This window comes from Mesorhizobium sp. WSM4312, from assembly GCF_002294875.1.
In the GTDB taxonomy this organism is placed as follows: domain Bacteria; phylum Pseudomonadota; class Alphaproteobacteria; order Rhizobiales; family Rhizobiaceae; genus Mesorhizobium.
The window spans coordinates 57,672-110,991 of the sequence record NZ_NSFU01000021.1 but is presented as its reverse complement, the minus strand read 5'-3'; the positions used below and the strand labels follow the sequence as shown (position 1 = coordinate 110,991).

The 53,320-nt window shown below is 58.8% G+C and carries 46 protein-coding genes and 4 pseudogenes; 20 read left to right on the top strand and 30 right to left on the bottom strand.

Translation table 11 applies throughout. From position 1 onward, the window contains the following. Positions 1 to 136 (bottom strand): annotated as a pseudogene (locus CK228_RS36085) (molecular chaperone Hsp20); the annotation flags it as partial. Between the two features lie 228 nt (positions 137 to 364). Here CK228_RS36085 and CK228_RS29005 point away from each other — a divergent pair. After that, on the top strand, positions 365 to 622 hold the full coding sequence (locus tag CK228_RS29005; RefSeq protein ID WP_095790033.1) for a hypothetical protein: 258 nt from the start codon (positions 365 to 367) through the stop codon (positions 620 to 622). 448 nt (positions 623 to 1,070) lie between these two features. Then, a complete protein-coding gene (locus tag CK228_RS29000; protein ID WP_245437847.1) occupies positions 1,071 to 1,283 on the top strand; it encodes a hypothetical protein in 213 nt (70 codons plus the stop codon). Positions 1,284 to 1,734: 451 nt separating this feature from the next. Here CK228_RS29000 and CK228_RS28995 read toward each other — a convergent pair whose 3' ends face one another. The 3 genes from CK228_RS28995 to CK228_RS28985 form a co-directional block, all read right to left on the bottom strand. After that, a complete protein-coding gene (locus tag CK228_RS28995) occupies positions 1,735 to 2,166 on the bottom strand; it encodes a hypothetical protein (RefSeq protein ID WP_095774596.1) in 432 nt (143 codons plus the stop codon). Between the two features lie 746 nt (positions 2,167 to 2,912). Continuing rightward, complete coding sequence (locus tag CK228_RS28990) at positions 2,913 to 5,081, bottom strand: amylo-alpha-1,6-glucosidase (RefSeq protein ID WP_095790031.1); 2,169 nt, start codon at positions 5,079 to 5,081, stop codon at positions 2,913 to 2,915. A 213-nt stretch (positions 5,082 to 5,294) separates the two neighbouring features. After that, entirely contained in the window at positions 5,295 to 6,362 is a 1,068-nt protein-coding gene (locus CK228_RS28985; protein ID WP_095790030.1) for a glycosyltransferase family 4 protein, read from the bottom strand. Between the two features lie 801 nt (positions 6,363 to 7,163). On the opposite strand from CK228_RS28985, the gene CK228_RS28980 reads away from it, so the two are divergent. Further along, positions 7,164 to 7,361 (top strand): hypothetical protein, encoded by a 198-nt coding sequence (locus CK228_RS28980; protein WP_095790029.1) that lies wholly within the window; start codon positions 7,164 to 7,166, stop codon positions 7,359 to 7,361. 85 nt (positions 7,362 to 7,446) lie between these two features. Here the strand turns inward: CK228_RS28980 and CK228_RS28975 are convergent, their stop codons facing one another. Together CK228_RS28975 and CK228_RS36495 are read right to left on the bottom strand one after the other, a co-directional pair. After that, complete coding sequence (locus CK228_RS28975; RefSeq protein ID WP_095790028.1) at positions 7,447 to 7,944, bottom strand: hypothetical protein; 498 nt, start codon at positions 7,942 to 7,944, stop codon at positions 7,447 to 7,449. Between the two features lie 689 nt (positions 7,945 to 8,633). Then, the gene (locus tag CK228_RS36495; protein ID WP_179296077.1) at positions 8,634 to 8,834 is read right to left on the bottom strand and encodes a hypothetical protein; all 201 of its coding nucleotides are present in this window, start codon (positions 8,832 to 8,834) and stop codon (positions 8,634 to 8,636) included. Positions 8,835 to 9,372: 538 nt separating this feature from the next. Here CK228_RS36495 and CK228_RS28950 point away from each other — a divergent pair. Together CK228_RS28950 and CK228_RS28945 are read left to right on the top strand one after the other, a co-directional pair. Next, positions 9,373 to 10,101: a Crp/Fnr family transcriptional regulator gene (locus CK228_RS28950; protein ID WP_245437848.1), complete on the top strand. Its 729-nt coding sequence runs from the start codon at positions 9,373 to 9,375 to the stop codon at positions 10,099 to 10,101. 82 nt (positions 10,102 to 10,183) lie between these two features. Continuing rightward, entirely contained in the window at positions 10,184 to 10,429 is a 246-nt protein-coding gene (locus CK228_RS28945) for a hypothetical protein (RefSeq protein WP_095790026.1), read from the top strand. Between the two features lie 422 nt (positions 10,430 to 10,851). On the opposite strand, the gene CK228_RS28935 is transcribed toward CK228_RS28945, so the two are convergent. Next, the gene (locus tag CK228_RS28935) at positions 10,852 to 11,976 is read right to left on the bottom strand and encodes a branched-chain amino acid ABC transporter substrate-binding protein (RefSeq protein WP_245437849.1); all 1,125 of its coding nucleotides are present in this window, start codon (positions 11,974 to 11,976) and stop codon (positions 10,852 to 10,854) included. Next, on the bottom strand, positions 11,861 to 12,892 hold the full coding sequence (locus tag CK228_RS28930) for an EamA family transporter (protein ID WP_142887699.1): 1,032 nt from the start codon (positions 12,890 to 12,892) through the stop codon (positions 11,861 to 11,863). Before CK228_RS28930 ends, CK228_RS28935 begins: the two co-directional genes overlap by 116 nt. 64 nt (positions 12,893 to 12,956) lie before the next feature. Between CK228_RS28930 and CK228_RS28925 the strand changes: the two genes are divergently transcribed. Then, on the top strand, positions 12,957 to 13,616 hold the full coding sequence (locus tag CK228_RS28925; protein ID WP_245437850.1) for an ABATE domain-containing protein: 660 nt from the start codon (positions 12,957 to 12,959) through the stop codon (positions 13,614 to 13,616). On the opposite strand, the pseudogene CK228_RS36075 reads toward CK228_RS28925, so the two are convergent. The 7 genes and pseudogenes from CK228_RS36075 to CK228_RS28890 form a co-directional block, all read right to left on the bottom strand. Next, positions 13,613 to 13,849, bottom strand: a pseudogene (locus CK228_RS36075) (SOS response-associated peptidase); the annotation flags it as partial. The gene CK228_RS28925 and the pseudogene CK228_RS36075 sit on opposite strands and share 4 nt — an antisense overlap. A gap of 303 nt (positions 13,850 to 14,152) precedes the next feature. Beyond that, entirely contained in the window at positions 14,153 to 14,818 is a 666-nt protein-coding gene (locus CK228_RS28915; RefSeq protein ID WP_095790025.1) for a hypothetical protein, read from the bottom strand. Then, entirely contained in the window at positions 14,799 to 15,212 is a 414-nt protein-coding gene (locus CK228_RS28910) for a phage holin family protein (RefSeq protein ID WP_095790024.1), read from the bottom strand. The genes CK228_RS28915 and CK228_RS28910 overlap by 20 nt, the downstream gene beginning before the upstream one ends. Positions 15,213 to 15,226: 14 nt before the next feature. Next, positions 15,227 to 15,748, bottom strand: coding sequence for a hypothetical protein (locus tag CK228_RS28905; RefSeq protein WP_095790023.1), 522 nt, complete (start codon positions 15,746 to 15,748; stop codon positions 15,227 to 15,229). 490 nt (positions 15,749 to 16,238) lie between these two features. Further along, on the bottom strand, positions 16,239 to 17,312 hold the full coding sequence (locus tag CK228_RS28900) for a histidine kinase dimerization/phosphoacceptor domain -containing protein (protein WP_095790022.1): 1,074 nt from the start codon (positions 17,310 to 17,312) through the stop codon (positions 16,239 to 16,241). 86 nt (positions 17,313 to 17,398) lie between these two features. Then, on the bottom strand, positions 17,399 to 18,439 hold the full coding sequence (locus CK228_RS28895; protein WP_095790021.1) for a sensor histidine kinase: 1,041 nt from the start codon (positions 18,437 to 18,439) through the stop codon (positions 17,399 to 17,401). Continuing rightward, positions 18,436 to 19,923, bottom strand: coding sequence for an ATPase domain-containing protein (locus CK228_RS28890; protein WP_095790020.1), 1,488 nt, complete (start codon positions 19,921 to 19,923; stop codon positions 18,436 to 18,438). The genes CK228_RS28895 and CK228_RS28890 overlap by 4 nt, the downstream gene beginning before the upstream one ends. A gap of 325 nt (positions 19,924 to 20,248) precedes the next feature. On the opposite strand from CK228_RS28890, the gene CK228_RS28885 reads away from it, so the two are divergent. Genes CK228_RS28885 through CK228_RS28875 form a run of 3 tightly spaced genes read left to right on the top strand, consistent with a single transcriptional unit; the run spans position 20,249 to position 22,633 of the window. Next, positions 20,249 to 20,884: a phosphatase PAP2 family protein gene (locus tag CK228_RS28885; RefSeq protein WP_245318236.1), complete on the top strand. Its 636-nt coding sequence runs from the start codon at positions 20,249 to 20,251 to the stop codon at positions 20,882 to 20,884. A 5-nt stretch (positions 20,885 to 20,889) separates the two neighbouring features. Continuing rightward, the gene (locus CK228_RS28880) at positions 20,890 to 21,804 is read left to right on the top strand and encodes a diacylglycerol kinase family protein (protein WP_245437852.1); all 915 of its coding nucleotides are present in this window, start codon (positions 20,890 to 20,892) and stop codon (positions 21,802 to 21,804) included. Positions 21,805 to 21,823: 19 nt separating this feature from the next. Then, a complete protein-coding gene (locus tag CK228_RS28875) occupies positions 21,824 to 22,633 on the top strand; it encodes a metallophosphoesterase (protein WP_095790018.1) in 810 nt (269 codons plus the stop codon). Positions 22,634 to 22,679: 46 nt separating this feature from the next. Here CK228_RS28875 and CK228_RS28870 read toward each other — a convergent pair whose 3' ends face one another. Beyond that, positions 22,680 to 24,080, bottom strand: a complete 1,401-nt coding sequence (locus CK228_RS28870) for a phospholipase D family protein (protein ID WP_095790017.1) — start codon at positions 24,078 to 24,080, stop codon at positions 22,680 to 22,682. A 1,355-nt stretch (positions 24,081 to 25,435) separates the two neighbouring features. Then, positions 25,436 to 25,675 (bottom strand): hypothetical protein, encoded by a 240-nt coding sequence (locus CK228_RS35015; protein WP_142887698.1) that lies wholly within the window; start codon positions 25,673 to 25,675, stop codon positions 25,436 to 25,438. Between the two features lie 274 nt (positions 25,676 to 25,949). Between CK228_RS35015 and CK228_RS28855 the strand changes: the two genes are divergently transcribed. The 3 genes from CK228_RS28855 to CK228_RS28845 all read left to right on the top strand — a co-directional run bounded on the left by CK228_RS28855 (position 25,950) and on the right by CK228_RS28845 (position 28,498). Further along, positions 25,950 to 26,249 carry a DUF1236 domain-containing protein gene (locus CK228_RS28855; protein WP_095774616.1) on the top strand — a complete coding sequence of 100 codons (300 nt, stop codon included), beginning with the start codon at positions 25,950 to 25,952 and terminating at the stop codon, positions 26,247 to 26,249. A 204-nt stretch (positions 26,250 to 26,453) separates the two neighbouring features. Continuing rightward, the gene (locus tag CK228_RS28850; protein WP_095774617.1) at positions 26,454 to 26,657 is read left to right on the top strand and encodes a hypothetical protein; all 204 of its coding nucleotides are present in this window, start codon (positions 26,454 to 26,456) and stop codon (positions 26,655 to 26,657) included. Between the two features lie 770 nt (positions 26,658 to 27,427). Beyond that, positions 27,428 to 28,498, top strand: a complete 1,071-nt coding sequence (locus CK228_RS28845; RefSeq protein WP_095774691.1) for a YihY/virulence factor BrkB family protein — start codon at positions 27,428 to 27,430, stop codon at positions 28,496 to 28,498. Between the two features lie 69 nt (positions 28,499 to 28,567). Here CK228_RS28845 and CK228_RS28840 read toward each other — a convergent pair whose 3' ends face one another. Then, complete coding sequence (locus CK228_RS28840) at positions 28,568 to 28,783, bottom strand: hypothetical protein (RefSeq protein WP_095790014.1); 216 nt, start codon at positions 28,781 to 28,783, stop codon at positions 28,568 to 28,570. 1,352 nt (positions 28,784 to 30,135) lie between these two features. Continuing rightward, complete coding sequence (locus tag CK228_RS36490) at positions 30,136 to 30,369, bottom strand: hypothetical protein (protein WP_179296076.1); 234 nt, start codon at positions 30,367 to 30,369, stop codon at positions 30,136 to 30,138. A gap of 259 nt (positions 30,370 to 30,628) precedes the next feature. Here CK228_RS36490 and CK228_RS28830 point away from each other — a divergent pair, with 259 nt between their 5' ends. Both CK228_RS28830 and CK228_RS36065 read left to right on the top strand, forming a co-directional pair. After that, positions 30,629 to 31,261, top strand: coding sequence for an outer membrane lipoprotein carrier protein LolA (locus CK228_RS28830; RefSeq protein ID WP_095790012.1), 633 nt, complete (start codon positions 30,629 to 30,631; stop codon positions 31,259 to 31,261). A 260-nt stretch (positions 31,262 to 31,521) separates the two neighbouring features. Then, positions 31,522 to 31,785, top strand: coding sequence for a YMGG-like glycine zipper-containing protein (locus CK228_RS36065; protein ID WP_095774620.1), 264 nt, complete (start codon positions 31,522 to 31,524; stop codon positions 31,783 to 31,785). Positions 31,786 to 31,965: 180 nt separating this feature from the next. On the opposite strand, the gene CK228_RS28820 is transcribed toward CK228_RS36065, so the two are convergent. Both CK228_RS28820 and CK228_RS28815 read right to left on the bottom strand, forming a co-directional pair. After that, a complete protein-coding gene (locus CK228_RS28820) occupies positions 31,966 to 33,951 on the bottom strand; it encodes a response regulator (RefSeq protein WP_245438135.1) in 1,986 nt (661 codons plus the stop codon). A 94-nt stretch (positions 33,952 to 34,045) separates the two neighbouring features. Next, positions 34,046 to 39,757: pseudogene (locus CK228_RS28815) on the bottom strand (HAMP domain-containing protein). A gap of 769 nt (positions 39,758 to 40,526) precedes the next feature. Here CK228_RS28815 and CK228_RS28810 point away from each other — a divergent pair. Beyond that, complete coding sequence (locus CK228_RS28810; RefSeq protein WP_095790010.1) at positions 40,527 to 41,822, top strand: divalent metal cation transporter; 1,296 nt, start codon at positions 40,527 to 40,529, stop codon at positions 41,820 to 41,822. Positions 41,823 to 42,453: 631 nt separating this feature from the next. Here the strand turns inward: CK228_RS28810 and CK228_RS35010 are convergent. The 3 genes from CK228_RS35010 to CK228_RS35490 all read right to left on the bottom strand — a co-directional run bounded on the left by CK228_RS35010 (position 42,454) and on the right by CK228_RS35490 (position 43,403). After that, positions 42,454 to 42,735 carry a hypothetical protein gene (locus CK228_RS35010; RefSeq protein ID WP_142877476.1) on the bottom strand — a complete coding sequence of 94 codons (282 nt, stop codon included), beginning with the start codon at positions 42,733 to 42,735 and terminating at the stop codon, positions 42,454 to 42,456. A 157-nt stretch (positions 42,736 to 42,892) separates the two neighbouring features. Then, the gene (locus tag CK228_RS28800) at positions 42,893 to 43,096 is read right to left on the bottom strand and encodes a hypothetical protein (protein ID WP_095774624.1); all 204 of its coding nucleotides are present in this window, start codon (positions 43,094 to 43,096) and stop codon (positions 42,893 to 42,895) included. A gap of 100 nt (positions 43,097 to 43,196) precedes the next feature. Continuing rightward, positions 43,197 to 43,403: a hypothetical protein gene (locus CK228_RS35490; RefSeq protein WP_095790008.1), complete on the bottom strand. Its 207-nt coding sequence runs from the start codon at positions 43,401 to 43,403 to the stop codon at positions 43,197 to 43,199. Positions 43,404 to 44,107: 704 nt separating this feature from the next. Between CK228_RS35490 and CK228_RS28785 the strand changes: the two genes are divergently transcribed. After that, on the top strand, positions 44,108 to 45,121 hold the full coding sequence (locus tag CK228_RS28785) for an ATP-dependent DNA ligase (RefSeq protein ID WP_095790006.1): 1,014 nt from the start codon (positions 44,108 to 44,110) through the stop codon (positions 45,119 to 45,121). A 110-nt stretch (positions 45,122 to 45,231) separates the two neighbouring features. On the opposite strand, the gene CK228_RS28780 is transcribed toward CK228_RS28785, so the two are convergent. The 5 genes from CK228_RS28780 to CK228_RS28755 form a co-directional block, all read right to left on the bottom strand. Then, positions 45,232 to 46,569, bottom strand: a complete 1,338-nt coding sequence (locus CK228_RS28780) for a sorbosone dehydrogenase family protein (RefSeq protein WP_095790005.1) — start codon at positions 46,567 to 46,569, stop codon at positions 45,232 to 45,234. Beyond that, on the bottom strand, positions 46,556 to 47,008 hold the full coding sequence (locus tag CK228_RS28775) for a DUF2231 domain-containing protein (protein WP_245438134.1): 453 nt from the start codon (positions 47,006 to 47,008) through the stop codon (positions 46,556 to 46,558). Before CK228_RS28775 ends, CK228_RS28780 begins: the two co-directional genes overlap by 14 nt. Positions 47,009 to 47,748: 740 nt before the next feature. Continuing rightward, complete coding sequence (locus CK228_RS28765; protein WP_095790004.1) at positions 47,749 to 48,090, bottom strand: hypothetical protein; 342 nt, start codon at positions 48,088 to 48,090, stop codon at positions 47,749 to 47,751. 13 nt (positions 48,091 to 48,103) lie between these two features. Further along, complete coding sequence (locus CK228_RS28760; RefSeq protein ID WP_095790003.1) at positions 48,104 to 48,565, bottom strand: hypothetical protein; 462 nt, start codon at positions 48,563 to 48,565, stop codon at positions 48,104 to 48,106. Beyond that, positions 48,566 to 48,775, bottom strand: a complete 210-nt coding sequence (locus CK228_RS28755; protein ID WP_095790002.1) for a hypothetical protein — start codon at positions 48,773 to 48,775, stop codon at positions 48,566 to 48,568. 877 nt (positions 48,776 to 49,652) lie between these two features. Between CK228_RS28755 and CK228_RS28750 the strand changes: the two genes are divergently transcribed. The 4 genes from CK228_RS28750 (at position 49,653) to CK228_RS35005 (ending at position 53,100) form a co-directional block, all read left to right on the top strand. Next, on the top strand, positions 49,653 to 49,907 hold the full coding sequence (locus CK228_RS28750) for a helix-turn-helix transcriptional regulator (protein ID WP_095790001.1): 255 nt from the start codon (positions 49,653 to 49,655) through the stop codon (positions 49,905 to 49,907). Continuing rightward, positions 49,907 to 51,298, top strand: a complete 1,392-nt coding sequence (locus CK228_RS28745; RefSeq protein WP_095790000.1) for a type II toxin-antitoxin system HipA family toxin — start codon at positions 49,907 to 49,909, stop codon at positions 51,296 to 51,298. Before CK228_RS28750 ends, CK228_RS28745 begins: the two co-directional genes overlap by 1 nt. 116 nt (positions 51,299 to 51,414) lie before the next feature. After that, on the top strand, positions 51,415 to 51,942 hold the full coding sequence (locus CK228_RS28740) for a ferritin-like domain-containing protein (RefSeq protein ID WP_095789999.1): 528 nt from the start codon (positions 51,415 to 51,417) through the stop codon (positions 51,940 to 51,942). 669 nt (positions 51,943 to 52,611) lie between these two features. Next, on the top strand, positions 52,612 to 53,100 hold the full coding sequence (locus tag CK228_RS35005) for a hypothetical protein (RefSeq protein WP_095793416.1): 489 nt from the start codon (positions 52,612 to 52,614) through the stop codon (positions 53,098 to 53,100). An 11-nt stretch (positions 53,101 to 53,111) separates the two neighbouring features. Here the strand turns inward: CK228_RS35005 and CK228_RS28735 are convergent. Continuing rightward, positions 53,112 to 53,315, bottom strand: a pseudogene (locus CK228_RS28735) (IS110 family transposase); the annotation flags it as partial. Between the last annotated feature and the right edge of the window lie 5 nt (positions 53,316 to 53,320).

Below are 53,320 nucleotides of genomic sequence, written 5' to 3'. Positions count from 1 at the left end.
CGCCGAGCTTGGCGATATCGTAAGGCGGCCAGTTGTCCGCATTCTGTGGCGAACTGGCGTTTTCGAGCAGGTTGAAGATGCGGTCAAAGCCGATGCTCGACCGATAGAAGGGGGAAAAGTCCACGTTTGTTCTCATAGCTACATCCTCCTTGGAGCAACATAGATACGAGGGAACGCCAAGAAGCCTGGCGCTCCCTGACACGTCGGCCCTTGTACGGCGACCGACAAACATGAGTTGGGAATCGATTTCCGCCGCGCCAAGAGGCGTCTTTAACACCCATTTTGGCGACCGTTTCGAAGAGCTGCTGGCAAGCGCCCCGACCACTACCCATTTGCTCTGTTGGGATTTCAAGTGGAGGTAAGTATGACCATGACACGCCAAGACGTCGTCTCGGTCCTTGGACCGATCGACGACTCAACGATTGCGGAAATCATCGCGTCCGGTGCCTCGCTCGAAGAGTTGAGAGAGGCATTGGCATGGACGGTCGGGGATGAGGCGTTGATAAGCCAGGGACGCGCATTGCCAGGAACACGGGTCGCAGGGTTGATCGATCTGATCGAGCACGATGATGAAGACGATATAGCACATCAGGCCCAGCTGAAGCCGGGCGCCGACAACTGATTAAAGACCGCGTGGAGCGCTAAGGTTCGACCGCGCCGTCTCCGGGTACCTGCAAGGACGTGAATTGCCTGCCACCGTTCTCGATAACTTTGTAGCGCGCTGCTGGCCCCCCAACGAGCGACGTGCTGTAGATTGGTCGAGCCCCACCGACACCATGTGCCCGACGGAAAATCTCTTTCCGCCTAATACGAACCTCTGCCAGCATCGACCTTCGGTCATCAGAAAGACCATTGTGCTGGCCGGGCTGCAAGTACAGGGGTTCAACTATTCTCAATGCCCGCAGCCTGATTTTATTCCCGACGGCAGACAGTCCAAATCTGCCTGCATTTCACCTAAATGCCAGTATGAAGAGGAACCAGATCGAAGGAGAGGTATTGAGCTAAGGTGCTTTGCAGATGAGCGTTGAATGGACCGGTATTTCTTTGACGTCTACAATAGCGAGGGGCCGGTGCTGGACGAGAATGGCCAGTTATTTGCCTCCAAGGAAAGTGCCAGGGACGAGGCCTTGCGCGTCCTCCAGGATGTCGCGCGCGACGAGATGCCCGACCGCGATCTTTTCAAGCTGACGGTCAAAGTGCGGGGCGAAAATGGGGCAAAGGTGTTTGAAGCATCCCTCATTTTGACCTCTGGCTGGATCGCCAAGGATTCGCAGGCGCGCTAATCGATAACTAGCTGCCTCAGTAGGTCTCAGCTGCTAATTTTCGTGGTCATTTGAGAGCGATCTCCAAGGCAGCGGTCACAGGAGCGAACGAATTCGCGTCCCGAACGTCTGTCCGCGTCTCTTGCCAGCCTGATCGAGCGCGCATTGGGTGGCGTCTTGGGACGTGGCCAAGCTCTTGTTCGCGCACGTGCCGGCAGTACCTGGTTCGTCAGCGTCCTGCTTCAACTGCCGGGCCAGTGTAGAAGAAAAAGCCCGCTCCCGAGGGATAGCGGGCAAGTCTTCTAGGGACGCGCTTTTTCGCGGCGGACTGCAACTGTATGCGGATCACATTACATTAGGTCCTGATGTGGGTACTCGATGGATTCCCAGCTATGTAATGACCGGGAAGACGATGTATCTCCAACCCCAAGCGGCACCATCGACCTTAGCATCACCTGACTATCAAAAGGCTTTAGTGCCACAGTTTCTCGCTCAGCCATTCAAGGAACTTATTGCCACCGATCGTTTTGCGAACCCGTGCGGCGGCCCACTGAGCCTTAAATGTTGTGCCGACGTGGCAACTGCAGACGATGCTATGCAATTGCCAGTCGGTCAGTTCGAAGAACCGCTTGGCTTCTCCATAAGAATCATCCCGCAGGCCCAGCTCCCGCAACACCGGATCATCAAAGGCCACAGTGATAGGCGAGCCCTGACAGCGTGAAGAATCACGGGCCTCCCGCTTCAGATGCTCGGTCCCGGTAAGGGCACCCAGGCACCGATCTGGGTCTTTTTCCAGCAGCGCTGCCCAACGTTCTATGCGCTGTTGGCGAGTCATGAACGGATACGTCGACAAAGGCTGAACCTTCGCGATTGTCTGCAGTTGGTCTAGCGTTTGATGTTTCATGGTAGGCTCCCGTCGATTGAAGTCCCCACCCTGCAAAACTATCGCGCACCGACGTCCTGACAAGAGCCGGGCCCGGTGCGGATCAGCGATAAAATTGGCCAGCTGCAGGTGAATGGCAGGGCTCGTTGATCCGGCCGCTTTCATTGGCGGCGCTGTGAACGCTCGTCCTTGACTATCCGTGGGCCGCGCAGAGTCGATGGCGAGCAATTCGTTCAGTCCCACCCATGCCGGGCCTCTCGAATTTTCTTAGGCCGTTAACGCCCAAATCGACCGTGTCTGAGCCCTTGCCGCCATCCTTTTGCGAAGCCTCAAGCCCGTTGCCCCACATTCTTGATCTCCGCGAATAGGATGACGTCAGTCGCCCTTCCAGTGGCGCTGGACCTCGACACGACACGGGCATAGCGTCAAATCGAACAAACTAGGCGCGATTCAAGGAGCCATGTTTGGAGCTGCCATGGGCGCAATGACCCCAGCGTGGCCGGCAGGAGGTTCAGCATGTCTACGAAGAACCTGTTCTGCGTTCGGCTGGTGCTGGGAACTCTGAGGATCCCGCCCGGCTTTGCTCACGTCTTAGCTCAGGAGATCCCGAGCGATTTCGGCTATCGTCGCGATCACGGCGGAAGCAGATTATCGAGGACTAGGCGACGCTCGATTTCCTTGACCCTCTCGACAGTCGCGGCTCTAGGTTTCTTCACATTGGCTCAGTTCGAATGTCGGAGTACAAAAGTATTTCAGCGACCGGCAAGCTAGGAGCGCACCTCCAGCGGCACGAGCCCTTCATGCCGCTCATCGAGATAACAAACAATGTGGTCACCGACGCGCTCGAAAGTGAGATCGACTTTCTCCTCCCCTACGGCCAGGTGACGAATGACGATATTGTCGATGCCTATTGGCAACCGTGGACGGTCGACCTCGATGGTACGGTTCCACCCGTCGATCCGAATTCCCAGACAGGCTTGCAGCATCATGAAGGCCGACCCCGCCGACCAAGCCTGCGGCAGACAAGCGACAGGGTAGGCAACCGGTGCATCGCCAATTGCCCGGGTGAACCCGCAGAATAGTTCGGGAAGCCGCATATTAAACCGAACCGCGGCCTCGAACATGCTGCTCATGAGCTTCACGACACCGGCACGCTCTTGGTAGCGGGCGAGCCCAGCGGCACAGATGGCAGTGTCATGCGGCCAGATCGAGCCGTTATGATAGGACATCGGATTGAATGGCACCTCGTCGTCGGCCAAGGTGCGCACGCCCCAACCGCTGTTGAGATGACCCGAAAAGAGCTGTTCGGCTATTGATGACGCCCGCTCCGCCGATGCCAGCCCGACATAAAGCAGATGACCGGCGTTAGAGGCGCGCACCGCGCATTGCTTGCCTTCCCCGTCTATGGCCAAGGCGTAGAAATTGTGGTCCGGCATCCAGAAATGCCTCTCCACTGCGCTGCGGATACTTTCTGCCAGCGCGCTCCAGCGCGCTGCTTTGACCGTGTCGCCGCGTCTGGCTGCCAGTGCGGCCATGCCCTGGTAGGCTGCAAAGACATAGCCTTGTACCTCAACCAGGGCGATCGGTCCCCTCGGAATCGTGCCGTCGGCATGGAATATGGCGTCGGCACTATCCTTCCAGCCTTGGTTGAAAAGCCCAGTGTCCGCCGCCCTGCTGTAGGTCACGAAGCCCTCGCCGTTACGCTTTCCAACGTCCTCTATCCATCCCACGGCCGCACACAGCGAATCCCACATGCGATTGACAAACACCTCATCGGCAGTGCGATCGGCGTAGGAGCAGGCGAGGTAAACATAGAGCGGGGTCGTGTCGACACCGCCATAGTAGCGCCCGAACGGCAGCTCGCGCAGCACCGCCATTTCCCCCTTGCGCGTTTCATGCATGATCTTGCCGGGTTCGGAATCATCGAATATCGAAGTCTCGGTGGACTGATAACGAGCAAGGAATGCCAGGACCCCGCGGGCAAGTTCTGGGTTGAGCCACAGCATCTGGAGGGCCGAAATGACGCCGTCGCGACCGAAAGCGGTCGAGAACCATGGAATGCCGGCGTAAGGATACGGTCCGGTCTCAAGATCGGTGGTCAGCAGTGCTATGTCGGCGCGCGTGCGCGTAAGCCAGTCATTGAACACGCGGCCCGAACTGAAGACAGTGGCGCCCTGACGCCGCTTCGAGCGCATGGCAAAACGTGCTCGGGCCGCCGCGGCGCGAAAGCGGTCGCTGGAGGGGACTTCTTCGTCGTGACCGACCTCTACAAACAGCGCTCTTGCGTCACGCCTGCCCACTACAATGAAGAACACGGCGTGGTTGGATTGGATCTGGTCAGGCGGCGTCGAGAACGAGATAATCGACTGGCGCGCCAAATTGTCGAGGCCTTCGTAGCGAAACATGACGCTTGCTTCGCCGATCAGCGCGTCATGAGCGTGACCGCGGCGGCTGCGCGTAGTGCCACGGACCTCGAACATATCACGAAAATCGGCGTCGAAGTCGAATCTCACGGGTAGGAGCACTTCGCGCCCAGAGTAATTCGTGAAGGTGACCCGCTCGAACATGCGATTTTGCCAGATGAACCGTGTTCGATCGACGTGCACGACGCCCGGCAGCGTTTCACGGCCGTCGGGCCCCGTAGTGGCCAAGTTCGTGAGGTTGGCGGTAAACAGTATGTTGTCCTGGGAAAGCGAGGCGCCTAGCAGGGATGGAATGCGCCCGCCGATGAACAGACGGAAGCGCGATAGTACGCGCGTGTCGTCGCGGAAAAGGCCATCGCCGGTGCCACGTATGTCGCCGTAGCTGTCCGCGACGATGAAGCAGTCCTCATGCTTGAGCGCAAATTGTCTATGAGGCTCGCGTGGTGCCGATTCATCCATCGCCGGCAGCGCCACAGCTGGGTCTAGCTTGCGATCTTCGATTTCAGCGCTCATGTCAGCTCTCCCGTTCGAAAGAGACTTAGCCCACATGCTTGTCGATCGTCGCCGACGTCGAATCGTCACCAGCGCCCCGCCTCGGCAGGCACATGCTTTGACCGCAAAGAGGCTCTTTCGACTCCGTGTCGTATGATTGGCCAATTTTGGATTTTGAGCAATCAAACTTGATATCAAGCCGATCGCTTTATGCCGGTTCGGCCGCCTGGGCAGCTATGTTTCCAGCATAGCTATTTTTTCGGAGGGACATCGCTTGTCGCCCGTGAGCGAGCGATAGATCGCCATATAGTCGGCGCACATGCGCTGGGCGGTGAATCGCTTTTCAAAAGTTCTCCTCACCCGAGAGCGGTCGAGGTCACCTATCCGATGCACGGCCTTCACAGCCTCTGCGATATTTTCCACGATAAATCCCGACACCCCATCATCGATCACTTCAGGAACGGCTCCGCGATTGAACGCCACCACAGGAGTTCCGCAGGCCATCGCCTCAATGGTCACGAGGCCGAACGGTTCCGGCCAGTCAATCGGGAACAGCAAGGCTGCCGCATTGCCCAAGAACTCCGCCTTCTGCCTTTCATTGATCTCGCCAATGAACTCAACGTTTGAATTTCGCAGCACCTGTGGTTCGACGCGTTCTCGCCAAAACGCCCGATCAACCGAGTCGATTTTGGCCGCGATTTTCAGCGGCATTCTTGCGCGGGCGGCGATTTCTATCGCGGCCAGCGGGCCCTTTTCCGGTGAGATGCGGCCCAGGAACGCCAGATAGCTCGAGGCCTTCTGACGCAAGGGTAGAATACCAGCCGGCAAGCCGTGATAAACCGTTCCGAGCCAATTGACCGGCGGCATCGGTCGGCGCTGATCGTCGGAGATCGAGATCAGTGGAACGTCGTCGAACATTGCATAAAGCCGTGCGAGATCCGGGAGGTCAAGGCGGCCATGAAGTGTCGTAACGGTTCGGCTGCTAAACTCTCTAATGACCGGAAAGTGGAGGACGTCGACATGAAAATGCAGCACATCGAAGGCTTCCGCCCATCTGCGCACCTGCTCAAGCATCGAAACGTGACAGGGGACAGGGTCCCTTGCCTCTGGGCTCAGGCGTAGCGCAACGTCGCAACACGCCACAAGTTCGGCCGACGTCCTTGAGTCGCCGCTGGCGAACAGCGTCACCTCGTGGCCCTGTCGAACCAGCTCCTCGGTCAGATACGAGACGATGCGCTCTGTGCCACCATAGAGCTTGGGAGGAACGGACTCCATTAGAGGAGCAATCTGGGCGATCTTCATTTTGTAAGTGCGTCCGCAACTTAAGAATCGACGAGGGGCCGACGCGCATGCGAGGGCTGTTCCCCCACGCCGCAAACTTTCGAATTACTAATATGTTCCCGAACTACGATAAACGACTGGCGGTCGGACACGGTGTAATCGCACACAAGGCCTCGGTCGGCTCGAGCCCCGTAGGCCAAGCCGCTAGGTGTTCAGGCAAACTTGAGACCTTCACCAAAATGCGGTCCAACCCGGCATTGGGGCGCTTCGAATCCTCGAATTCTATTGAGAGCAGACAACAGGAACGCCGGCTTCTCAAGCGGCCGGCGCGGCCCAGCTAGGCATCCTGTGGTCAACCTGAAGGCTGGTCTGGCCTCTTGCGAGGCTTGATCGCCTCGAAAATCACTTCACACAGGCTTCTGCCGCGAGCTTTCATTACGATCAAACGCCCTTGCCGAGCGCGAGTTTCTATTGATTCGGGCTATCCTTTGCCATGACGTTGACGAGTACAACGCATGCCAGCAGGGACACGACACCGCCTAGCAGGTCGTGGCTCGACAGACCGGCAAAATAGACCAATTCGAACGCCAACGCGGACATACAACTAGAACTGCCAGGCAGTGCGAATGTTCCGCCTGTGTACTGGATTCACATTTCCGGGAGATACGCCCGCTCCACGCTTCTTCGGGGTCAGCATTGTCCCCTCGATCCGAGCTTTATCGCCGATCCCCTGCCTACGCACCGACACACATTTGATATTGAGCCCGGCTGCGAGCGACCCTTATAAATCATGTTTTCGCCATTGCTTTCTAAGGTCTTGCGATGGATAACGTGACCGTAAGCGCCAATGATCAGGTCGGCCCTTGCGTTGAAGTGATCGAAGTCTGCGGAGAATGGTTCGTCCGCGTGGTCAACGGCGACGAAGAGATATTCCGATCATTCGAATTGGAGGCATTCGCCCTGGCCTACGCAGAGGGCCAGCGAATACGTCTCGGGCTTGCTTATTTCGATCAGCTGTAGCGTTGAACGCCCGCTTTCTGCGGGTGATCATCGAGGACTCCACGTGATCATTGCCGCCCATAACGCGGGCCTCGGCACGACATGGCTAGGAGTTCGATGAGTTGGGCTCGCCTACGCCAGTCACGTCCGCGTCTGATGTGCGAAAATCCTCATAATCCACTGTCGCGACGACCGCACCGCTTGCATCCTTAGCTCGCACCGCCCAGCCGACCGGCGCTTCACCACGCGAGAGCGCGTGCTGCCACAGGTCAGCCGCAGAACGCCGGCATTCGGCCAAGACCGCTTGTAGCGTGGGAAACGAAAGGCCTGCGAGCTCCTGCACGTGACCCTTGTCCTGATACTCGAGGATATAAGACGCGTCGCGGCCCGGTTCCGGCTGACTTCGCATCCTCGCGTCGTCGGCGGCGCTGGTTTCATCGAACGTGGCCGCGTGTAATAGCAGCACCTTTGCCTTCGCAATCAGTTGCACGTCATCGAGGGCGTTGTCATAGGCGAGCGAAACGGAAATCGCCTCGCCGCCTTCGCCCAGGAACCGCACTGTAGGGAAGGGTCCGTTTTCGACGACCGTTTCAAGAATCTGCATGGGATGACTCCAAGGCTATTGGTCTTTCGGCTCAGTCCTTGACGTACGCCCCCGGCTGTCGCCCGCTCTTCGGAGCCTTGGCGTCCTTGGAATGTTCGGAAAGAGCGGGCCCGGCGCCGGAGACCTTCTGGGTGGACGGGGATGGCGTTGCAGGCTGTGATGGAGACTTGGATTGTGGGGCTAGGGGGTTCTCGTCCGAGGTTGTCATGTCGTTTTCTCCCATGTCATGAGTCAGGGATGAACTAGCCATCGACATGGAGGTTCCAGCGTCGTGGCATTTCCAGAAAACCGCTTAGTTTGCGAGAGCGAACCTTCGGGAATGGTCGAGATCCGCAAGCTCAGGAGTTGCGAGCAGATCTACGACGCTCGTCCATAACCACGACGGTGCCTTAGCGTTCGCGCTGGAGGCTTCCGACGGTTCGCGGGTCACAACTGCGCCAATCGGCGAGGTCAATCTGGCGGCCGTGCGCTTCGGCCAGATCGAACCGGGGCGGTATCGGAGCCGACGCTGCCGTTGTTCATGAACCGCTCGACGCACAATTCTATCCGCACGCCGGCGCTTCCATCTATGTTCTGAAATCGCCCCCAGCGGCTATCATCATAGACAACGATGGTCTCCGCAGTGGCCTTAATTTGGGCGGCCATTGGCCGACCATCGTCCTCGTAAGTGGCGCCGATCTCGTAGCCCATTACATCGCATAGTCGCGGATGGCATCTTCCTGGTTGCCGATCCAGTAGGTCTGGTGCTCTTTCGACGTGCCCAGATATTGGGCCGCACGCACCACTCGGGTACCTGAAGGAGCTTTTGGCATCGCTACAACCATCTGGCCGAAGTCGGCTTCTATCGCTCGGGTTAAAGGTTCCGACAGCATGCCATTCCGCACGCTCATCGGTGCGCGGCGCTAGCTTTTCAAGATGTGTTTGCACATATCCAATCAGATTCGCGGGTTGATGAAGCGTTCGGCCTCGTTGTGCCTAAAGGTATGGAGTGATATCCGATACCAAACAGCGGAATTGAGCAAACAGCTGGCCGCGATGGCACGTGAGGAACAGCACTGCCGTCTGCTCATGTTAGTGCCCAGTGTAGGCGCCACAGCCACCGCCTTTGCCGCAGCCGTGGAGGATCCGGCGAACTTCAGGAAGATGATTCCACCTTCCGCAATCCATAAGTTCGATCCCAGCGGTTTCCAGCATGGTCGCTCAGTCTAGTCCGCCAGATGGGCGCCTTCCACCCAACAAGGGCCGTAGCAGCGCGGTTCGCCGGCTGGGTTCCGCACGCGCCACCATGCGTTTGCGAGGAGTTAGGCCTGAATCGCAACAAGCGCTTTCCAACTGAGGTACACGCCAATTTGCTAATCGCGCCCATGAGGTCTACTCTGCTTGTATCGGCCGCCAGTGTTTTCGGATGCAGCCGACAGTGAGAGGTACATGCTCTTGCCCGTCAGGGAGAGCGCCGTGCCCCAATCCCTTCTTCGCAACCATGTATTGCAAGCCCTCTCGCCTGAGGATTTTGCGCTCTTACAGCCGTCAATGCATCACGTCGAACTGGGCATCAAAGACCGACTGGAAGTCCCATATCAACTAATCGAGCATGTTTATTTTCCGGAGGCGGGAATCGCTTCGGTGGTCGCGGCCATGACGGGCGGCCGGCAAAGCGAAGTGGGCATCATTGGCCATGACGGCATGACGGGGGTTGCGGTTGTTCTCGGCCGGGACAGTTCCCCCAACGAAACCTACATCCAGGTCGCCGGCAAAGGTTGGTTGCTCCCGGTCGAAAGCCTTCGCGACGCGATTGAAGAAAGCCAGTCCCTTCGCGGCTCGCTGCTTCGCTACGCGCACGCGTTCCTGGTCCAGTTGTCCCGCACGGCACTTGTCAACGGCCATTCGAAAATCGAGGAACGGCTGGCCCGGTGGTTGCTTATGGTCGATGATCGTATGGAGGGCAACAGGATCTACCTGACGCACGAGTTTCTGGCCACCATGCTTGGCGCCCGGCGCCCTGGCGTGACGATAGCCCTGCAAATGCTTGAATATCGGGGGCTGATCCACGCCAAACGCGGTGAGATCACCATTGTCGACCGGCCCGGAATGATAAAGCTGACGCACGGCGCCTATGGCGACGAAGAGCAACGTCACTTCGGCAGTGATTCCAGCTGATTGTCCCGAATCGGACACACCCTTACGGGTTGACGAATTGGTGCCATAAATCGTGTTGGTTTGGGTTCAGGGAGGAACTCACATGACCAACAGTTTTCACACCGTCACGGTTGAAAGGGCGGCCGACGCCTATGTCCGTTCCAGAGGCAAGGCCCGCTTCCTTTCCATCGCACAGGCAATTCGTGCCATTCGAACACTGCTTCTGGCGTGTAAGGCCACGGACCCTGAGCTGGAAGAGATACTGGCTGCGGCATGCATCCTCCACAGCATTCCTGTCGCTTTCGACGCAATGACTGCCGATCGCTCTGAAACACGGCTTCATTCATAGGCCCTGCAATGGCAGACGTCGCTCCGACGCTTACTTCATCGCACGTTCGCCAAACGGTTGTCCGTTACCTGCTTGATAATGTCAAAAATCCGAGCGTTCGATAGACGTGGTCATCCACGCCGTCGGAGAAAGGAGCTCTGCGAGCTAACGGATTGGGAACGGGGGGACTACATAGCTCGAAGCGCGATCGACGCGGGTCTTGCTGTGGAGTTCGATGCGGGGGTTCCCTGATCGCTCCTCTAAAGCAAAGAGCTTGCTACCGGCCCTACGGCAAGGCGAACATTGCGAACCAAATTTCGGTCCCACAGTCCCGGTTCGCAGGCATTGGGGAGGCGCGGCGAGCGGCTAGGACCTACCGGCGTGGAATGAACCCCAGGCAACCGGCCGCATCAATTCGCTTACAAACGTCCGCTACTGATTGCTCAAAAGGCCGACTTCTCGGTCGTTCGAGCAAGCATTCTGATCTGCTTGAACCGGCCTTTCTCAACCACGTGCAAAGCCGTCACCGCGGCGATGTCGTCCTGCTTGGCATCCCAGTTGACGACGTCTGGGTATGCAATGCCACGATATTGGCTTTTCCGGAGCGCCGATATCACGCCCTGTCGGCTAAGCTGATTTGCGCGCTTGGCCAGCCTTATGGCCTCAAGCAACTGTGCCGCAGCGTCATAGCAGTTTACGGCATAGTTCTTGAGGGGACCGAAGCGATCCGTATAGCGTTGAGCAAATTCCCGCGACCCTTGGACGACACCAATTTCCGGACAGGCTGAGAGGACGAGGACGCCCTCATCCTGCTCGGCCGCCTGGCCGGCGGGCTCCAGGAAATTCCAACCATCCCAGCAACCGTCCCCGGTCGCGAGCAAATGCCGTACCCTCGCCGCCCGCATTGCCTTTAGCAACGGCGCGCCCTCGAATGTGCCGCCGTAGAACACCAGGTCGATATTTTTGGGAAAGCTGCCGACCAACGCGCCGAACTCGGTGGTTCCTTCCTCTACAGCGATGTCCTGCACAACACCGCCTCCGCGGCGCCGAAAGGCGTGGACAAACTCGTCGGTCATACTTTGTCCGTAGACGGTGTTGGTTCTGACCACGACAGCGCGCCGTTTCCCCATTTCGGCGGTCAGATGGTTGGATATGGCGGACGCGGTAACGTCGTCGCGGTTTGTGAACCGAAACACATTGTTCCAGCCCGAATCCGTTAGCTTCGGGTTGGAAACGATGGGTGAAATCAGCGCCATCGACGCATCGCAATAGCGCTGCGCCACGGCGAGCGTGACGTTGCTGTTGTAGTGCCCAACAATGCCCAGCACGGCCTGATCAGCGATCAAGCTTGACGCCACCTTGGCGCCCTCGGCCTCGTCGCCTTTGTCGTCGCGCCGGATCGCCTCCAACAAGATACCCTCAGCCGCGTCGTTGGCATCCTCGACCGCCAGTTCAACTGCCTGCGCCATCTCGATCCCGAGATAGGCAGGACGTCCCGTAAGTGGGGCGACGACCCCGATCCTTACCCTTTTGCGATCGCCGTTGCTGTTTTTCGTGGCGTCGACCATGAGTTACCTCCTTGTGAGTGGAATTGCGGTTGGCAACCAGCAGGCAGGCCACGGAGGCGACAACCAGAAAGCCTCCGATCAGGGTGGTTGCGGTGATCTCCTCGCCAAGAAATGCCCAGCCGAGGAACATCGCAATCACGGGATTGACGAACGTGTAGGTCGCGACAAGGGCGGGCGAGATCTTCTTGAGCAGCCAGATGTACGAACCGAACGCCACCACCGTGCCGGCGAGCGTGAGGTAGCTCCAGCCAAGGAAGGATGACAGGGAAATCTGCGCCACGGCTCCAATCGGTTCGCCTCGCGCCGCGCTCAACAGCATCAGTGCTGCGCCGCCGGTGACCAATTCCCGGCCGGCAAGTGCCACCGAGGAACCCTTGTTGTTGTGGCCTTCGGCAATGAGCGTGCCAAGCGCCCAAGAAGCGGACGCCATCAGCAAAAGCAGGATGTCGGACAGTTGGAGCCCTGCGGGACCGGCAACGCTTCGCCATGCAACAAGGACGACTCCGAGCAAGCCGGGAAGCAGCAGTAAAATGGTCCTGACAAGAGGCTGGTGCGATCTGCCGAGAATGCTTCTTCCGACGATGATCCAGAATGGGATCGTCGCCAGGAGCAAGGCTGCAAGGCCGGACGGCATGCGCTGCTCGGCATAGGCCAAAACACCGTGACAGCCGACGAAGAACAGCACGCCACAGAGGCCTGCGCGGAGCCAGGACCGGATCGAACCGCCGTCGTCGGCTTTGGCCCTCGAATGCGCCAGCAAGATCACTCCGCCGACAATCGAGCGCGTGCCCATCAACGCAAAGGGTGGGATGGTTTGGACAGCGACCGCAAGGGCGAGATATGTCGAGCCCCATATGAGATATATGGCGGCAAAACCGCATACGATCGTAAGCTTTTCTCTTGAAGAAGCGGTCATCGAACTTATAACCATCTATCATCGAACTTATAACCATCTAATAGGTTAGGTAAGGTTAAGCGGCATGAGCCCGATTGGTTCCACGACCTCTCCAAAACCACGTGCCACGCGCGTTGCGGAGCGCCATCTGGCGAACGAGGATCTGGCGATCCGCTTCGTGAACACGGCGGCCTGGAGGTTGCGTTCGGACGTTGAAGAACGGCTCCCCAGCCCGGAAGCTCTGCTGGACTGGTTTCACGCCAACGACCTGGTTTCCCGTGGCGAACGAACGGCGTTGCAGCGGGCGTGGAAATCCGATGTCGAGGCTGCCAACTCCCTTTATGAGAGCGCGATCGCTTTGCGCGAACTGATCTACAATCTGCTGATTGCGCGGATCGATGGCCAGACGCCTCGCACCAAGGACCTTGAGGCCTTCAACCATTTCCTGACCGCTGGTGGGGTAGGCGCAACCCTCGCTTGGCGGGCAGGCGACTACGCTTGGCGCGCGACGAAGGGAGTGGGGAGCCTTCTAACTCCGATAACCCTGTCGGCTGCTGAGCTCCTGACCGGGATCCGCTCTGGCAAAATCAGGCAGTGTCAGGATGAGAGAGGGTGCGGCTGGCTTTTTGTCGACGAGAGCAGAGCGCAGAATCGCCGATGGTGCTCGATGGGAGATTGTGGAAATCGTGCGAAGGCGCATCGCCACTATCAGCGAGCAAAGGGGTATGCCCTGAAGTCGGATTAGCCGACCTGCTCGACGGAATGCGTACGCGCCGGTAAAGGCTTGACAAGAGATTTGGCGGAGACCGATGGATCGAGCCAGGCAGCCCAGTCTTTCCGGCCGAGGATGACGATCTGCCGGTCATGATTGGAGACAATGTCTGGGCCGAGAATGCTTCGCCCTCATCCGTCGTCTCGCGCCAGATGCCGGCAATGCGCGTCGCGCTTGTTGGACAGCCATTTGTCCTTGCGCTTTTTTAGGATAGCGCCGCCGGTTTCAGACGCAGCGGCACACGGCCATGTCGAATTGTTGCATTCAAACGATTTGCGACGCGATCTTCGCATCCTCACCCTCGTGATCGTGAGGATATGATGGGATCGCCCGACCATGCGGTCGAAAGCATTCGAGGGAAGAAATGGAACGTTCGCGGAACGGCATCCGGCAATACACTGACATTCCATTCGAGGCTGAAAGTTACGCCCGCTCCTAGGCAGGCGGCCAGGCGTTCCGGCTCGCGTCGAGGTCGCGGAAGATAAGAAGTGCGCCTGACTGTCTGACAATTACTTCTCGGAAGGGTCCCGGATGTCTTCCTTGCTGACGAAATAGTCGCTTGCCACCGCAAGCACGGCCAGGAAGGTGGCGCCATATCGCGCGAAGCCGAAGGCCTCAGCCGCGGCAATCTTTGCGCCGCGCTTATGCTCACTGACAAATTGGGCCGCCGCGTCCCGAATTTCGTCGGCAGCCTCGCCGAACAGCGCGTGCTCTTTGGCAGTCGGCGGAAAGGCCCGGCCAATGATATGGCCAACCAACACCCCTACCGCCGAGCCGGCGATCATCTTGGCTCGATCGAGATTGGCAACGGCGCGACGCTTGCCAGCATGATAACCGCTTGACCTTGCATCGGCATCTCCGTCGCTTGTCACCGTCGCCGTGGTTACTTCGACACGCCCAGCAGCGACTTTGCCGTCAGCACTCCTTCGTCCCGCATCAAAAACGGCGACTGCGCCCAATGCAACGGCGGCCGCTATTCCGCCATTCTCCTGGACCGCATCCGAGATGCCCCGGAGCGCCGTGGCAACTTTCTGTTTGGCGTAGTGTGTGGAAACGTCCGCCAAATGTCTGGGTTGCAGCCGGCGGCTCACCTCGCTTACAGGGCCGAACAGTGCTTGCCGTTCAGTTCGGCTCTGCACCAGGATGTCCCTAATCTCATTGCTGGGTTGAGCCATAGCGTATTCCCTGCTTCAAGGCCGCGAGATCAGTCCGCACCTGATTGACTGTCTCGACGGGCGTAATGGTCCATCCGGTCAGCGCGCGCTTGGCCAGATAAAGGGAGATCAAACCTCCCGCGATCAAAACAAGGCCGACGATCAGACAGGCGAGCATCGGACCTACCCCGAAGGAGATCATCGCAAGGATGAGACACTGAACCAGAGCGAACGCCGCCAGCGCAAAAAACACGGCCGCCGCCATTCCACATGCGCCCGAAGAAACCAGCGTGGTGGACTTCGCTCGCATTTCCGCCTCGAGGAGGCGCAAGTCTAGGCGCATCAACGAGCCAAATTGGCTTACCGCTTGGCCGAACACGCTTCCGAAGGGCCGGTGGTCCGTTCCATCATCCATGCCAATGATCCTTCTCAGGACCGATCGGAACTTCGCATGATCCGCGTCAGGAACACGCCGGCTAGAATGCCGATCCCGAAAAAGGCGGCAGGCTGGCGCTGCGCGAATTTCGTGACGGAATCGAGCAACTCGCCGACGTTGCGGTCCCTGATATCGGTAGAGATACGCTCGACACCTTCGGCCGCCGTGCGCACCATGCTTGCGACCTGGGGCGATTGCTTTTCGATGCCGTCTGCCGCGTCCTTCACGGAATGGGCGATATTGGCAATAGCATCGGCGCCCGCCGTCTTGTTGGACTCGACTGCTTCCTTGAAGGCGCCCGCGGCATCAGCGGCGACAGACCCTGCATAATCTTTGGCATCGCTCGAAACGGAGGCGGCGGCATTCTTCAGATGCGACGCGGTCTCCGCCGCACTTGTCTTAAGCTTGCCGAGAGCTTCTTTGCTGGTCTCGGCACGCTCGGCGTCCTCATTGCCCCAGCCGTTCTCGTTGGCGTTACCTGGTCCCGGAAAGTCGTCTGTGGTTGGCGTGTCCATGATATTTCACTCCTGTGTTCCTAGGAATTGAACTTCGCCACCATGAAGCGGTTCCTGCCCCCGACAAAAAAGCCTATCGAGCATCGCCGCTGACCGGATTAGCGCAGTCGCTGGACGCGATCACGGCGCTCGTCCGCCCTTTTCGGCCAGTCGCATCGCTCGTCCTCACCAGCATCAGTGCGCAGTGCGCTAAGGCAGAACGTTTGAACGTCCACCTCCGCTAGTTGACGGCCAGTCGTAGAAACGTTTGGAACTGGGTTGCCACCGCCCACACCACCGTGCCAGCAGCTGTCGAGAAACGTGATCGGCTGGATCCGCTCGGGCAACTCGGGGTGGGGGATGTTTGGCCGGATCCGCACGTTCGCGCTGGGTGCGAAACTTTCTTACGTCTCCCAGGCCGAGGACGGTGGCCGACCCGGACTTAGGCACTAGCGGTGGGTCGGCGTCGCCGTGACAGCGACCCGGTCGAGCGCAACCTCTAGGGTGGTCGTCAGGTCGCCGCCGACCGTTTGAAAACGATGGTAACCCTGGTCCCTTCGTCGGCGCTGGATTTCACTTCGAAGTGCGCTTTGGCGTTTTCGGTCAAGGAGTGCGCGATGAGTGCGCCAAGCTTGCCGGGCTTCGGCCAAGTCTCACCCTGCGGCAAGCCAACTCCGTCATCGGCGATAGTGATGCGGCATCCTTCGCCATCGACCACGCTGTGAAGCGTTATCGTTCCGCCTTCTCGTCCCTTGAAGCCGTGTTTGAGCGAATTCGTCAGCAGTTCGTTCACCACCAGGCCAGTCGGCATCGCAACGTTGACCGAGACGGGATAGGTATCCACTTTCATGTCCAAGCGTATGCCTTCGACGGCATGCGAAGCCATTACCGCAGATGCTATCTGGCTGAGGTAGATGCCGAGATCGACCTCATCTTCCTGCTCGTCGTTCGACAGCGCCTGGTAGAGTATCGCAAGAGCGTCGACGCGCCCGGCCAACCTCTCGAACCGTTTCTGATCAGGCTCCGCCGCATTGCGGGTCTCCAGTCGGATGAGTGCGGTGATCATCTGGAGATTGTTCTTTACCCTATGCTGCAGTTCCCGCAGCAATGTATCCTTCTCGCGGACACGCTCCTCGATCGAGGGCGCCTCCTCGCCGTGAGAGGATACGTCCACCAAGGCGACCAGCCGAAAACAGGTCTTGCCGTCGTCGTCCACTATCAAATTTGAATAGGCGTCAACGACTGCTGGTCCGTCGTCGCCGCGTTCAAGGCGAAAAGTACCGACAAAATCCGTTTCGTTGACAACGCATTCGGCCAGCGCCTTGTCTTTCTGCTCACGGATACCAGTCCCCGACAGCGCTGCCCAGTTTTTTCGCGCCAGACTGGCGGCCTTCAGGCCGGAGAGCTTTTCGAATTCCGGATTGGCATAGACGACGCGTTCCGTTTCGATCAGGTCTGAAACCGCGATCGCAATAGGCACCTGGTCGAGGAACTTCTTGAACTGTTCGCTCTCCAGCGCCGTGGCCAGTTCTGGCGTATCGAGCAGCTGCTCGACCGCCTCGGGCTTCCCTGTATCCGATGTCATTTTAACGCCTACGCCGTAAGGATAGGTCATCAGTATCAGCGATGGAGCAGATAGGCCACCGCCGAAGCGCGGCCACCTAGAAGAGGTCAATATGCCGGGACCAGCCTCGTATCGCGTAGCGGCAAGGCCATCGTGAACCGCAGACCGTCAGGGCGATAGTTCAACTCGACCTTGGCTTGGCACTGCACAGTCACGACTTTCTCCAGCAGTGTCGTCCCGAAGCCGCGCCGTCTTGGGGGCTCGACCTTAGGCCCGCCCATTTCAAGCCACTCCAGATTGAGGATTCGCTCTTCTCCCGAATTGCTCAACGACCACCGGACTTCGAGCCGTCCGGTGGGACGGGACAACGCACCATATTTCGATGAGTTAGACGCAAGTTCATGAAAGGCCATCCCGATCGGGATGGCGATATCGGCGACCAGGGCGACGTTGGGCCCTTCAAGCACAACACGCGACCTGTCGCTCGTATCGTAGTGGCGCAGTTCCGACTCCAGCAGCTTGTGCAAGGAGGCCATCTGCCAATAGTCATCGGTGAGCATCGAGTGCGTGTCGGCGAGAGAGACGATCCTGGCCGAGAAATCGCGCACGAAATCATCGACGCTTCCGCTCGACTTGGCGGTCGCACCCATCATCGCTCGGACATTTGCCAGCGTGTTCTTGACGCGATGATGGAGCTCCCTGATCAGCAGTTTCTGCCGGTCAGCGACCTCTTGCTTCTGTTCAATATACGACTTGACCTCGAGCTGACGGGCGCGGGCGCGCAGAGCCGAGCGTACCGAATTTGCCAGGCTCGACGCCAGAAAAGGCCTCTCGAGAACGATCAGATAGCGGTCCAGAAAGGCCAGGCGCTTGTCAATCTCCGTTCCCCGCATCGTCAGCAGCACGATCGGAAAATCGGACCACGCCGGTTGAAGATTGAGCCAGGATGCGAACTGATTTCGATCAGAACTGATCAAGGCTTCTTCGGTAACCAAAAAGCACTGGGCTTGGTCCAACAGCGGTACTGCTTCGTCGAGGGTGGCGCAGATGTGAGACTTGATCCCGTTCTCCGCGAGGATTGCCGACGCGACCTTCGCGTCGCGCCCGACTGGTGCCAATACGAGCACACTGCAGTCTGAAGGCATCACGAGGCCTTGTCTTGCAGCAGGTTGCCTTGCTTTCCCTCGTAGGTGGGCACGCCAGTCAGGATCCCCCGAAACTCCTCCAATGGTTCACCGACGGCCAGCCCGGTCGCGCTTATCTTGAATTCGCGAATGGTGTCCTCATGCGGCCCGGCGCGTTTCTTGACCACGGAAATAGCCCGTCTCAGACGGCCGCCGCTTTCGAAGAAGCGCAGGAGCATTAAGGAATCGCAGAGATAGGTCATGTCTACGGGGGCTGACATTTGACCGATCACTCCATGATTGGCCAGCAGCAGGATCGTCACAACGCCTTTCTGATTGAGATATGTCAGGATCTCGTGCATCTGCAGCACAAGATGCTGTTCCTCCGACATCGCATTGAGGTACCCGGTCAAGCTGTCGATGACGACGATCCGCGCATTTGACCGCTCGACAGCCGACTGGATGCGCGACGACAATTCACCGGGCGACAATTCCGCCGGATCGATCTGTTCCAGCAGCAAACTGCCATTGTCGGCGAACGGGCCCAGATCCATGCCGAGGCCCGACGCGCGCGCCAGGAATATCCGCTTGGTTTCATCGAACAAAAGCACCAACACATGTTCGCCCCGCTTGAGAGCGGCATGGCAATAGCTGCACGCGATGGTTGACTTGCCGACACCAGAAGGTCCCATCAGAAGCGTGCTGGTGCCGCGGTCAAGCCCGCCGCCCAAGAGCGTGTCGACAGAACTGTTGCCGATGGCGGGCGTTCCAGGCTCGGCCAGCTCATGCTCGGAGGCAACCAAGCGAGGAAATACCGTCACGCCGCCGGGTCGAATGACGAAGTCGTGGAAGCCGCCGCGAATTTGAACGCCGCGCATTTTGATGACGCGCAGCCGCCGCCGCTCTCCGCCATAGATTGGCGAAAGCTGTTCCATCCGGATGACGCCATGACTGATGGAATGCAGGTTGAGATCGTCATGTTCGGCAGTGAGATCGTCAAGGAGAAGCACCGTTGCATTGTTGAGCAGGAAAAAGCTTTTCAACGCCAGGACCTGCCGTCGATAGCGTAACGATCCCTGTGACAAAAGACGTATTTCCGACAGGGAATCGAACACCACGCGATCCGGCTTTATGCGCTCGATCTCGGCAAGCGCGGACTGCACAGTTTCACCGAGTTCCAGATCGGAGGAATGAACCAGAGTCTGTAACTGCGACGGATCGAGGCTCAGCTCCGGCGGGACCAGCTCGAGGATTTCGACACCTTCAAGAGAAAACCCATGCCGTTGCGCGACCGAGTGCAGTTCACGCTTGCTTTCGGACAGCGTTATGTAGAGGCATTTCTCGCCATCTGTCGCGCCTTTGATCAGAAACTGCAGACCAAGTGTGGTCTTTCCTGAACCAGGCCTGCCCTCTACAAGATGTGAACGGAATTTTGCATAGCCGCCTCGCAGGACGTAGTCGAGGCCTTCCACGCCAGATGATATTGGTGAAGCGTCCTCTTGATCCACGTTGTCCCCACACGCCTTTGGTGACCTCCTTAACGGATAGCATTTTCAATAGTTCCCTCTTGAAAAGAGAGGGTGACGGCCCCTTTCCCACCCGTCATGTTGTCGGGGCTGTAGCGCAGTGCGGCTGCAAATTCTTACATTCTCAGCGCGGTGATGGCTGGGGAACCTCGTTCTCGCGAGCCCGTTATGCCTCACCAATGAGGTCCCACGCTTGAGAGAACCAATTCCAGACATCGAGCGCGGGCCCCTCGGGAATCACTGCCCTCCCACGCCGCCTCGGATCGGCAGTGCTTCCGCACAAGGCAAGAACAGGCTTATTGCGGGCATGCTAGTCGCCTGCCTCGTTCTCGGCTTTGGGCTGCTCGCCGAGGAAGTCCTGGAAGGCGACACAACCAAATTTGATCTGGCCATTATGTCGGCCCTTCGCGCAGCCGATCCCGCCTATCCGATCGGTCCGCCCTGGCTTCAGGAAGCGGCCAGGGATGTGACCTCACTCGGCAGCGTGGTGTTTCTTGGCTTCGTGTTGCTGGGAGCGGCTGTTTATCTGCTTCTGGTCCACAAGCGGGCTCTGGCCATTTGGATGGCGGTGGCGGTGGGCGGCGGCGAACTGCTTGGCACGATCCTCAAGCTGAGCTTCAACCGGCCCAGGCCGGAGATCCCTCATGTCACGCGAGTATTCACGGCAAGCTTCCCGAGTGGACATGCAATGCTTTCGGCGATCACGTTCCTGACCGTAGGGGCTCTCCTTTCACATGCAAGTCAGGATCTGCGCCTCAAAGTGTATTTCATGGCGCTCGCCTTGTTTCTGACGGTGGCCGTTGGCATAAGCCGGGTCTACCTCGCAGTCCACTATCCAACGGATGTATTGGCAGGGTGGTGCGTTGGCTCTGGCTGGGCGATCCTGTGTTGGATAGTCGCTTTGTGGTTTCAGGAAAGACCAAAGCGGGGACCAAAGACTTGAAGGTTATGGCGCTCATCAACAAGGGTGCCGGCGCTGCGGTGCGCAAGGGCGACATAGCGAGAGCCGTGCGGGATGCGTTCGCCGAACGTGGCGCCGAGGCGGATGTGCGATTGGTAGACGGGCGAGAGGTTGGAGAACTCGCTCGGCGTTTCGTTGCCGACAATAAGTCGACTTCCGATCATGGATCGAGATTGGTGGTGGGCGGTGGCGACGGCACTCTCGGCACCGCTGCCTCGGCGCTGGCGGGGACGAATCTGGTTCTCGGTGTTCTTCCGCTCGGCACATTGAACCACTTTGCCAAGGATTTGGGTGTGCCGCTCGATCTGACGGCGGCGATCGATACAATCGCGACAGGCACGCCTGTCGCAGTCGATGTCGCCGAGGTCAACGGCCGCGTGTTTCTCAACAATTCATCGATCGGGATCTATCCGTTCTTTGTGGCAAAGCGCTCAGCCGAGCAGCGGCACCGCGGATTTTGCAAGCTTGCCGCCATCGGCCCCGCCCTCATGAGAACGGTGAGATTCGCCACGTGGCAGGCTGTCCACGTTTCTGCCCAGGGCGCTCGCGAAAGACTGCGGACTCCTTGCGTGTTTGTTGGCAACAATTTCTACGACGTCGCCAATCTTGGCCACCGCCGCAGCCTCTCGTCAAAAGAACTATGCATTTATGTCGTCAAGCAACAGTCCTGGTTTGGGCTGGCATTGCTTCCGTTCAAAATCGCATTCGGCATGATAGATTCGACCCGAGATCTGGAAACCTATCGGGCTACTTCACTTCAAATCACATCGCATCGCCGCGCCATGCTGGTTTCTCTGGACGGCGAAGCCGTCCGTATGGACATGCCCCTGAATTTTCGGATTCGACCGGCGGCCTTGCAGGTCCTTGCGCCTGACCAAAACGACAAAGACGAGTGGCCATAACTGAAAGCGGAGAAATTCAGTGAAGACACTCGTCCACCTTTCGGATTTGCACTTCGGAAAAACAGAGAGCCAGCTCGTGGAAGCGATCGCGGCTGAGGTTCGTGCCGTCGATTTTGATTTGCTCGTCGTGTCGGGAGATCTGACGCAGCGCGCCCGGAAAGACGAATTCCTGCAGGCGCGGGCTTGCCTTGACTCTCTTCCCGGCCCCCGCATCGTGGTGCCCGGCAATCACGACGTGCCGCTCTGGAATGTCTTTGCGCGTGCCGTGACACCTCTGGCACGTTACAGGCGCTACATCGAGGCGGACACGGACCCATTCTACGCCGATAGCGAAGTCGCTGTCGTCGGGATCAACACGGCACGATCCCTGACAATCAAGGACGGCAGGATCAACGTCCGCCAGCTAGAGGCGGCGAGGGACAAGTTCGCAAATATGTCCAATAACGTTACCCGGATAGTGGTGACGCACCATCCTTTCGAAGGACTGGACCTGGAAAACGACGACGGAATCGTTGGCCGCGCGGATCTGGCAATGGATGCCTTCTCGCGCAGCGGCGTAGACGTCATATTGTCTGGCCACCAGCATCTTCATCGCGCCGGTTCGAGCGCACGGCGCTACCTAATCGACGGCTATGCGGCACTGCTTATTCAAGCGGGGACGGCGGTTTCGTCCCGGGTACGCCATGCTGCAAATTCGTTTAACATCATTCGCGTCGAGCATCCGAGGATCTCCGTCGAATGCCGGGCATGGCAGTCTTCGCGTTCCGGGTTCGAAACCTCGGCCAGCTATTCCTTTCGGCAAGGTCCAGGCGGGTGGGAACCTGCTTGAATGGCGGCTGGGGGAGAGCGCCAACATTTCCAGAATCGACATACCGCTAAAGCTGAGATTCGATGGGTAGGTACCTGACCAGGGCGGCCAGGATACGGCGGGACCATGCTGCCTCGGGTTCGCGAGTATAGGTTTGAGGTCTGCCTTCATCGCTGCCATGCCAGCGCAGAACCTCGTTCTTCAGTTCGAGCCGGTAGCTTGCTTCCGGCGCTATCTCGGATTTGAACCGGTGCCGGAGTTCCGCGACCAACTTCTCGTCTTCAAAAAGCACTCCCATTTCCGAATTCAACGATACGGACCGCGGATCGAAGTTGAAGGATCCCACGAAACCGATCCTGTTATCGACGCTGAACGCTTTTGTGTGCAGGCTGGCACCCTTTGATCCAAATACAGAAATCTTGGGCTGCCTACTAAAGGGCTGAAGCTCGAAGAGCTGTACGCCCTTTCTGAGCAAGCGCTTGCGATAGTTGGCGTAGGCCCCGTGAGCGGCAGCGACATCGGTCGCGGCCAAGGAGTTGGTCAAAACAGCGACCTGCACCCCGTCGTCCACGAGGTCGCCGAGGATTTTTGAACCCTTCTTGCCGGGGATGAAATATGGCGACACGATTTCCACACGCTTGCGCGCCGACTGTATGATTGGGAGCAACTCCTTCATCAGCCAACCACGCGGTCTCCAGCCTCGCACCTTTTCCGGAGGGTCAGAGATCACGCGCGCGCCCTCGACCCAATGAACGTCGCTGCTGGCCGCTATGAACCCGGCGATGGAGCCCTTGTCTCCGATACCGCTCAGGAGCGTCGACTCGGTTTCCTCCTCGCTTCCTTCGAAATAAGGGGAATACGAACCCGGCGCGGTTGCACCGAGTTCACCTATTGGCTTGGCGTCCTGGCATGCCCAGAAAGTCTGGAAGATCTGTGTGGTTTGCTGGACGGCAGGACCGAGGAGCAGCATGTCGAGGTCACGAAAATTCGTCTCCGCCGCGTCAAAATAGGCATCGCCGATATTACGTCCACCGACGATGGCGATGTTGTCGTCGGCGATCCACGCCTTGTTGTGCATCCGCCTGGTCAATGCAAAAATCCGCAAGAGGACTTCCGCGCCTCGCATTACGCCGCGTGCTCTGATGCCGCTCGGGTTGAACAATTTGAGTTCGATGTTTGGATGGTTGCTCAGCGCCAAATAAGCTGCATCGCTCTTGCGCGGATTGACGTCGTCGAGCAGCATTCTGACGCGTACGCCCCGCTGCGCGGCGCGGACAACTTCCTGTAGAAGCAAGCGCCCAGTAAGGTCGTCATGCCAGAGATAATACATGAGATCGAGAGTGCGAGCCGCACTCCTTGCCGCTAAGACACGCGCGGCGAACGCATCGTAATTGTCAGAGATCATAAGCAGGCCACTCTTACCCGCTTTGATTCTGTCGGCCGTTGTTGGCGTAACCGAGACGTTCATGGATTGACCAAATTCGGAGGAAAACGAGGCGCTGTTTAATGAGACTAAGAACCCGCGAGCCCTGATCTGGTTGCAGGGGGCCCTTTGAGCCTGCACGAAAGGTCGAATGCAGCTATACTAGCACTAGCGTATAGCCAGCCGGCGTCCCGTCGTTTAGGCCCGGCGTCCTACTGGTAGGCGCCGGGCCGCATTGCCGGTGAAAGCGTTACTCAAGGACCGCACCTGCCCTTGCGGTGGCCCGGGCGCATGTTTGCCTACCCAAGTCGCCCGTTCCATCCGATGAACGGAGCATCATTGCCCGTGGTCTCGCCGGTTGGCGACATGAGCTTCTATGGTCTTGCGTAGGGCATCCGCCGGCATCAGAAAACGCTCGATCTCTGGCCATTGGGTGTCTCCGTTTTGAGGGCTCCCGCAACTGCGCGGATTATGTCCTTCGCTTGCCTGCCATCAGCTCCAGGTTGTGAAGCGGATTTACAGATAATTGAGCATGTTTGGCGCATCATGATCAGCGGAAATGCAAGTAGCTCGTACATGGCCAAGGCCTCGGCGCTCCACGCTTCGCCGGGGCCTTTTGCGCGCTTATGCCATGCTGCCAGGCGCCCTGACCTGGCACCTTGCTTAGGCCTTTGTCCTCCTGGACCGGCCCGGGGCGAGGAAGCCATCCCTTATCAGGTCCAACGCGTCGAGCGCGTCTTCATCCAACAAGTTTGTCAAGGGCACTCCACCCACGCGCACAACCTTGTTGTTGTCTATGTCGTAGACCTCCCAGAGCCCATCACTGACCCTTCGGATTGCGTGCCGCCTCTCCATAAGGAGTCTCTAATAAGCGAGTCGCCGAAGCGCCAGCAAGAAAACTCGATCCAAAGAGTTAACGGTGGAAAACCATGCTCGCTTTAGGCCTGACCGAAGCCCGCCCCGGACAGTTTTGCCCCCATCCGAGGCGGGCTGGTTGGAAGCTGATGGAGACAGCCTCCTCGCCTTGGCCCACGGGGATCAAAACCAAGGCAAATTCAGAACTTCAGTTGGCGAAGAATGTTCCGTTGGAGGCATGCGCTGCCGCCACACAGTTCGATAGCGGGATTTGCGCCACAGCGGTGCGGCATAACCTGTCAGAAAGCGGCTGTTTGGAGCCCGGAAAGCGCACTGATCGAAGATGCAACCCTGAGACTGCACAAGGCGTTGAGACATTTCCTTGAAGGAATGCACGCCCGCGCCTCCAGAAAATCGGCCCCAGCCCGCTTGGGGTCCCGGCGATCTCAATTCGGTGCTAGGTTACCGACCGCATCAGCGCGGTGAACAACACTATTGCAACCTAATGAACGTGGAAGCCTGTCTGAACAAGCCCGCCGTCGAAATCACATTCCGGCCAAGGCGAAAACCGCTATCAGTGAGGTGATGGCGACGGAAATGGGCACGGCCAGGAGCAAGCCAGCTTCAATGAACCGATTTTCTTTCTCGTTGAACATCCAATCTTCCGGCGCCAAGCTGAAGTCCACGGGTTCGCTCGCCCCCGGGGAGACGAGCGAACCCTTATCAGCGCAGGAAGGGACATAACTGCGCCGATTCGGAAAGTCGCGATGGTTGACTTCAGCCAAGAGATATTCCGATCACGAGGGACATAATGGCCAACAGAACGCGCTTGACCAACGCTCCTATCAATAGATTTTTCCTTCGGTTCCGGCTCACAACTTCCGCAAAAGGGGACCGTTCCAAGCCGCACCGTCTGCAAGACCATTGCCGAACGTGGCCAGACATATGTCCAACCGGACCCCAGACCGAAGTCCACCAAGGGGAACGATTGCGTCAGCGCCAAGTTGGCTATTGAGCTTCGACACCACCAGTCGGAGCCACTCTCACGAGGAGCCCAATATGAAATTGCATCTGTCTGCTGCAGCCGCGGCATTTCTTCTGCTCACAGGCGTCGGCGTCGCGGCGGCCGAGGATATCATCATTCAGCCCGAGCAGGACACGGTGATCCGCGAATATGTGAAGAAGCAGCCGCTCGCGTCGGTAAAGGTCCCCGGAGTGGAACTCAATATCGGCACGGCTCTACCCGATACAGTCGAGCTTCGCGAAGTCCCCAACGTCAAATATCGTTATGTCGTGATCGACAACCGGACTGTTCTGGTCGATCCAGGCACCCACAAGATCGTCAAGGTCTACGACTGACCTTCCTGGCTCAAGCCCGTCGTCTCGTGGCGGCGGGCTTCAAAATGCAAGATCTCGCAAAATCCCATGCTCTGAAAGCGCGCGTTGCGAACCGTAGGCAGAGCACGACGATGTTCACCAGCTTGCCGCTAGCTCATTCCTGCCACTGTCATAAAGCGGTCCAGCCGCCCGCTTTTATAGCTTCGCTTGCAACGAGGAAACACCATGGCTTCGACAGCAGCGTTAATCTGGTACCTGGTAATAGCCGGTCCGCAGGGTGGCATGGCAATCTTGCCTGGCAGTTTCGACAAGCGTGAACAATGCATGGCGGCCATCGCCGAATACCAGAGGCAGCCGACGCCGTCGGGCTGGACCTTGCAGTGCATCCCCAGCGCTTCACCATTTACCAACAACGGATCCGCGGAATAGCGCCAGGTGGTCAAGGTCGGGCAGTGCTTTCTCAGACTGAGGCAGCGATCGATGATCCGGGTAACGGCTCGAACCACATTGCGGAGACGAATTGGTGACGGAATCGCCAGCGGAACCAATGGCCAGCGACCAAGTTTTTGCTGCCAAGGAGACTATTCATGCTCAAATTGTTGATCCAGATCGGCATCGTATATGCAGCGTTCAGGATTGGTGAAAGCGTCGGGCGTCTCGATAGCGGTCCTCGCCGTTGGCCGCGCGATCAAATCACCGCTGGGGGAACTAGACGCAGGGCTGGGGCACGCTGATTTCGCAACACGTTCTCCGCGTTCGAGTGGGTGGAGGTCCAGGAATGGCTTTGATTATTGGTATCGCGTTGCTTTGGGGGTTCTGTTCTCCGTGCTTTTCGTTACTCATGCCGCGCCTGAGGCTACGCCGGTGCCTGCACGATCAAGGGTCCCGATAGGTCTGCTTGGCGCCTTCGTGAGGCCGCCGATTTTGGATGAATGTCGGCGATGTGTCGCATCGCCAAATAGGCTGGCAGTTTCGAGCGGTTTTTGCGCCAGTCGAAACCATGGACAGGTTTTCGGCTGGCTTGCCAGCTCGCAGGGGCAACGGAACAGCTACGCCGTTCAAGGCGGTGAGAGGTTCAAGCCCGGGCATGAGGAAGCGCATTGCGGAAGCGTTCGACGGCAACCCACAGCGGTCAAGGGAAGCATTGGCCGCACATTGGAGCGTAGTCGAATGTGGTGGACAGCGATGGGGTTAGCCCTGTGACTTCGAAAGCGAGACGGAGTCAGAAGCTGCCCGCCACAGAGGCGTCTTTAATCGATGAAGAAGCGGCCAGTCGCGCGGCCTTAACAACGGAAGAGAGTAAGGCAGCTCTGAGATCGGAGGAGGGAGACCGCGGACGCGACGCGGCTTGGCCATCCCAGATACCTGCGCTTGGTTGGAAAGATATCTTCTGGCGCTTATGGGAAGAATTCAACAAGGACCGGGTTTTGCTCGTTGCGGCCGGCGCCACGTTCTACCTGCTTCTGGCACTGTTTCCGGCCTTGGCCGCTTTCATTTCAATTTACGGCTTTGTCGCGGACCCGGTTTCGGTTGCCGACCATATTGCCTATCTCGGCGGATTGCTTCCGTCGGGCGGGCTAGACCTCATTCGCGAACAGCTTCAAGCCTTGGCCAGGCAAAAACCCGGCGCTCTCGGCATCGGTTTCTTCATCGGCCTTGGTATCGCGCTTTGGAGTTCCAACAGCGGCATGAAGGCACTCTTTGATGCCATGAATATCGCCTACGAGGAACGGGAAAAACGCAGCTTCATCACGCTCAACCTAATGTCGATCCTGTTTACTGTCGGCGCGTTGTTGATCGGCATCGTGCTGTTGCTCACGGTGGGCGTCGTTCCCGCGCTTTTGCGCTATTTCTATCTGGATGCGTGGACGGAGACGTTAATAGCAGCAGCCCGGTGGCCGGTCTTGGTCTGCGCGATGCTGACCGGAATTTCTCTGCTTTATCGCTTCGGACCAAGCCGCGAACGTGCCAAATGGCGTTGGCTGAGTTGGGGCTCTTTGATTGCGACCGTTGCGTGGATCGCGGCGTCGTGGCTGTTTTCATTCTATTTGCAGCATTTCGCCAACTACAACGCCACATACGGATCGCTCGGCGCCGTAGTCGGTTTAATGATGTGGACGTGGATTTCCGTCATCATCCTTATCGCCGGCGCCGCGATCAATGCCGAGATGGAGCATCAGACAGCGATTGATTCCACTACCGGCCTGCCCCTGCCCATGGGCAAACGTGGCGCGGTCGTAGCGGACACTTTGGGCAAGACCGCAAAATGACTGGCATCACTTTTCTGCCTTGCCACGAATTCTCTGCGAAGGGTTAACGCGCCCACCGGATGGCGAGGATCAGGGCCTGGAATCGGTTTCCTCTTCTGATGGTTGCCGCCCGTCTGATTGGTGAGTCTTGTCTTCCACCTCATTCACGGGGCGCGTCAGGCCACCGCCAGGCTTGGGCTTCTTGTTTGCGGCCGCGTCCTGAGAGGACGCGTTCGAAGAGTCGACGCCGGTCTTTGCCGGATATTTTGTGGCCCCGGTTTCGCGATGGTTTTCGTTGTCACGCATGCCTTTGGTCCTCCGTGATCAACGATAACCGCCCCCGTCAGTGCCAGTTCCGCTGCAGATGGAACATTCTCTACGGCTGGTCGGTTGGCCAGGAAGACCATTCCCTGCCAGACAAACTGGTGCGCAGCCCAGGTCGGCAAACCCCTCTGCTGACCGGCAGACATGCCGCCCAAACCAGAGCCCAATAAAGAATCGCTGCTAGATGCGCCGGCCTGGACATCCGACGTGCGAGAGCCTGACCCGGATCCCGCACGAACTTCCATTCTCCAATCCCGACAAGAACCGAATCCCGCGAAGGGAGCATTGCAATGAGCGGTGATTAGGTGCTGGCTGTCTTTGCGGTGCGGCTCGCTTTTGGCAAGAAGGCGCGACGTCTCGGCGATAAAATTGCCGCGCCTGGATGGAGGCGTCGAGTGAGTTGCGCCAATAGCCGGTCACCGCGTCGTTGAAGCGTCTACCACTCATCTGGCCGTGCGGAGCCGTCTCGACACGGGACGGGATCTAAGCTGAGCCAGCTTCCAGGCCGGGCGGCGTCCGTTACAGCACAATCGTTTGCCCGTAGTATTTGCCGGCATTCCGGATGGGCGCCGCTGCTAGTTTCGATGTGGTCGGCAGGAACACGCAATGTGGAAAGACGGGGTCCGATGCGATGGCCCGATGCGCGCGGGCTTGCAAACATACCGACCATCAACATTGGCCCAGCGTTCCTCAGCTCATCGCTGCGGCCACGCGGCCATCATCAGTTCCGGCATTGATGGCTTGGCTAGCCCGGGAAACCAACGTCATGCCTCCCCACTTGCCGTGCCTATCTCCTCAGGCCAAAAAAGCTCAGCACCGCAAGAACAACGACGACTAGCCCAACAATGTAGATTATGCTGTGCATCGATCGGACTCCAAAATAATAGGCAGGCCACGCTCTTTTGCCTACCGTACGGTTATTGCGTCGAAATCAACATTTCGGACCGCCTAATGTTCCATATTTGGGCCGTATTTTTAGGACGTCGCCGTTGGGCCGGCTTTAGCGGGTTGGCAACTTGTGCCGCAGCGTCAGTGCCGGCCTTAGGAATGGCCGATAGACGCCCGAGATCCTTTTGAGGGCGTGGCAAAAGAAATCCGTTTTACCTTCGAAATTGCATCTATCACTGCGCCGCACTCGCCCTGCTAATGCTGGGCCGATGACGAGTGCCGGAGTATTGGCCGTCGGCCGACAATTGGTCACCTCTCAATGTCCCTGACGGGTCCTGCGGTAACGGAACCAAAGCGATCGCACGATGTTAAGCAGGCGAAGGGCCATCTTAAATCGTTGAGGATCTCAAATGAAAGTCGCCATTGTTACAGCTTTGGCCCTGTGCCTACTCGTACCCTGCGTCGCCTCGGCCGACGCGATCGTAGTTCAGACCCATAGACACCACCGACACCACCACTGGAACAATGATCGTGTCGTTATCTATCGTGAAGGACATCGCCTCCATCACCGCCATCATGGTGATATCACTTTCTTCGATCACGGTCGTCGCCACCATCGCTCCGATGCGGTTGTTGTCCGAAGCCCGATGGATCGATCGCACCACCATCGTCACCGCCACGTTGTTATTCAGCAGGAGAATGGCGGTTATTGACCGCCTCCTTTTTGCCCGGCTCTCACTTGGAGAGCCGGGCACGCATTACGATGTATGATCGGCGAAAGCCAAACCGAATTGGCGGTTGGTCGGAGCTCGGGACACCAGCGCAGCCGAGCCTGCTACGGTAGCGGCGACAGCAAATTCGCGTGCTGGATTGTGCGCTACGCGGGGCCAAAAAGGCGCGCCACCTCCTTTAATCACGCCGCTCGAACCTGGAAAGTAAATGGAAAAGATCAGAAGACTGCTGGCTTTCTGGTTTGTAGTTGTCAGCGCTACCGCGATCAATTCCGAACTTACTCCTGCCGTCGCGGCCGCGCCGGCAGATGCAGCGACGATTGCCGATCATTTCTCAGCCATAAAGTCCATGTCAGGGGACTTCGTCCAGTCTGGTCCTAGGGCGGAAAAGACCAGCGGGAGATTTTTTCTGCAACGCCCGGGCAAGCTCCGATTCGACTATGCAGGCCAATCCGGGATCAGCTTGATTGCAGATGGAAGATCCGTCGTAATCTACAACAAGAAGCTCAAGACCTCACGCCTCTATGCTCTCTCCAAAACGCCGCTTAAACTCGTCCTGGACGACGAGGTCGAATTTTCCGGTAACCGCGTCAAAGGCATCAGAGACGATGGTGCCCAGGTTATCATTAAGCTGGCTGACAAGTCGGCTTTCGGAAACTCGAACATCACGGTGGTCTTTGACAAGAAATCGTTGGATCTACGCAGATGGAGCCTCACCGACGAAAGAGGGCAGATCACGACAGTGACTATCTCTAATGTGAAGGAGGGCGTTCGCGCTCCTCCAGGCACCTTCACCATCGATTATGCTGCAAACCGTCAATTCAACACCAAAGCGAAATAACGGCCCACCGGCGGTAAGCTGGCCGAGAAGCAGTTGAAGTGACGGACGAACTCGCAAGAGGGCCGGCGCGTTCCCCAATAAGCGCAACTCCGAGCCAGGCGGTCCCTTTCAGAGAGTTCCTGGTCTCCGACGTGCACGCCGGCTTTGTCGGCATGCATGTGATCCCGTCAACAGCTAAATCTAAATTAGAGAGATATGGATCAAAAGCGGGAACTGCGCATTTAGTATCCGGCCCGCTTTGGGCTGCTGGAGGACGACTGATGAAAAAGACAATGCTCGTATTAAGCCTTCTCATTCCGCTTGTTGCATGTTCCCGCACTGAACAGGGTGCTGCCGTCGGCGGACTGGGTGGGGCGGCAATCGGCGCGGCCGTGGCTGGTAACCCAGTGCAAGGTGCGGTCGTCGGCGGAGCTGCTGGTGCCATCGCAGGGGCGGTGATCGGACACGCCAGCGAGGCTGGCCAGTGCCGTTATAGGGATCGCCAAGGGCGCGTCTATGTTGCCAGGTGTCCCGAGGGGTATTGAGTGTGTCGGGCCCGCGCGACCCTGCGATGGCACGTGCGGCCCGCTGTCCGCTACGGAGGCTTAACGATCGATAGACTGAGGCGCAATGCAGTCTTCGAGCCTGGCTCGTTCAATTCTTGGTCAGGCGTTTATGCGCATGCCCCGTCCATCGCTTTATCGGATCAAACGGACTTAGCCGCCCTATCCTGTCTTTGTTGCTTTAGGGGCTGGTGCGATTGCTCGAAAGATAGCCTCTACGAGGTCCTTTTCTCGGAAGGGCTTGCTCAACAGAGGGACATCCGACGGGCGATCCGAAATCGTATCCGCTTCGGCGTAGCCCGTCACTATCACCGCCGGCCAATCGCTGCGGAGGTTGCGTGCGAATCGAATAACGTCGATCCCGGTGACCAGCGGCATGGCAAAGTCAGTGACGATTACATCAAAATCATGCGGGGCCCGTTCAATGGCAGCCAGCGCCTCAGCGCCGCCAGACGCGCAGGTCACCGGAAAACCTTGCTGACGAAGCGACTCGGCAGTCAGTTGCCGCAACACGCTGCTGTCGTCGATCAGAAGGACTGACGGGTTTTCTTTGCCGCTGTAGGTTACTGGTTCCTCTTTGGCCGCGGTGTCATCGTTAAATGAATCATCAAAAGAACGTGGCAGCCACAGTTCCATTGCCGTTCCGCGACCAGGGGCGCTTTCTATGCGAAGAGAACCCCCGGACTGCTTCATGAAGCCATAAACCGTGCTGAGCCCGAGCCCCGTTCCCTTTCCAACCGGTTTTGTCGTGAAGAAAGGTTCAATGACCTTCGCCAGTATGTCGGAAGGGATTCCCGAACCCGTATCCTTGACCGTTACGACGACATATTCGCCAGGCGCCAGATCTTGCGACGTCGTCTCGAGGGAGCGATTTTGCGCAAGCACGCTGATAGTCCCACCCGACGGCATGGCATCGCGTGCGTTGAAAACAAGGTTCATCAGCGCAAGTTCAAGCTGCCCGGCATCGACATGTACCGGCCATACCGTGTCGTCGATCTGCCAATCGAAGCGTATCAAGCCCCCTAAGACTGGCGCTACCAACCCGTTCATGGTGTCGCCAAACCCTGCAAGACGCACCGCTTCTGGCTTCAGCGTCTGCCGACGCGAAAAGGCGAGCATGCGAGTGACGAGATCGGCGCCTTGTTTGGCCGAGCGCCGCATCAGCTCAAGGACCTGCCGGGCCTGGTCATCCAAGGTTGCACCGCGTTCGAGCAGTCCCAACCCACTCAAGATTGCGGCGAGCAGATTGTTGAAGTCATGAGCCAGGCCACCGGTCAGCTTGCCAATAGCATCAAGTCGCTGCGACTGAAGCAGCTGGTCCTCAAGAGCCCGCCGCTCGGTGACGTCAAGCAGCGTCCCAAAGATTTCCGGTTCGCGGCCATCTACGCCATTCGACATCACACCTTGGTCGAGAAAGATCCGATACTCGCCATTGGCGCACAGCCAGCGGAATTCACAGGTGTAGGAGCCGGTCGTTTTTGCCACCAAAAGCGCTTGCTCCAACCTGGCGCGATCGTCCGGGTGGACCCGGCTAAGGCCAAAGGACGGATCGGAGGTCAATGTCTTGGATGTAAAGCCAGCTAGACGTTCGACCCCGTCGGTGACAAAGCGCGTCGCGAAGGGCGGCGCGGCTGCCCGCGCATGGAAACAGACAGGCAGGGAACCCAAAATAGCATCCTGCCGTTCCTCCGCGTTGCGCAGGGCCTGCTCGGCCTGAAGCTTGTCCTTCTGCGCCTGGAGTGCCTGTGCCAGCAGTCTCTTCTCGGTCGCTGCCTTTCGCTGAATTTCCAGGGTCTTTTCGTGGAGTTCGACGAAGACCGCGACTTTCGAGCGCAGCATGATCGGATCGAATGGCTTAAACACATAGTCGACCGCGCCGGCATCATAGCCGCGCAGCATGTGAGCCTGCTCCTTGTTGATGGCTGTAAGGAAGATGATGGGAGTATGCTTGGATTGTTCGCGCTGGCGTATAAGCGCAGCCGTTTCATAGCCGTCTATTCCCGGCATGAGGACGTCCAGGAGGATGATGGCGAAGTCCTCCTTCAGCAGAAAGCGCAATGCCTCTTCGCCCGATTGGGCGCAGATGACGTCTCCCGTCGAAGCAAGGACTTCGCTGATCGCCAGAAGGTTGCGTTCATCGTCGTCCACGGCGAGGATCCGTGCCCTTGCCGGTCCCTCGGCCAATTGCCCGGCCTCAAGTTTTCTTACCCTGTTTCTCGAAGGCTTTTGCATGGACCGGCCGTCAGTTCACTGCCAAGAGCATTTGTTCCGGGTTCTCCGTGCGTCCTCGGGAACGGCCTATCCAGACACGAAGCAATGCCAGCAGCAGATCAAGATCGACCGGCTTGGCGATATAATCCGAAGCACCGGCGTCGAGACATTTCTGCCGATCGCCCTTCATCGCTTTGGCAGTGACGGAAATCAGCGGGATGTGAGCGATCGCCGGCGTCGCGCGAATACGCCGCATCGTCTCGTAGCCGTCCATCTCCGGCATCATTATATCGATCAAAGCGGCGTCGACATCGGGCACCTGCTCCAGCAGTGCGATGCCGTCGCGGCCCCGCTCGGCATGGAGAACCTGAATATCGTACGTCTCCAGGACACTGGTGAGCGAGTAGATGTTGCGGATATCGTCGTCGACGATGAGAACTTTCGCCCCAGCCAGGTCGGACTTGCCCGCATGCTCGGTTTCCGTTGCGCGCTCCTCACGGTCCTCTCCTGGCAGCGTCGCCGACATATGAAGCGCCAGCTGAGCGAAATTCTCGGCCCGCGGCGTATTCGCAAGCGCCGGATTCAAGGCCAACACCTGTTCAAGCGCATCAGGATGAGGGGCAAAGAACAACAGCTGCGGAAGGGTTCCGTCGAACTGGTCGGCGAGCTCGTCCAGCGACTGTGCATTGTCCTTGGCCGAGCGCCCGAAACCGAGGACGATGGCATCATATGAAGCCGTGCCGATATCGTCGGCATTTGCCGCGAAACGGCCGACCGCAGTGACCGAGGTCACGCCGTCGCGGATCGCTTCGACTAGCGATAGCCGGCGCTCCGGGTCGGGGTCCGCGACCAGCACGCGCCGCTGAATGCGCAGCTTCCTGGAATGGATATCCTGAAACACCTGCATGAGGTCGTCGGATGAAACAGGCTTGGTGGAAATACTGGATGCCCCCTTGCGGGCGAGACTGTCTATGGCTTCGGCACCCGAGATGACGTGAATGGGAATTCCCTTCGTCTTCTGATCATGGCGCAACAGATCGAAAAGCACCCATCCATCGATGTCCGAAAGCCCTAGATCAAGCGTAATGGCATCGGGAACCAGTTTGCGAGCCAGGGCCAGGGTGCCGGACCCCGCATTCGACAAGACGCCTTTGAGGCCCGCCGAACGAGCGAGACCAAGCAGGAGCCCGCCAAAGGTCGGGTCGTCCTCGACAATGAGCACGACCCGATCGGTCGGCGCGATGGAATCGCGATCATCGATCAGCTCCGCCGAGGGCGAGCTGCCGAGCGATGCCGGCTCGGCAGCAACCTCGGTCGGCGCAGGTAAGGCCGACTGGGCGGCCGCCACACGGGGACCGGCGAACGGTATGACCAGCGTAAAGGTTGAGCCCTTGCCCGGGGTGCTTTCAACCCGTAGCTCACCGCCAAGCAGGCGAGCGATCTCGCGGCTGATCGAAAGCCCGAGCCCGGTGCCGCCATATTTGCGGCTGGTGGTTCCATCTGCCTGCTGGAAAGCTTCGAAGATAAGTTTCTGCTTATCTTCCGGGATGCCGATGCCGGTGTCGGTCACTGCGATCGCCAAGGCCTTCGTCGCGTGCCCGGAACGGTTGCGGCCGCCCGCCTTCTCGACCCGGAAATTCAAGCTGACCTCGCCCTGCGATGTGAACTTGAATGCATTCGAAAGCAGATTGAGGACAATCTGCTGCAGGCGCTTCTCGTCCGTTCGGACCGTCTCGGGCAGTGCGGGATCGACCTTAATAGTGAAGCCGAGGCCCTTGTCGGCGGCCAACTGGCGGAACGTGCGTTCCATATGCTGGCGCAGATGGGTCACCGGCATATCGTTGATATCTATCGAGACGGTACCGGACTCGATCTTCGACAGATCGAGGATGTCGTTGATGAGGCTGAGAAGGTCGGTTCCGGCAGAATTGATGGTGCGCGCGAACTCGACCTGTTTTTCATTCAGATTGCCCTGCTGGTTGGTCGCAAGGAGGTTGGAGAGAATGAGCAATGAGTTGAGCGGTGTACGCAGTTCGTGGCTCATATTGGCCAGGAACTCGGACTTGTACTTGGAAGTAAGCGCCAGCTGTTCGGCTTTCTCCTCCAGGGCGCGCCGTGCCATCTCGATTTCGAGATTCTTGTTTTCCACCTGCTTTTTTTCGTTCTCGAGCAGCTGCGCCTTTTCTTGCAGCTCCTCGTTCGTGGCATGCAACTCTTCCTGCTTCTTGGTCAGCTCGGTCTGCCGCGCCTGCAATTCCGAGGTCAGCAGCTGGGACTGCTTGAGCAGCCCCTCGGTGCGCATCGTTGCGGCAATGGTGTTGAGAACGATGCCGACGGATTCCATCAGCTGGTTGAGAAAGGACTGATGGGTGTCACGGAATTCGCCGAACGAGGCGAGTTCGATGACGGCTTTGACCTCATCCTCGAACAAGGCCGGAAGGATGATGACGTTGGCCGGCGAGGCGCTGCCGAGACCCGACGTTACGCGCAGAAATTCCGGCGGCACATTGTTCAGCATGATGGCGCGCTTGTCGGCGGCACTTTGCCCGACGAGGCCTTCGCGCAGATCGAGACGCTGTTTTATGGCGGCCCTGCTTTCGGCGCCATACGACGCCGCCAACTCAAGATAGGATTCCTCTTCGTCGCGGTTGGTGACGTAGAAGACGCCATATTGCGCGTTCACCAGCGGAGCGAGCTCGGACATGATAAGCCGCGAGACCGTGGCAAGGTCGCGTTCGCCCTGCAGCATGCGCGAAAACCGCGCGAGATTGGTCTTCAACCAATCCTGCTCCGCATTCTTCAGCGTCTGATCCTTCAGATTGCGGATCATTTCGTTGATATTGTCCTTGAGAGCGGCGACTTCACCTGAGGCCTCGACGCTGATCGAACGGGTCAGATCGCCCTTGGTTACCGCCGTCGAAACCTCGGCAATGGCGCGCACCTGAGTCGTCAGGTTGGCGGCGAGCTGATTGACATTATCGGTGAGGTCGCGCCACAGGCCTGCGGCGCCCGGCACGCGGGCCTGCCCGCCGAGCTTGCCCTCGATGCCCACTTCACGCGCGACATTGGTCACCTGGTCGGCGAAGGTGGCCAGCGTCTCAATCATGCCGTTGATGGTGTCAGCGAGAGAAGCGATTTCGCCCTTGGCGTCCACCGTCAGTTTGCGCTTGAGGTTACCTTGCGCAACCGCTGTCACGACGTCGGCGATGCCACGCACCTGATTGGTCAGGTTCGTCGCCATGAGGTTGACGTTGTCGGTCAGGTCCTTCCAGGTCCCGGCGACGCCCTCAACGCGGGCCTGGCCGCCGAGCTTGCCCTCGGTGCCAACCTCACGCGCCACGCGGGTCACCTCGCCGGCGAAGGAGTTGAGCTGGTCCACCATGGTGTTGATGGTCGACTTGAGCTCAAGGATTTCGCCTTTGACGTCGACCGTGATCTTTTTGGAGAGGTCACCGCGCGCCACAGCGGTTGTCACTTCGGCGATGTTGCGCACCTGGCCGGTCAGGTTCTCAGCCATTGAATTGACATTGTCGGTCAGGTCTTTCCAAGTGCCAGCTACGCCGCGCACCTGAGCCTGGCCGCCCAGCTTGCCTTCGGTACCGACCTCGCGCGCCACACGCGTGACCTCCGAGGCGAAGGAATTGAGCTGGTCGACCATCGTGTTGATCGTGTCCTTCAACTCCAGAATCTCGCCGCGGACGTCGACGGTGATCTTCTTCGACAGATCGCCAAGCGCCACGGCCGTGGTCACTTCGGCGATGTTGCGCACCTGGCCGGTAAGATTGGCGGCCATGGCATTGACGTTGTCGGTCAAATCCTTCCAGGTGCCGGCGACGCCACGCACCTGCGCCTGGCCGCCCAGCTTGCCGTCCGAGCCGACCTCGCGCGCCACGCGCGTCACCTCCGATGCGAACGAATTGAGCTGGTCCACCATCGTGTTGATGACGTCCTTGATCTGCAAGATCTCGCCCAGTGCATCGACCGTGATCTTCTGCGTCAGGTCGCCGGTGGCAATCGCCGTCGCCACCTTGGACACATCGCGCAACTGCACGGTTAGATTGCCAGCCATGGCATTGACGTTGTCGGTCAGGTCCTTCCAGGTGCCGCCGACGCCTTCGACATGGGCCTGTCCACCAAGCTTGCCTTCCGAACCGACTTCGCGCGCCACACGCGTCACTTCCGAAGCGAAGGAATTCAACTGATCGACCATCGTGTTGACAGTATCCTTAAGCTCCAGGATTTCGCCCTTGACGTCGACGGTGATTTTCTTCGACAGGTCGCCGCGTGCCACGGCCGTAGTCACCTCGGCGATGTTGCGCACCTGTCCGGTCAGATTGGCAGCCATCAGATTGACATTGTCGGTCAGATCCTTCCACGTGCCGCCAACCCCCCTCACCTCGGCCTGACCGCCGAGCTTGCCTTCGGTGCCGACTTCGCGCGCCACGCGCGTCACCTCCGAGGCAAAAGAGTTCAGCTGGTCCACCATCGTGTTGATGGTGTCTTTCAACTCCAGGATTTCACCTTGAACCGCGACGGTGATCTTCTTTGAAAGATCTCCAGAAGCAACCGCCGTCGTGACCTCGGCGATGTTGCGCACCTGTCCAGTGAGATTTTCAGCCATCGAGTTGACGTTGTCAGTGAGGTCCTTCCAAGTGCCCGCAACGCCGCGCACCTGAGCCTGGCCGCCGAGCTTGCCTTCGGTGCCAACCTCGCGCGCGACGCGGGTCACCTCGCCGGCGAAAGAATTGAGCTGGTCGACCATCGTGTTGATAGTCGATTTCAGCTCAAGGATTTCGCCTTTCACATCGACCGTGATCTTCTTCGACAGGTCGCCCAAGGCGACGGCCGTCGTCACCTCGGCGATATTGCGCACTTGGCCGGTCAGGTTCTCGGCCATGGAATTTACATTGTCGGTCAGATCCTTCCATGTCCCACCGACGCCTTCGACGCGCGCCTGGCCGCCGAGCTTGCCTTCGGTGCCGACTTCGCGCGCCACGCGGGTCACTTCCGAAGCGAAGGAATTGAGCTGGTCGACCATCGTGTTGATCGTGTTCTTCAGCTCCAGGATCTCGCCCTTCACGTCGACGGTGATCTTTTTCTACAGGTCTCCGGATGCAACCGCCGTAGTCACCTCCGCGATGTTGCGCACCTGGCCGGTCAGGTTCGTTGCCATGGCGTTGACGTTATCGGTCAAATCTTTCCACGTCCCGGCGACACCTTTCACGCGCGCCTGACCGCCGAGTTTGCCTTCGGTGCCGACTTCGCGCGCCACGCGCGTCACCTCGGAGGCAAAGGAAGCAAGCTGACCAACCATGGTGTTGACGATCTTGCCTATGCGCAGAAATTCGCCGCGCAGCGGTCGGCCGTCGATCTCGACCATCATCGTCTGCGACAGATCACCCTTGGCTACGGCGCCGATAACGCGAGCGACCTCGGCGGTGGGTTGGACCATGTCTTCTATGAGATCGTTGACGGACCGGACGCTGGATTCCCAACTGCCTGTAGCGTTGCGGACGCGGCCACGCTCGCCTATCCGCCCATCCTTGCCAACGACCCTGCTCAGACGCTCGAATTCTCGGGAGACCTGATCGTTCAGATCCACGATCTCGTTGAAGGTTTCTGCGATCTCGGAATCGAGGCCTTCGTAGACGTTGTCGATGCGGACTGAAAAGTCACCACGTCGGAAGGCCTTCAAAGAATTCAGTATGCTACGACGGGCCAATTGCTTCTTGGATGCCTGCACAGTCACAGCGCCACTCCCAATCGATCCATGTAGGATAAATCCCCCTCGTGCGCGGACGTCACACTACCCCGCAAGCCTCCAAACGCCGCAATTTCAATTTTGTTCCGCGCCGCATTTATCAACTGTCCCAAGTCGAAAATTGCACGAACGTGTGAGTTACCGGATGGCGAACTGCACTGGCGTCGCCGAGCGCCCGCCCTGGTTCTCTAACAACGACGTCCCTTCTTTTCACACGCGGTTCAGCCGGCCCGTGGGTGTCGCAGAAAGGCTCGCAATTTCCTGAGGCTCCTGCGCGGGATCAGATCGATCTCGCCGACAAGTTTTGCCCCGTCCTTGTGCCGCTCCAAAGGCAATATGAACATTCGCTTGTCGGGATGGAAATTACCGCTGCCGCGCCCAAGGCCACAGGCCACCGATCGCCCGAACGTGCGTGCTTTCCTCGACCCGACCCGCCAGCGGCCAGAACCCGCTCGCCAGCGGTGATGGGATTTCGGTCTCCTCGACGACCGCAGTACCAATCATCGAGCGAGACCGAGAGCTCCTTTAGGCTGAGCATTGCGTCGCCTTCGGTTTCTCCGCGGCGCAATTTGCCATTCTTCAAAAGCGTCCGGCGCGGAACGATCGGGGATCTCTCGCATTTGGTGTGAGAAATATTAGCGTCAACTGAAATGAAAATTGTCCCCAGCGTGACGGCGAGACCAAGCAGCGCGACCACCGCCGCTCACCGAACTTCAAGAGATCCGCCACCAGAGCGAATAGCGAGAGGAATATGACTGAGATCGTGCACAAGACTGCCGCTGCATCGGTAAATCAGCCGGATAGCTCGAAGATTTTGCAGATCATTGGCCCGGGATTGATCACGGGCGCTTCGGACGATGATCCCAGCGGCATCGCAACATACTCTCAGGTCGGTGCCCAGTTCGGCTATGGCCTGGGGTGGGTAATGCTGTTCAGCTGGCCTCTTATGTGCGCCATCCAGGAAATTAGCGCCAGGATTGGCCGCGTTACCGGCCGTGGCATAGCGGGCAATCTGCGAAAGCACTATCCATCTGCAGTCGGCATCTCGATCGTTTTCCTTTTGATGGTCGCCAATATAATCAATATCGGTGCCGACCTTGGCGCAATGGGAGCTGCGCTGAAACTGATCGCGGGCGGTCCCCAGCTACTGTACGTCGCTACGTTCGGGATCCTCACGGCCCTGCTTGAGATCTTCTCGCAATACGCTCGCTATGTTTCGGTGCTGAAGTGGCTTACGCTGTCGCTGCTCGCCTATGTCGCGGTGGCCTTCGTTGCGAAAGTGCCCTGGTCGACGGTCGGCTACAATCTGATTGTTCCACACATCAGCTTTCAAAACCAATACATCACCTCCGTCGTGGCCATCCTTGGGACTACGATTAGCCCCTACCTTTTCTTCTGGCAGGCCGGACAGGAAGTTGAGGAAGTCAAGGACCGCGATGAAGCATCGCCGTTGAGGGTAGCGCCCGAGCAGGCACCGGAAGAACTCAAACGTATTCGCATCGATACCTATTTTGGAATGGCGATCTCGAACGCTGTCGCACTCTTCGTTATCGTGACGACGGCTGCAACGCTGCACGCCAGCGGCGTCACCGACATCGAGACTTCATCGCAGGCGGCGGAAGCTCTTCGCCCGATTGCAGGCAAGTTCGCTTTCCTCGTCTTTGCGATTGGAATTATCGGAACGGGACTGCTGGCCCTGCCGGTGCTCGCCGGCTCGTCCGCCTATGCGTTGGGCGAGACGCTTGGTTGGAATGTCGGACTGGCCAAAAAGCCGCATCGGGCCAAAGCCTTTTATACCACGATTGCAGCAGCGACGCTGATCGGCGCCGGCCTCAATTTCACTTCGATCGATCCCATAAAGGCGCTGTTCTGGAGCGCCGTCATCAACGGCGTGGTGGCTGTCCCGGTAATGGGCATGATGATGCATCTTTCGGGCAAGCGGGCGGCGATGGGCGATTTTCAGCTGCCAATAGGCCTCAAGATTATGGGCTGGGTGGCCACCGCGGTGATGGCGGCTGCTGCCGTGGCGCTGTTCGTAACATGGTAGAGACCCCAGGCTGTTGGAAGGCGTCGCCGATGCCTGGTGGGCCGACGCCTGATCAGCGCGGAACCCACCTTAAGCATTGGGTTGGAGGTCTTGGAGCTTCGACGCTGGATCAGCCGCCCATCTTCTTTGCCATCGCACAGAAATTCTGCGTGCGACAACGCGAGAAGCCCGCGCTGCCTCCTGCAGAGGAGGACGGACAATAGCATGTGGTTGTTTACAGCTGTCATTCTCGGGTTTGTGTTAGCCCTGTCGCTAGGTTGGGCGGTTGGCGGCTTTTCAAGGTAACATTGTTGACTCCCAACTGCGTAACCAACGGCGTGTTTCGTGCGGGTGTCCCGTACTGTCCATGCGCGCCATCACGCGTCTGGCGACGGGGAAGGCTGTCCGAGCAGATCGGCGTGCCGAGAATGAAAAGGTCGGCCGCCAGGATTTACTAGCGCCGGCCAGTCGTCGCCATTCCCATGTCGGAAAGCACTCCCGGCTTGACGTCGTGATCCAAGGCCTGCACATCGCGCCTCTCACCCAGGGCCCTTGAGTGCGGAGAGCAGATCGGCGGCGAGGACCTCTCCTGTCGTCGAAGGCTTTCAGCAATTGAGGGGAGGCGGTGGCACTTTTGAGCCCTCGAGGGTCCTCAACCCGAGCGCATTACACCAGGCTCTTCGGCGGGTGGATCGCTGGGATCCGATGGACCGTTCTCAAGCAGGTCGGAGAAATTGACAGCCGCGACCAGATAGCCGGCATCATCGTAGACGTTGACGTGAGAGCCAGAGTGGTCGGCATCTGCTGGAGCGCTGCTCGCCGCCGCTCTTACCAATTCCAAAGCTTTGGGACTGGCCAAGTCGACGCTCGCGAGATTCTGCACAGTAATGTGGGAGCGACCTGCAACAACAGTTTCAAAACGAAAATTGGGCATTGCAGCTTCTCTTAAAGGGCATCGGAAACGTTCCTTCGTTCCGAATACGCGTGGATTAGGGCTTGCAACGCCGTCGTCTGCTGCCCTTGGGACGTTCGGCTTCGACGTCATTCTTGGAAGCAACCTCTGATCAATCTGCCGGCCTTGCGTTCCTCGTCTATTTCTGCGGCGCGGCTGGCTGAGTTGGCTGGACGCCTTGCTGATCGCCGCCCGTGCTCGATTTCGCCGTTGGATCCCTGTCGACTTGCGGATTCTGATCTGGCGGCTGATTGCTCACCGAGTTCGTCTTCGAGCCGTCGACGCCATTGTCACTGCATCCGGCGATGAGGCCTGCGACCACTATCAAAGCCAATCGTCTCATCTGTGCGCTCCTTTAGCGCTGAACTAGCGACGCTGGTGAATGTTCCAAAAGGCTTGCGTTAAAGGTCCGGACGGCACCGGCTGCGCCAAGGGCTCCCTCACTACCGTTGTAAGGTCCGAACGGGGAAGGATGCCCCCCAGTCGCCACGGCGATCAGCAGAACCGCCAAAGCGCGCAACGCCATCGGCGTCTTTCGAGAAGATTTGCGCCATGATCGCGCCGACCTGCATCGCCTTGAAGCCATCCTCGACCTTCGCCGAGGCGCCGCCCTTTGCGATGATCTTGCCGGCAAGGTCGAGATCCCTCATTGTGCGAGCCCGCAAGCGGACCGCCCTCCCCGGTCGCAGCCGGTGGCTATCTGGTGAAAGGGTCAGCGCAGCCGACGCTGGAGGTCGTGTCCGGAGTTGACATCACAATGCCAGGCGGCCTTACCCCCACTTCACGAAGGTCAAGTAGGACAACATATGTTTGGGGCGAGCCGAAGCGGTTGTTGAGATTCAGTAGTTGATCCTCGCAATGTCGGAAAATGCCCCGCCCGGGTACCCGTCCCCTCGGAAACCAGTTGCCGCGCCGAGCGTTCAAGTTGGATGAACACAGGAGAGAATTTCATCCGGGCCATTGCTATCGAACGTACAGGGGGATGCCTCTGCCGAAAGATCCGCTATTGGGTCGCAGGCGACCCGCGCGTGCATTACTGCCATTGCGACATATGCCGAGGTGCGACCGGCAGCGCCTTTGCGGTGCTCGCGTGGCTGCCTCCTACCGGAGGTTCTTGGCAAAGCGAGGAACCTACCTGCCGCCGGTCATCGCCCCTCGCCCAGCGCGGCTTCTGCCAAGCGTGCGGGACGCAGCTTACTCTTGCCTATGATGCCCCCGTCCAGGAAATCGCCCTGCCTGTCGGAACCTTCGACAATCCGGCGGAACTCGAGCTACAACACAATCACGGATCCGCGCAGCCGCTCAGCTGGGTTTGCTGCGGCATCGACCTGCCCCATCGCGATAGGACAGAGCGATGGTAGGGGCATCCGGCGTTGAGTTTCCCTTGCCCTTGAACACGCAGCCCATGGAAGCGCGCCAGGCGATGGCATTGCCGCGAGACGACGGTCCCTGGCAGTACGAACCGAAATGGGATGGCTTCCGCTGCCTCGCCTTCAAGGGCGGCAAGGCCGTCGACCTCAGGGCAAAATCCGGCAAACCGCTTGGCCGCTATTTTCCCGAACTGCTGGCGGCCTTGAGTGCGCACGATGCGACAGATTTCGTCATCGACGGTGAAATCATAATCGAGATCGAGGGCCGTGCCTCTTTCGATGCGCTGCAGATGCGGCTTCATCCAGCAGAGAGCCGCATCCGCAAGCTCAGTCGGGAAACTCCCGCACGCCTGGTCGTCTTCGATATGCTTGTGGCTCCGGGAGGTCGGCCGCTAATGGACCTGCCATTGCATGATCGGCGCACGGAAGCCGAGGACTTGGTGGCCAAGGCAACAACCAAGGCTTTGCGGCTTTCGCCGGCCGCCACCAGCCTGGCGACAGCCGACAAGTGGTTGAAGGGCGCCGGTAGCGGTTCCACCGACGGCGTCGTGGCCAAGCTGCTCAACGGTCCCTACAAGCCGGGCGAACGCGCGATGGTGAAGGTAAAGCGCCTGCGCACGGCCGACTGTGTGGTGGGCGGGTTCCGCTATCTGAACGGCAAACGACAGGTTGGATCGCTGCTGCTCGGTCTCTACAACAAAGATGGTCTGCTCGATCATGTCGGATTCACATCGACCATTGCCAATGACGAGCGTGCGGTGCTGACGGAAAAGCTCGAACACCTGCGTGGCGGATCCGGCTTCACCGGCAAGGCGCCGGGCGGCCCGAGCCGCTGGAGCACCGAGCGTAGCGGCGAATGGGAACCGATAATACCGGAACTGGTCGTCGAGGTTCGCTTTGACCATGTCACCGGCGACCGCTTCCGGCATGGAACAAAGCTCGTGCGCTGGCGTCCAGACAAGGCGCCGCGCCAATGTACTTTCGAGCAACTAGGCTAGTCCAAGACCTGCACCAATCGCCGCAATCAGCCTCCGAAAGCGAACAGCCCTATCCTTGACGTCGGCAATCGCCCTCGAGGAGCACTGCAGACGTTGAGGGCGTAAATGCCTTATGACCCTGGCGCCGCCGCCGTTACACGCCACACAGTGTTTCCTACATCATCCGCGATCAGGAGCGCCCCGGATTTGTCGACGGCCACGCCAACCGGCCGACCTCGCGCCTCGCCTTTGGCATTGAGGAAGCCGGAGACGACGTCCTGGGCCTTGCCGTTGGGACGTCCGCCGCTGAAGGGCACGAAGACCACCTTGTAACCGTTGAATCGGTCACGATCCCAGCTCCCGTGCTCGCCGACAAAGGCGCCGCCACGATATGAAGGCGGCAGGTTTCCAGCCGTATAGAAGGCGAGCCCGAGCGGCGCGACGTGCGAGCTCAGCGCATAGTCGGGCGGAATAGCTTTGGCTACCATATCCGGCCGCTGCGGCATGACACGCGGATCGACATGTTGGCCGTAATAGCTGTATGGCCAGCCATAGAAGGCTCCGTCCTTCACTGACGTCATGTAGTCGGGCACCAGGTTTGGCCCTAGCTCGTCGCGCTCGTTGACGACCGTCCACAGCGCCTTGCTTTGCGGTTCGAACGACAGGCCATTGGGATTGCGCAGCCCGCTGGCGAAGATGCGCGACCGGCCGGTGGCCCGGTCGACCTCCCAGATGGCGGCACGGTCTTTCTCGGCCTGGATGCCATTCTCGGTGATGTTACTGTTGGAACCGACCCCGACGTAGAGCAGGGAACCGTCCGGACTCGCCACCAGGCTCTTCGTCCAGTGGTGGTCGATTGGCCCGCCCGGCAACTCCGTGAGCACCTTGCCGGGTGCAGTGATCTTGGTGTCGCCTTGATTATACGGATAGCGAACGATCGCGTCGGTGTTGGCCACATATAGATCGTTACCGACCAGTGCCACACCGAAGGGCGAATTCAGCTGATCAAGGAATACGCCCTGGTAATCCGGCTTGCCGTCGCCATTGGCGTCGCGCAGGAGGGTGATGCGGTTGCTCGGACCGGTGTCGCCGCCGGACGTGACCCAGCCTTCGATCAACGCCATGACGAGATCCTTTGGCCGCTTGGCTGACGCCTCAGGAGGCGCCTTCGATTCCACCACCAATATGTCGCCGTTGGGCAGCACGTAGAGCGAGCGCGGATGCTGCAGGCCGTTGGCAAGCGCTTGGATACGAAGGCCCTGTGCGACGGTCGGAGTTTCATCATTCTTCCAGCCGACAACGGATGCCAGGTGCATCGGCGGGAAAAGATACTGGTTGATTTCTGGCAGTTTCGGATTTGGTCCGATCTGCTCGTTCGGATCAGTATTGTCATTGCTGCAGCCAGCAACGCCCAACACAGTCGAGCCGAGCAAAACCAACGCTACCCATTTGCTGTCAAGTCGTTTCATCTGCCACTCCCACGTGATGGCGATAAACCAACGCCCAGCCCAGCCAACCGGTAAAGATCAGTATGACCACAACGAGCGCCGAGAGGATTAATCCTGTCGGCACCACCGACGTCCATGCGTCGCGCGTGTGCACCAGCATGTTGAAGAAGGCGAGAATGATCGCAAGGAGATTGCCAGCCATATGCACCCAAGCGATCGGTTGTTCGCGTATCCGGCGCCCCCAAAGGAAATCGATGAACCCGGCGATGGCAGCCAGGATTCCCACAATGACGCCAACAGTCAGCAGCCAAGCCGAGAAGTTTGCCCACATCATTTCCGCGGTCCGCCAATAGGCGATGTCGGTCAATAATGCGCCAACGAAGAAGGCAATCGGGACGGTGACCAGCATTGGATGGATTGGATGGCCGGCGATTTGAGCCGTCGATTTCGGATTTTCCATGCCTTGCCCCCTGGGAGCGAAGTGAGCGCGCGTCTGAGATCAGACTAAAAATAACAGGAGGCAAAGGCGAAGGTTCCAAGCGATTTCGTGTAGGTCACTAGAAGTGAATGGAGGAAATGGCGCCGATCCCGCTCAAAAGCGACTCGCTTTCGGCTCGCCTCCCTCGAAATAAAAGGGCGTGCCAGCCTGGGGGCGGCTGCACCGAGTTCACCTATTGGCTTGGTGTCCTGGCATACCCAGAAAGTCTGGAAGATTTGTGCGGTTGTTGGGCGGCTAGACCACAGTTCGGCAAAGAGGTACCGCTCGACGGCCGCGTCCGCAGATCGACGTGACCGAGCCGCTGCCGTATTGGACGCGCAACAAGGGACCATGGCGCCTATTCGCGTTAGGTCGAGCGGGGCAATATCGTCCTCGGCGGCAGGACCGAAAGGGTGCCGGTCGACCTCGATCCAGGCCATGCGGTCGCCGCTCGCACGCGCCTTCCGTTGCAATTGCGCGCCATCGCGCGATTGCTGCCGGCAACTGCACCGGTCGCGGTTATCCGCACGTGGTCGGGCTGCGATGGCTATGTCAGGGACATGCTGCCTTTCATCGAATCCAGCTTGGGTCCAGGGTCTCGAACTGTTGGCGCCACGGGTACCTCTACCGGCTGACGGACAAGGCGCGTTGTCCGATACCTCTAGAATTCCCCTGGGCTTTTCTGGACTTCAGAAGACGACCGATCCCAATAAATCTGTGGGTTAGCCACGCCGTTGATGAGGGGGTGCCGACAGCGCCCCTGGCCGACGCCGGTCAGGCCATTTTCCCAACAGCGGGGTGGTCCGGTTTTCACCAATTGCCGAAGTGCCGACGATTGGGATGAAGGATAGCTCGGCCGGCCTTCCCTTGGGTGTTTTCAGCGCCTCGATTTCATCATCTCGCCGCGCAATGCGGCTTTCTAGATTGGCGATACGTTCGGTGAGGAAATAGCGACCCACGATGAACCCCCCGGTTCCAAAAAGGATAGCGAAAGTAAGGAAGGCCATGGGGTTGGCGATCACCAAAGCGGCATTGGTCTGGAAGAATTCGATTAAGTCGTGCATTCTCAAAATCCCTTTAGTTCCTTGGAAGTTTGTGGACTTCCAACCTCACCGGTCCGCCCCGTTCGCAACTCGTGCACAAGAGCGCCTGCTCCACCGAGCTGAACAGGGCTTCCTTACCGTACCTTTTGATCAAGCTGGCGGGCTTCACTTCCGCATGATGCGAGCAGCTCTTGCACCACGCTCTTAGCGTGTGCCAGCTGCGGAGGTCGCCGAGAGCCACGTCCAGTCCGGCGTGAATGCTGCCATCGATGATCGTCTGGGGCGAGACCTTCACCTCGCCCGGCGTGATGATCTTCTCCATGACGTGGCGGCTGTTGTAGTGGATCAGCATCATGCCCGGCCGCCGCCGGATGGCGGCTTGCCAGGCCGCTTGGCTCACCACCGCGTCCGGCGATCGACAGATAGTTTCGAGATGCGTCTTCTCCTCTCGGTCCCATACTTCGATCCGGAAATTGTCTTCGGCGGTGTCGACCATCTAGGGGCGCGCCTTGTGCCAGCCGCGGGAAAAGCCATTCGAGACCGCCGCGCGAAACAAGGCGAGTTCCCGTTCCAGTTCGGCGTTCCTGGCCAGAGCGGTCAGCAAGGCGACCACAGCGTCGCTCCCAACTGCAGCAATGGCTTGCAGGCCCGCCAATTCCAGTTCCGACATAGCTTCGCCGATCGGCGCATTTTGGCGCTTTCCCATGGCCCTTTTCCTGCTCAGATAGATCAGGAATAAGGAACATATTCCTGTCAGGTCAAGAGGCGCTTGACTATTTTGTTCTCATTCCGTTCACTGTAGACAATTGAGACAGGAGCCATCAAACCGATCACCGCAAAAAAATCCGAGCAGCCCGAGAGATGCCGGTCGTATAGCTTTGCGGCTGTCGCTGACAACTTCGTCGTTGCGCACAAGGGCGATGAAGGCGCTGAAGGAAATGATCGTGCTGGACGGCCGTTTTCAGGAGCATCTCGATAGTGCAACTCCCCTCCCCTTGTGAAAAGCACGGATGAGCGAGGAATCAATCAAGCTGGCCGAAGGCCTGATGGCGGCGCCGCGACAAAGTGGACGGATCGCAATCATGCCTGCGAGTTTGATGAGTGTGGGAAGCGCCCGCCGGTCGGATTTGCGAAGCCGCGACAGGCACCGGTTCTGAACCTCGCCCGGCTTACTCACATGGCCGGCGCGGCCCGGCTAGTCATCCTGTGTCAACCTGAAGGCTGGCTGGGCCGCTTGCGACGAGGCATCGCCTCGAAGATCACTTCGAAAACGCTTTCGGCATCAAGGGCGCGACTTCCGCGTGATGTGAGCCGGTCTTGCACCACGCGTAGCGCGTACCAGCTGCGCAAGGCGCCCAGCGCGACGTCCAGTCCGGCGTGAATATGTCCGGCATGAAGATGCCGTCAATGGCCGTCTGCGGCCGGGCCGGCTTGCCTCGGGTCCGAGATTTAAGGGGGCGGCACAATACGCGAGTGCGCATAATGATGCCTTATACGCAATCCCGTATAATGCCATAGTATACGCGATTGCGTATATTGACTTTAGATACGCGAATGCGTATATAAGACTCTGGAGGCTTAGCATGACCGCCCAGATCGCACGCAACGAAAAGCAACTTGGCGCCATCCTGCGACGCGCGCGTAGGCAGGCCGACCTCACACAAGAGATGCTTGGCAACCAAATCCATCTGCGCCAGGCGACGGTGTCTCGCCTTGAGGCCGGCGAGCCAGCGGTGCAGCTCAGTACGTTGATGGCCGCTCTCTCCGCGCTCGACCTTGAACTCGTCGTTCGCCCGCGCAGCAAAAGCAGCGCTACGGAGATCGAGGACCTGTTCTGATGGCGCGGCGGCCGGCTCACACACCGCTAAATGTCTTCCTAAACGGGCGCCTGGTCGGCGTGCTGCGCAGACAATCAACCGGCGCCGTGGACTTCAAATATGCAAGCGAATGGCTGGATTGGCAGGGCACTTTCCCGGTCTCGCTCTCGTTGCCTCTACGAGACGACCGCTATATCGGCGCGCCTGTGATCAATGTCTTCGACAACCTGCTTCCCGACAATGAAGCCATCCGCAAGCGCGTTGCCGAACGCGTCGGTGCGGCTGGCACCGATGCCTACAGCCTGCTGGCCATACTCGGCCATGACTGCGTCGGCGCGCTCCAGTTCTTGCCCGATGGTATCGATCCTGGCAATCCCGGCAGCAGCGATGGCAAGCCAGTCAGCAAAAAGGATATCGCCGAGATGATCGAAAACCTCGCAACCAGTCCTCTCGGCCTCGGTGAGGACGAAGATTTCCGTATCTCGATCGCCGGCGCCCAAGAAAAAACCGCACTCCTGCGCAAGGATGGACGCTGGTTCAAGCCGATCGGCACTGCAGCGACCACCCACATCCTCAAACCACAGATCGGCAGGTTGCCGAATGGCATCGATCTCTCCAATAGCGTTGAGAACGAGTATCTGTGCCTTAAGCTGCTGGAGGCGTTCGGCGTTCCTGCCGCCAAGACAGAGATCGCGGATTTTGGGGAGCGCCGCACGCTGATTGTCGAGCGCTTCGACCGGTTATGGGCTAGGGACGGCCGTCTCCTGCGCCTCCCGCAGGAGGACATGTGTCAAGCGCTGTCGGTCCCGCCCACGCGCAAGTACCAGTCAGAGGGTGGTCCTGGTATGCGGGAGATCATCGAGATCCTGAAGGGCAGTGACAGGCCCGAAGAGGACATCACGGTCTTTCTGCGCGCTTGCATCGTATTCTGGCTGATCGGGGCGACTGACGGCCATGCCAAGAATTTTAGCATCTTTCTGGGTTCAGGCGGGCGGTTCCGGATGACGCCGCTCTATGACGTACTGAGCGCGCAGCCCAGCCTAGATGCCGGGCAGATTCCCCGAAAGAAGTTCAAGTTGGCAATGTCGGTCGGCACGAGCCGGCACTATCCGATACATGAGATCGTGCCCCGTCACTTCTTGCAGATCGCCGACGTTGCTGGCGTGGGGACATCTCTGATACGCAAAATTTTCGACGACCTCGGCGAAAACGCCGAGAGGCAGGCCGAGGCCGTGATCTCTTCGTTGCCGCGTCACTTTCCCGGGCAGCTCGCCGCGTCGGTCAGGTCGGCAATAGCCAAGCGCGTGATGCTTCTCGCTGAAACCCAGAGACTAAGCTCAGAGGACGGCCGGACAAGAATTCAGGCTACCCGATCGGGCAGTCCTTATCGACATCGCCTGCGCCGCAGCTAAGACCGGCTCTACGCACTCGATATCTTCTGAAATCTCCTGCCGCAGCTTGGAACCTCGCGTTTCGAATGAAGTTGGAAACTCACCCACATGGGTTCATCAATAAGGAGAAAACAGCAATGGCAGCTACGAAGAAGGCAACAGCCACCAATAAAGGCCTTGAGGACATGTTTCTCGGAGGCCTGAAGGACATCTACTATGCCGAGAAAAAGATCTTGAAGGCGTTGCCGAAGATGGCAAGGGGCGCGGACGACCAGCAGGTCACTGCCGCCTTTGAGAAGCATCGTGCCGAGACCGAAGGCCAAGTCGAGCGACTGGAAGAAGTATTTGAGATTCTCGGTATGCCGGCCCGAGGCAAAACCTGTCCGGCCATCGACGGCATTCTTGAGGAAGGTTCCGAGATCCTTGAGGAGTACAAAGGCTCGGTCTCGCTGGACGCCGGGCTGGTAGGCGCCGCGCAGGCGGTCGAACACTACGAAATCGCGCGCTATGGCACGTTGATTGCGTGGGCGACATCCCTTGGCAGGGATGATGTCGCGGAATTGCTCAACGCCAACCTGGAAGAAGAAAAAGCCACCGACGAAGCATTGACGTCGCTTGGCGAGGCGGGCGTGAACGAGCGGGCTGCCGAACAGCAGGCCGCCTGACCCGGTCGTCCGAGGGGTCCCTTTGCCGGACCCCTCACCGCCGGTTTGGTACAAGCCCTTCCGCGTCGACGGACATCCGCGCCAGCCTAACAGACGGCGAGACGAAGCAGTTAGACCAACGAACATCTAAGTCGTCCGGCGATCGAACGCGACGCCCACTGCCACGGCGTTAGCCGCAATTCTCGTCGAGCGCCGGTAACAGCACACGCTCGCAGCGCAGTCTCGATCGATTATTCAGCCCGAAGCGCATGAACCCGCTACCGGACCCGAAGGCCTGCGCACCTCATTTAGCCGCCGCGAAAAGACCGGGTAGAGAAAAGCCTGCGATATTCTCCGAGGTGTAGCCGGCAACGAGGATTAGTACGAACGCCTAAGAAACTTACCCGCTTACACTATGTGTAAGGCCATGCGGCGTCTTTCCTGATGGCGCCGCTGGCCGCGGGGCTGTATGGTCGGCCTCCGCTTATGCTAGGTGCGCGGGCCGCTCCCCGGCACTGAACGCATGGCTCGATTTGCGATTTCCTCGCGCTGACCGATGCGGGCTACTCCCTCCCCTAAAACGCAGCACCCCCGTATGCCAAAACCTTCCACATCGAGACCATCTGACTGCGCGACCGGAACCTTTCATGAAGAGCGGGGTTCGTCGGTGGTGCCAACGGATATAGCGCCTTGAAGCTCGACAACGAAGTTCGCCATACCTCCGAGGAGCTGGATGATCGCGTACTGGCTGACGTCGTGACGGCACTCTGCAGGCGCGTCAACGTTAGCCATGACTTCGACATTCCATATATTGCCGGCTACAGCGACAACGCAAAGACCATTTACATCGACCGGCACCTGCCCCGGACACTAGCTTGGAAGGGACGGGACTTCAGGTTAGCGCCGTTCTTGGTAACCCATGAAATCGTCGAAAAAGCCTTGCTCGATGAGCTGCGGCTTCACTACCTGCACGCGCACCAGGTCGCCTTGCGCGCCGAGCGCGACGCCGTGCGAGGGGCGGGGTTGACATGGCGAGCCTACCAACGGGTGATGAAAGCCCATGAAAAGCCGATCGATGAGGAAAAGCTGAAACGCGTTCCGGGGGACTTGGATCTGACGCCCTATAAGGATTTGGATGACTTCCAGATACTTGAACGGCTTACCAGAGCTGCGCGGTAATGGAAGGGAGCCAGGCGCCATGCAATCGGCCGGTGATAGTTCACCGTCGCCTCGAAGCCACAGACCACGGGGCGACCGTACGTCTGCAGGACTTCGACCAGATGGTCGTGCTCAGCACGGTTGTTGAGGACCTGCAGACGGCGTCGGCGTTTGTGGCTTGGGTCTTCGATCAGAACTTCATTGCGGACCTTGGCGATATCGATCGCTACCAGCACCGCGC

What these genes read in the sequence shown, in the direction of transcription:
- CK228_RS28850 (WP_095774617.1), top strand. Translation starts at nt 26,454, where the DNA reads ATGGCTTCGACAGCAGCGTTAATCTGGTACCTGGTAATAGCCGGTCCG.
- CK228_RS35490 (WP_095790008.1), bottom strand. Translation starts at nt 43,403, where the DNA reads ATGAGGGATCTCGACCTTGCCGGCAAGATCATCGCAAAGGGCGGCGCC.
- CK228_RS28750 (WP_095790001.1), top strand. Translation starts at nt 49,653, where the DNA reads ATGACCGCCCAGATCGCACGCAACGAAAAGCAACTTGGCGCCATCCTG.
- CK228_RS28755 (WP_095790002.1), bottom strand. Translation starts at nt 48,775, where the DNA reads ATGGGAAAGCGCCAAAATGCGCCGATCGGCGAAGCTATGTCGGAACTG.
- CK228_RS28975 (WP_095790028.1), bottom strand. Translation starts at nt 7,944, where the DNA reads ATGCAGATTCTTGAAACGGTCGTCGAAAACGGACCCTTCCCTACAGTG.
- CK228_RS28930 (WP_142887699.1), bottom strand. Translation starts at nt 12,892, where the DNA reads ATGACCGCTTCTTCAAGAGAAAAGCTTACGATCGTATGCGGTTTTGCC.
- CK228_RS28990 (WP_095790031.1), bottom strand. Translation starts at nt 5,081, where the DNA reads ATGAGCGCTGAAATCGAAGATCGCAAGCTAGACCCAGCTGTGGCGCTG.
- CK228_RS28810 (WP_095790010.1), top strand. Translation starts at nt 40,527, where the DNA reads ATGACTGAGATCGTGCACAAGACTGCCGCTGCATCGGTAAATCAGCCG.
- CK228_RS28880 (WP_245437852.1), top strand. Translation starts at nt 20,890, where the DNA reads ATGGCGCTCATCAACAAGGGTGCCGGCGCTGCGGTGCGCAAGGGCGAC.
- CK228_RS28785 (WP_095790006.1), top strand. Translation starts at nt 44,108, where the DNA reads ATGGTAGGGGCATCCGGCGTTGAGTTTCCCTTGCCCTTGAACACGCAG.
- CK228_RS28945 (WP_095790026.1), top strand. Translation starts at nt 10,184, where the DNA reads ATGACCAACAGTTTTCACACCGTCACGGTTGAAAGGGCGGCCGACGCC.
- CK228_RS28950 (WP_245437848.1), top strand. Translation starts at nt 9,373, where the DNA reads ATGCTCTTGCCCGTCAGGGAGAGCGCCGTGCCCCAATCCCTTCTTCGC.
- CK228_RS28840 (WP_095790014.1), bottom strand. Translation starts at nt 28,783, where the DNA reads ATGCGTGACAACGAAAACCATCGCGAAACCGGGGCCACAAAATATCCG.
- CK228_RS36495 (WP_179296077.1), bottom strand. Translation starts at nt 8,834, where the DNA reads ATGAGCGTGCGGAATGGCATGCTGTCGGAACCTTTAACCCGAGCGATA.
- CK228_RS28905 (WP_095790023.1), bottom strand. Translation starts at nt 15,748, where the DNA reads ATGGACACGCCAACCACAGACGACTTTCCGGGACCAGGTAACGCCAAC.
- CK228_RS28740 (WP_095789999.1), top strand. Translation starts at nt 51,415, where the DNA reads ATGGCAGCTACGAAGAAGGCAACAGCCACCAATAAAGGCCTTGAGGAC.
- CK228_RS28935 (WP_245437849.1), bottom strand. Translation starts at nt 11,976, where the DNA reads ATGGTCGACGCCACGAAAAACAGCAACGGCGATCGCAAAAGGGTAAGG.
- CK228_RS28980 (WP_095790029.1), top strand. Translation starts at nt 7,164, where the DNA reads ATGGATAACGTGACCGTAAGCGCCAATGATCAGGTCGGCCCTTGCGTT.
- CK228_RS28910 (WP_095790024.1), bottom strand. Translation starts at nt 15,212, where the DNA reads ATGGATGATGGAACGGACCACCGGCCCTTCGGAAGCGTGTTCGGCCAA.
- CK228_RS28775 (WP_245438134.1), bottom strand. Translation starts at nt 47,008, where the DNA reads ATGGAAAATCCGAAATCGACGGCTCAAATCGCCGGCCATCCAATCCAT.
- CK228_RS28855 (WP_095774616.1), top strand. Translation starts at nt 25,950, where the DNA reads ATGAAATTGCATCTGTCTGCTGCAGCCGCGGCATTTCTTCTGCTCACA.
- CK228_RS28885 (WP_245318236.1), top strand. Translation starts at nt 20,249, where the DNA reads ATGCTAGTCGCCTGCCTCGTTCTCGGCTTTGGGCTGCTCGCCGAGGAA.
- CK228_RS28915 (WP_095790025.1), bottom strand. Translation starts at nt 14,818, where the DNA reads ATGGCTCAACCCAGCAATGAGATTAGGGACATCCTGGTGCAGAGCCGA.
- CK228_RS28900 (WP_095790022.1), bottom strand. Translation starts at nt 17,312, where the DNA reads ATGACATCGGATACAGGGAAGCCCGAGGCGGTCGAGCAGCTGCTCGAT.
- CK228_RS28765 (WP_095790004.1), bottom strand. Translation starts at nt 48,090, where the DNA reads ATGCACGACTTAATCGAATTCTTCCAGACCAATGCCGCTTTGGTGATC.
- CK228_RS28995 (WP_095774596.1), bottom strand. Translation starts at nt 2,166, where the DNA reads ATGAAACATCAAACGCTAGACCAACTGCAGACAATCGCGAAGGTTCAG.
- CK228_RS28760 (WP_095790003.1), bottom strand. Translation starts at nt 48,565, where the DNA reads ATGGTCGACACCGCCGAAGACAATTTCCGGATCGAAGTATGGGACCGA.
- CK228_RS28870 (WP_095790017.1), bottom strand. Translation starts at nt 24,080, where the DNA reads ATGAACGTCTCGGTTACGCCAACAACGGCCGACAGAATCAAAGCGGGT.
- CK228_RS28780 (WP_095790005.1), bottom strand. Translation starts at nt 46,569, where the DNA reads ATGAAACGACTTGACAGCAAATGGGTAGCGTTGGTTTTGCTCGGCTCG.
- CK228_RS28925 (WP_245437850.1), top strand. Translation starts at nt 12,957, where the DNA reads ATGAGCCCGATTGGTTCCACGACCTCTCCAAAACCACGTGCCACGCGC.
- CK228_RS28800 (WP_095774624.1), bottom strand. Translation starts at nt 43,096, where the DNA reads ATGAGACGATTGGCTTTGATAGTGGTCGCAGGCCTCATCGCCGGATGC.
- CK228_RS29005 (WP_095790033.1), top strand. Translation starts at nt 365, where the DNA reads ATGACCATGACACGCCAAGACGTCGTCTCGGTCCTTGGACCGATCGAC.
- CK228_RS28745 (WP_095790000.1), top strand. Translation starts at nt 49,907, where the DNA reads ATGGCGCGGCGGCCGGCTCACACACCGCTAAATGTCTTCCTAAACGGG.
- CK228_RS28985 (WP_095790030.1), bottom strand. Translation starts at nt 6,362, where the DNA reads ATGAAGATCGCCCAGATTGCTCCTCTAATGGAGTCCGTTCCTCCCAAG.
- CK228_RS28830 (WP_095790012.1), top strand. Translation starts at nt 30,629, where the DNA reads ATGGAAAAGATCAGAAGACTGCTGGCTTTCTGGTTTGTAGTTGTCAGC.
- CK228_RS35010 (WP_142877476.1), bottom strand. Translation starts at nt 42,735, where the DNA reads ATGCCCAATTTTCGTTTTGAAACTGTTGTTGCAGGTCGCTCCCACATT.
- CK228_RS36065 (WP_095774620.1), top strand. Translation starts at nt 31,522, where the DNA reads ATGAAAAAGACAATGCTCGTATTAAGCCTTCTCATTCCGCTTGTTGCA.